Annotated in this window: 51 protein-coding genes, 2 pseudogenes and 1 riboswitch; of the genes and pseudogenes, 34 read left to right on the top strand and 19 right to left on the bottom strand. The window is 71.1% G+C overall.

Annotated elements, in window-relative coordinates; genetic code table 11:
• Nucleotides 1-213: 213 nt before the first annotated feature.
• The 5 genes from AV521_RS33430 to AV521_RS33450 form a co-directional block, all read right to left on the bottom strand.
• On the bottom strand, nt 214-1,944 hold the full coding sequence (locus tag AV521_RS33430) for an ABC transporter ATP-binding protein (protein ID WP_076093829.1): 1,731 nt from the start codon (nt 1,942-1,944) through the stop codon (nt 214-216).
• A gap of 98 nt (nt 1,945-2,042) precedes the next feature.
• Entirely contained in the window at nt 2,043-2,687 is a 645-nt protein-coding gene (locus tag AV521_RS33435; protein WP_076093831.1) for a response regulator transcription factor, read from the bottom strand.
• Nucleotides 2,677-3,927: a sensor histidine kinase gene (locus AV521_RS33440; RefSeq protein ID WP_079249521.1), complete on the bottom strand. Its 1,251-nt coding sequence runs from the start codon at nt 3,925-3,927 to the stop codon at nt 2,677-2,679. The genes AV521_RS33435 and AV521_RS33440 overlap by 11 nt, the downstream gene beginning before the upstream one ends.
• 44 nt (nt 3,928-3,971) lie before the next feature.
• Nucleotides 3,972-4,706: an ABC transporter permease gene (locus tag AV521_RS33445; protein WP_076093835.1), complete on the bottom strand. Its 735-nt coding sequence runs from the start codon at nt 4,704-4,706 to the stop codon at nt 3,972-3,974.
• Complete coding sequence (locus AV521_RS33450; protein ID WP_076093837.1) at nt 4,703-5,623, bottom strand: ABC transporter ATP-binding protein; 921 nt, start codon at nt 5,621-5,623, stop codon at nt 4,703-4,705. The genes AV521_RS33445 and AV521_RS33450 overlap by 4 nt, the downstream gene beginning before the upstream one ends.
• A 229-nt stretch (nt 5,624-5,852) precedes the next feature.
• Here AV521_RS33450 and AV521_RS33455 point away from each other — a divergent pair, with 229 nt between their 5' ends.
• Together AV521_RS33455 and AV521_RS33460 are read left to right on the top strand one after the other, a co-directional pair.
• A complete protein-coding gene (locus tag AV521_RS33455) occupies nt 5,853-7,712 on the top strand; it encodes an ABC transporter ATP-binding protein (protein WP_076094010.1) in 1,860 nt (619 codons plus the stop codon).
• Nucleotides 7,709-9,574 (top strand): ABC transporter ATP-binding protein, encoded by a 1,866-nt coding sequence (locus AV521_RS33460; RefSeq protein ID WP_076093838.1) that lies wholly within the window; start codon nt 7,709-7,711, stop codon nt 9,572-9,574. The genes AV521_RS33455 and AV521_RS33460 overlap by 4 nt, the downstream gene beginning before the upstream one ends.
• 60 nt (nt 9,575-9,634) lie before the next feature.
• Here the strand turns inward: AV521_RS33460 and AV521_RS33465 are convergent, their stop codons facing one another.
• Complete coding sequence (locus tag AV521_RS33465; protein WP_076093840.1) at nt 9,635-9,928, bottom strand: ester cyclase; 294 nt, start codon at nt 9,926-9,928, stop codon at nt 9,635-9,637.
• Nucleotides 9,929-10,297: 369 nt separating this feature from the next.
• Between AV521_RS33465 and AV521_RS33470 the strand changes: the two genes are divergently transcribed.
• Nucleotides 10,298-10,822, top strand: coding sequence for a hypothetical protein (locus AV521_RS33470; protein WP_076093841.1), 525 nt, complete (start codon nt 10,298-10,300; stop codon nt 10,820-10,822).
• Between the two features lie 168 nt (nt 10,823-10,990).
• Here AV521_RS33470 and AV521_RS33475 read toward each other — a convergent pair.
• Nucleotides 10,991-11,281, bottom strand: a pseudogene (locus tag AV521_RS33475) (hypothetical protein); the annotation flags it as partial.
• A gap of 194 nt (nt 11,282-11,475) precedes the next feature.
• Nucleotides 11,476-13,728, bottom strand: a complete 2,253-nt coding sequence (gene glgX / locus AV521_RS33480; protein ID WP_179023572.1) for a glycogen debranching protein GlgX — start codon at nt 13,726-13,728, stop codon at nt 11,476-11,478.
• A gap of 291 nt (nt 13,729-14,019) precedes the next feature.
• Between glgX and AV521_RS33485 the strand changes: the two genes are divergently transcribed.
• From AV521_RS33485 to AV521_RS52880, 9 genes are all read left to right on the top strand, one after another.
• Nucleotides 14,020-15,231 (top strand): Ig-like domain-containing protein, encoded by a 1,212-nt coding sequence (locus tag AV521_RS33485; protein ID WP_107481098.1) that lies wholly within the window; start codon nt 14,020-14,022, stop codon nt 15,229-15,231.
• 405 nt (nt 15,232-15,636) lie between these two features.
• Nucleotides 15,637-16,863, top strand: a complete 1,227-nt coding sequence (locus AV521_RS33490) for an Ig-like domain-containing protein (RefSeq protein WP_179023574.1) — start codon at nt 15,637-15,639, stop codon at nt 16,861-16,863.
• 79 nt (nt 16,864-16,942) lie between these two features.
• A complete protein-coding gene (locus AV521_RS33495; protein ID WP_076093845.1) occupies nt 16,943-17,710 on the top strand; it encodes an enoyl-CoA hydratase/isomerase family protein in 768 nt (255 codons plus the stop codon).
• 299 nt (nt 17,711-18,009) lie between these two features.
• A complete protein-coding gene (locus AV521_RS33500) occupies nt 18,010-18,513 on the top strand; it encodes an ATP-binding protein (RefSeq protein ID WP_076093847.1) in 504 nt (167 codons plus the stop codon).
• Between the two features lie 85 nt (nt 18,514-18,598).
• Entirely contained in the window at nt 18,599-19,405 is an 807-nt protein-coding gene (locus AV521_RS33505) for a polysaccharide deacetylase family protein (RefSeq protein WP_107481099.1), read from the top strand.
• Nucleotides 19,405-20,592, top strand: coding sequence for a beta-propeller fold lactonase family protein (locus AV521_RS33510; protein ID WP_076093849.1), 1,188 nt, complete (start codon nt 19,405-19,407; stop codon nt 20,590-20,592). The genes AV521_RS33505 and AV521_RS33510 overlap by 1 nt, the downstream gene beginning before the upstream one ends.
• Nucleotides 20,593-20,745: 153 nt before the next feature.
• Nucleotides 20,746-21,657, top strand: coding sequence for a MerR family transcriptional regulator (locus AV521_RS33515; protein WP_076093850.1), 912 nt, complete (start codon nt 20,746-20,748; stop codon nt 21,655-21,657).
• A gap of 59 nt (nt 21,658-21,716) precedes the next feature.
• Complete coding sequence (locus AV521_RS33520) at nt 21,717-21,929, top strand: EF-hand domain-containing protein (RefSeq protein ID WP_076093852.1); 213 nt, start codon at nt 21,717-21,719, stop codon at nt 21,927-21,929.
• Between the two features lie 74 nt (nt 21,930-22,003).
• The gene (locus AV521_RS52880; RefSeq protein WP_079249523.1) at nt 22,004-22,525 is read left to right on the top strand and encodes an FCD domain-containing protein; all 522 of its coding nucleotides are present in this window, start codon (nt 22,004-22,006) and stop codon (nt 22,523-22,525) included.
• 1 nt (nt 22,526) lies between these two features.
• On the opposite strand, the gene AV521_RS33530 is transcribed toward AV521_RS52880, so the two are convergent.
• Complete coding sequence (locus tag AV521_RS33530) at nt 22,527-23,447, bottom strand: AraC family transcriptional regulator (protein ID WP_076093853.1); 921 nt, start codon at nt 23,445-23,447, stop codon at nt 22,527-22,529.
• Nucleotides 23,448-23,549: 102 nt separating this feature from the next.
• On the opposite strand from AV521_RS33530, the gene AV521_RS33535 reads away from it, so the two are divergent.
• Nucleotides 23,550-24,542 carry a zinc-dependent alcohol dehydrogenase family protein gene (locus AV521_RS33535; protein WP_076093855.1) on the top strand — a complete coding sequence of 331 codons (993 nt, stop codon included), beginning with the start codon at nt 23,550-23,552 and terminating at the stop codon, nt 24,540-24,542.
• Between the two features lie 124 nt (nt 24,543-24,666).
• Nucleotides 24,667-25,326 carry an NADPH-dependent F420 reductase gene (locus tag AV521_RS33540; RefSeq protein ID WP_076093857.1) on the top strand — a complete coding sequence of 220 codons (660 nt, stop codon included), beginning with the start codon at nt 24,667-24,669 and terminating at the stop codon, nt 25,324-25,326.
• A 20-nt stretch (nt 25,327-25,346) separates the two neighbouring features.
• On the opposite strand, the gene AV521_RS33545 is transcribed toward AV521_RS33540, so the two are convergent.
• Both AV521_RS33545 and AV521_RS33550 read right to left on the bottom strand, forming a co-directional pair.
• On the bottom strand, nt 25,347-25,904 hold the full coding sequence (locus AV521_RS33545; protein WP_076093859.1) for a glycoside hydrolase family 25 protein: 558 nt from the start codon (nt 25,902-25,904) through the stop codon (nt 25,347-25,349).
• Nucleotides 25,905-25,999: 95 nt separating this feature from the next.
• The gene (locus AV521_RS33550; protein ID WP_179023576.1) at nt 26,000-27,037 is read right to left on the bottom strand and encodes a phosphatidylinositol-specific phospholipase C domain-containing protein; all 1,038 of its coding nucleotides are present in this window, start codon (nt 27,035-27,037) and stop codon (nt 26,000-26,002) included.
• A gap of 163 nt (nt 27,038-27,200) precedes the next feature.
• Here AV521_RS33550 and AV521_RS33555 point away from each other — a divergent pair, with 163 nt between their 5' ends.
• The 4 genes from AV521_RS33555 to AV521_RS33575 all read left to right on the top strand — a co-directional run bounded on the left by AV521_RS33555 (nt 27,201) and on the right by AV521_RS33575 (nt 31,361).
• Complete coding sequence (locus AV521_RS33555; protein WP_076093860.1) at nt 27,201-27,380, top strand: CopG family transcriptional regulator; 180 nt, start codon at nt 27,201-27,203, stop codon at nt 27,378-27,380.
• Nucleotide 27,381: 1 nt separating this feature from the next.
• Nucleotides 27,382-27,732, top strand: coding sequence for a glyoxalase/bleomycin resistance/extradiol dioxygenase family protein (locus tag AV521_RS33560; protein WP_076093862.1), 351 nt, complete (start codon nt 27,382-27,384; stop codon nt 27,730-27,732).
• A complete protein-coding gene (locus AV521_RS51380) occupies nt 27,729-28,853 on the top strand; it encodes a class I SAM-dependent methyltransferase (protein ID WP_256725775.1) in 1,125 nt (374 codons plus the stop codon). Before AV521_RS33560 ends, AV521_RS51380 begins: the two co-directional genes overlap by 4 nt.
• A 96-nt stretch (nt 28,854-28,949) precedes the next feature.
• Nucleotides 28,950-31,361 (top strand): tetratricopeptide repeat protein, encoded by a 2,412-nt coding sequence (locus tag AV521_RS33575; protein ID WP_079249524.1) that lies wholly within the window; start codon nt 28,950-28,952, stop codon nt 31,359-31,361.
• A 9-nt stretch (nt 31,362-31,370) separates the two neighbouring features.
• Here AV521_RS33575 and AV521_RS33580 read toward each other — a convergent pair whose 3' ends face one another.
• From AV521_RS33580 to gcvT, 5 genes are all read right to left on the bottom strand, one after another.
• A complete protein-coding gene (locus tag AV521_RS33580) occupies nt 31,371-33,083 on the bottom strand; it encodes a hypothetical protein (protein WP_256725776.1) in 1,713 nt (570 codons plus the stop codon).
• Between the two features lie 91 nt (nt 33,084-33,174).
• Complete coding sequence (locus AV521_RS33585; protein ID WP_076093866.1) at nt 33,175-34,542, bottom strand: L-serine ammonia-lyase; 1,368 nt, start codon at nt 34,540-34,542, stop codon at nt 33,175-33,177.
• 95 nt (nt 34,543-34,637) lie between these two features.
• Nucleotides 34,638-35,906 carry a serine hydroxymethyltransferase gene (gene glyA, locus AV521_RS33590; protein WP_076093868.1) on the bottom strand — a complete coding sequence of 423 codons (1,269 nt, stop codon included), beginning with the start codon at nt 35,904-35,906 and terminating at the stop codon, nt 34,638-34,640.
• 14 nt (nt 35,907-35,920) lie between these two features.
• Nucleotides 35,921-36,298: a glycine cleavage system protein GcvH gene (gene gcvH, locus AV521_RS33595; RefSeq protein ID WP_076093870.1), complete on the bottom strand. Its 378-nt coding sequence runs from the start codon at nt 36,296-36,298 to the stop codon at nt 35,921-35,923.
• Nucleotides 36,299-36,419: 121 nt separating this feature from the next.
• Entirely contained in the window at nt 36,420-37,538 is a 1,119-nt protein-coding gene (gcvT, locus tag AV521_RS33600; RefSeq protein WP_076093872.1) for a glycine cleavage system aminomethyltransferase GcvT, read from the bottom strand.
• A gap of 155 nt (nt 37,539-37,693) precedes the next feature.
• Nucleotides 37,694-37,791, bottom strand: a riboswitch (glycine riboswitch).
• A gap of 178 nt (nt 37,792-37,969) precedes the next feature.
• On the opposite strand from gcvT, the pseudogene AV521_RS33605 reads away from it, so the two are divergent.
• From AV521_RS33605 to AV521_RS33650, 10 genes and pseudogenes are all read left to right on the top strand, one after another.
• Nucleotides 37,970-38,654 (top strand): annotated as a pseudogene (locus AV521_RS33605) (AAA family ATPase).
• A gap of 113 nt (nt 38,655-38,767) precedes the next feature.
• Nucleotides 38,768-39,559, top strand: coding sequence for an enhanced serine sensitivity protein SseB (locus AV521_RS33610; RefSeq protein WP_076093873.1), 792 nt, complete (start codon nt 38,768-38,770; stop codon nt 39,557-39,559).
• 195 nt (nt 39,560-39,754) lie between these two features.
• Complete coding sequence (locus tag AV521_RS33615; protein ID WP_371917089.1) at nt 39,755-40,540, top strand: enhanced serine sensitivity protein SseB C-terminal domain-containing protein; 786 nt, start codon at nt 39,755-39,757, stop codon at nt 40,538-40,540.
• 338 nt (nt 40,541-40,878) lie between these two features.
• On the top strand, nt 40,879-41,886 hold the full coding sequence (locus AV521_RS33620) for an ABC transporter permease (protein WP_076093876.1): 1,008 nt from the start codon (nt 40,879-40,881) through the stop codon (nt 41,884-41,886).
• A gap of 70 nt (nt 41,887-41,956) precedes the next feature.
• On the top strand, nt 41,957-43,744 hold the full coding sequence (locus AV521_RS33625; protein ID WP_076093878.1) for an ABC transporter substrate-binding protein: 1,788 nt from the start codon (nt 41,957-41,959) through the stop codon (nt 43,742-43,744).
• Nucleotides 43,745-43,852: 108 nt separating this feature from the next.
• Nucleotides 43,853-44,851, top strand: coding sequence for an ABC transporter permease (locus AV521_RS33630; RefSeq protein ID WP_076093879.1), 999 nt, complete (start codon nt 43,853-43,855; stop codon nt 44,849-44,851).
• Entirely contained in the window at nt 44,848-45,945 is a 1,098-nt protein-coding gene (locus AV521_RS33635) for an ABC transporter ATP-binding protein (RefSeq protein ID WP_076093881.1), read from the top strand. Before AV521_RS33630 ends, AV521_RS33635 begins: the two co-directional genes overlap by 4 nt.
• Nucleotides 45,942-47,282: an ABC transporter ATP-binding protein gene (locus AV521_RS33640; protein WP_076093883.1), complete on the top strand. Its 1,341-nt coding sequence runs from the start codon at nt 45,942-45,944 to the stop codon at nt 47,280-47,282. The genes AV521_RS33635 and AV521_RS33640 overlap by 4 nt, the downstream gene beginning before the upstream one ends.
• 99 nt (nt 47,283-47,381) lie before the next feature.
• The gene (locus AV521_RS33645) at nt 47,382-48,773 is read left to right on the top strand and encodes a M1 family metallopeptidase (protein ID WP_076093885.1); all 1,392 of its coding nucleotides are present in this window, start codon (nt 47,382-47,384) and stop codon (nt 48,771-48,773) included.
• Between the two features lie 47 nt (nt 48,774-48,820).
• Nucleotides 48,821-49,480 (top strand): trimeric intracellular cation channel family protein, encoded by a 660-nt coding sequence (locus AV521_RS33650; protein ID WP_076093887.1) that lies wholly within the window; start codon nt 48,821-48,823, stop codon nt 49,478-49,480.
• On the opposite strand, the gene AV521_RS33655 is transcribed toward AV521_RS33650, so the two are convergent.
• The gene (locus AV521_RS33655; protein ID WP_076094018.1) at nt 49,389-50,642 is read right to left on the bottom strand and encodes an esterase family protein; all 1,254 of its coding nucleotides are present in this window, start codon (nt 50,640-50,642) and stop codon (nt 49,389-49,391) included. The two genes, AV521_RS33650 and AV521_RS33655, sit on opposite strands and share 92 nt — an antisense overlap.
• Before the next feature lie 163 nt (nt 50,643-50,805).
• On the opposite strand from AV521_RS33655, the gene AV521_RS33660 reads away from it, so the two are divergent.
• Entirely contained in the window at nt 50,806-51,666 is an 861-nt protein-coding gene (locus AV521_RS33660; RefSeq protein ID WP_076093889.1) for a thioesterase family protein, read from the top strand.
• On the opposite strand, the gene AV521_RS33665 is transcribed toward AV521_RS33660, so the two are convergent.
• Nucleotides 51,653-52,249, bottom strand: coding sequence for a TIGR03086 family metal-binding protein (locus tag AV521_RS33665; protein WP_076093891.1), 597 nt, complete (start codon nt 52,247-52,249; stop codon nt 51,653-51,655). The genes AV521_RS33660 and AV521_RS33665 overlap by 14 nt on opposite strands.
• 100 nt (nt 52,250-52,349) lie before the next feature.
• Between AV521_RS33665 and AV521_RS33670 the strand changes: the two genes are divergently transcribed.
• A complete protein-coding gene (locus AV521_RS33670) occupies nt 52,350-53,321 on the top strand; it encodes a YafY family protein (protein ID WP_076093893.1) in 972 nt (323 codons plus the stop codon).
• Nucleotides 53,322-53,420: 99 nt separating this feature from the next.
• Nucleotides 53,421-53,762 carry a hypothetical protein gene (locus tag AV521_RS33675; protein ID WP_076093895.1) on the top strand — a complete coding sequence of 114 codons (342 nt, stop codon included), beginning with the start codon at nt 53,421-53,423 and terminating at the stop codon, nt 53,760-53,762.
• 286 nt (nt 53,763-54,048) lie between these two features.
• Here the strand turns inward: AV521_RS33675 and AV521_RS33680 are convergent, their stop codons facing one another.
• Entirely contained in the window at nt 54,049-54,675 is a 627-nt protein-coding gene (locus AV521_RS33680) for a TetR family transcriptional regulator (RefSeq protein WP_076093897.1), read from the bottom strand.
• Nucleotides 54,676-54,822: 147 nt separating this feature from the next.
• Here AV521_RS33680 and AV521_RS49610 point away from each other — a divergent pair, with 147 nt between their 5' ends.
• From AV521_RS49610 to AV521_RS33690, 3 genes are all read left to right on the top strand, one after another.
• A complete protein-coding gene (locus AV521_RS49610) occupies nt 54,823-54,990 on the top strand; it encodes a hypothetical protein (protein ID WP_179023578.1) in 168 nt (55 codons plus the stop codon).
• A 32-nt stretch (nt 54,991-55,022) separates the two neighbouring features.
• Complete coding sequence (locus tag AV521_RS33685; RefSeq protein ID WP_076093899.1) at nt 55,023-55,301, top strand: DUF4190 domain-containing protein; 279 nt, start codon at nt 55,023-55,025, stop codon at nt 55,299-55,301.
• 286 nt (nt 55,302-55,587) lie between these two features.
• Nucleotides 55,588-56,757: a cysteine desulfurase family protein gene (locus AV521_RS33690; protein WP_076093901.1), complete on the top strand. Its 1,170-nt coding sequence runs from the start codon at nt 55,588-55,590 to the stop codon at nt 56,755-56,757.
• Nucleotides 56,758-56,821: the final 64 nt, after the last annotated feature.

The raw sequence follows: 56,821 nt of genomic DNA on the forward strand, positions 1-56,821 counted from the left end.
CGCAGTGCGGCTCGTCGTACCCGGCTCCGGTCGGCGACCGGCAGTAGTCCCTGGTCTGCGGTCACCGTGTGGCTCCTTCCGTGTCCTGGGTGACGAGTGCGCGATGGCTCGGCCCTGGTGCCAGCGCGTTCCGTAGCAGTGTGGTGGTGAATGCTTGTGCGTNNCGTCGTACCCGGCTCCGGTCGGCGACCGGCAGCAGTCCCTGGCCTGCGGTCACCGTGTGGCTCCTTCCGTGTCCCGCTGCGAGTCCTGTTCCGTGTCCCGGGCGACGAGCGCGCGATAGCCCGGCTCCGCCGCCAGCAGCCGCTGGTGGGTGCCGCTCGCCGCGACCTTCCCGTCGACCAGGAACACGACCGTGTCCGCGCGGTCCAGCATCAGCGGTGAGGTGGACGTCACCAGCGTCGTACGGCCCTCCCGCGCCTGACGCAGCCGGCCCGCGACCGCCGCCTCCGTGTGCGCGTCCAGCGCCGAGGTCGGCTCCACGGCGAGCAGCACCTCGGGATCGGCGAGCAACGCCCGCACCAGCCTTACCCGTTGCCGCTGTCCGCCGGAGAGGCTGCGGCCCTGCCCGGCCACCGCCGAGTCCGGCCCGTCCGGCAGCCCGCGTACGACGTCCTCGGCGGCGGCCGCGTACAGCGCCCGGCGCAACTCCGTCTCCCCGGCCTGATGCCCGGCCGCCACGACCTCCCGCAGCGGCCCGGCGAACAGGTCGGCCTCGTTGTCCGCGACCAGGATCCGCCGTCGTACCTCGGTGAGCGGGACCTCGTCGAGCCGTACCGCACCCCAGGTCGCGTCGGTCGGCCCGAACCGGCCGAGCCGGTCGACCACGGCGGCGGCCTCGGCGGGCCGGGCGGCGGCCAGCGCGGTCAGCCGGCCCGGCGCCACCCGCACCCCGGACGCCGGATCGTGCAGCCCGGCCGGTCCCTCGGGCGCCGGCCGCGTGCCCTCGTCCGGCTCCGGCGCCAGCCGCAGCAGCCGTACGACCCGGCGCGCGGCCACCACGCCCCGGTTCATCTCGTAGGTCGCCTGCACGAAGAAAGCCACCGGCCCGATCAGCACCGCCACATAGCCGTACACCGACACCAACTCGCCGATGCTGATGGAGTGTTCGGCCGTGAGCCGGGCGGCGAGCCAGGTCACCACGGCCAGGAACAGCGTGGGCAGGCCCACACCGAGCGCCTGCACCCAGCTGGCCACCGCGCCCACCTGGTAGCCCTGCGCCCGCAGCCGTTGCGAGTCCTTGCGGAAGGCGTCCGCGAACAGCCCTTTTCCACCGAGCCCGTTGAGGACGCGCAGGCCGCCCGCGAGATCCCCGATCCGCGCCGTGAGCACCCCCTGCCGCTCCCGGTACGCGCTCTCGGCGCCCTGCAGCCGTACCGTCAGCGGCCCGGTGACCAGCGCGATCACCGGCAGTCCGAGCAGTACGACGGCGGCGAGCGGCGCCGAGATCGCCAACAGCAGCCCGGCCACCACCACATAGACCACGACCGAGCCGGTGCCCGGACCGACCACGGTCAGCGCCTGCGCGATGGTCTGCACATCGCCGACGCCGATCGTCACCACCTCACCGGCCCCCGCCCGGCGCGGCAGCGCGGCCCCCAGCCGCACCACATGCCCCATGACCACCTTCACCGTGCGGAAGTTGGCGTCCATCCGCACCCGGGTCATCGTGCGGTGCCGCATGATGCTCAACCAGGCGTTCACCGACCCGAGCGCGAACATCACCCCGGTCCACCCGGCCAGCACCCCCAGCCGCCCCGGCACCAGCCCCTCGTCCACCGCCCGCGCCATCAGATACGGCTGTGCGGCCAGCAGCACCATCCACACACTGCCCAGCACCGCCCCGGCCACCGCCCGGCCCGGCTGACACAGCACCAGCCACCACAGGTAACGCCAGCCGCCACGGGTGTCGGGCGTGCCAGGTTCCTCATACGCGTCGATCATCCGTCCCCCGATCGGCTCGGCCCGACTGGCAAACGTCGAACTTATCGGGGGCGGGGACGGCGGCTCCATCGATTAAGGAGGCTGCCGTGCTGAAGGGCTCAGCCCAGAATCCCCCGGTCGTACCCCACGGCCACCGCCGCCGCACGGTCGTTGACGCCGAGCTTGGTGTACAGGTGGGTGAGGTGGGTCTTCACCGTTGCCTCGCTGATGAACAACTCGCGGGCTATCTCGCGGTTCGAGGTGCCCCTGGCGACCAGGGTCAGGACCTCGCGTTCGCGGGCGGAGAGGGGTTCGTTGCCGGGCTGCCGGGGGGTGCGGACCGCGTGGACCAGACGGGAGGCGACGGCGGGGGAGAGGACCGTACGGCCCTCGGCGGCGGCGCGGACGGCGGTGAACAGTTCGTCGCGTGGGGCGTCCTTCAGCAGATAGCCCGTGGCGCCCGCCTCGATCGCGGGCAGGGTGTCGGAGTCGGTGTCGTACGTGGTCAGGACCAGGATCTTCGCGCGGGCACCGAGACGCGTCAGTTCGCGGATCGCGTCCACGCCCGAGCCGCCCGGCATCCGCAGGTCCATCAGGATCACGTCCGGGTCCAGGGCCGTGGCCCGCACCACCGCCTCCACGCCGTTCGCGGCCTCCGCGAGCACCCGGAAGCCCGGGGCCGACTCGAACATGCCGCGCAGGCCGTCGCGGACCACCGGATGGTCGTCCACGATCAGCAGGGAAATCAGAGTCTCAGCGGTCATCGCGCACCAACGGTACGCGAGCCGACACCGCAGTGCCGTGCCCCGGTTCCGACTCGACCGTGAGGGAGCCCGCGATGCGCTCGGCGCGGGCCCGCATACCGTCCAGTCCGAAGCCGCCGGCGTGGGTGCGCTCCGGTACGGCGGCCGGGTCGAAGCCGGTGCCGTCGTCGCGGATGTCCAGCGTGACCTCGTCGCCCATGAAGGACAGGGTCACTCCGACGCGGGTCGGGCGGGCGTGCCGGGCCGCGTTGGAAAGGGCCTCCTGGGAGATGCGCAGGAGGGTCGCCGAGACCTCTTCGTGCAGGTGCTCGGCGGTGCCGGTGACCGTGAAGTCGGCACGTGCGCCGGTGCGTTCGCCCCAGTCGGTGACCGTCTTCTTCATCGCCTCCGGCAGCCCGTCGGCGGCCAGCGCGACCGGGGCCAGGTTGTGGACCGAGCGGCGGGCCTCGCCGAGGCTGTGCCGGGCCAGGGAGGAGGCGCGCTCCAGATGGGTGCGGGCGGTGTCCAGGTCGGGGGCGTTCGCGACGACCTGGAGCTGGGCGATGATCCCGGTCAGGCCCTGGGCGATGGTGTCGTGGATCTCGGCGGCGAGCCTGCGGCGTTCGTCGGCCACGCCCGCCTCCCGCGCCTGGACGAGGAGCTGGGCGTGCAGGGCCGCGTTCTCTTCCAGGGCCTCCTGCAACGCCGTGTTGGTGCGCTCCAGTTCGGCGATGGTGTCGGCCTGATCCTGGGTGAGGGCCTGCTCCTGCCGGGCGAACCGGGTGAACAGGGTGACCAATCCGACGTTGGCCGCGAAGACCACGAAGAAGCCCATCCACGACACCGGACCATGCGGGGGCAGACCGCCGATCTGGCTGCCGGCCATGGTGATCGCGGTCAGGACGAGACCCGGCATGACCAGCCGGCGGGGCAGATGCCGGTCGGCGCTGTAGTAGCCGGAGACGGCGTAGAAGGCGAAGAACGGGTTCAGCCAGGCGAGCGCGAAGCCGAGTGCCCAGCGCAGGAAGTACAGCGCCGCGGTCGTACGGTTCGGTCCCGGTGTGTTCCGCCTCGCCAGCCCCAGGCACAGCTGGAGCGGCACGGCGACCGCCGCCAGCGCGCCGGCCGCGTACATCGCACTCCGTGTCATGCCGATCGAGTGGGCCGCGCCCGCCGCCGTCACTACAGCCACGGCGAGCAGCACGTAGGGCCCCCAGGTGTCGAAGGAGACCCTGCGCGACGGTTCCACGGCGTTCGTCATGACCTCAGTGTCCCCGCGGCTCATCCGCACGTGCTCCCACCCGCTCACTCCCAGCGGAACCAGCGGGCGGCACCGGCCGTCAGCAGGATCGTCCATGCCGCGAGCACGCCCAGGTGCGCCCAGCCGGGCCAGTGTCCCGACGCCGCCTCGTTCAGGGCGCGGGCCGCCGCACCGAACGGGGTCGACTGCACCACCCGGGCCAGGCTGTGCGGCATGGACTGGACCGGCAGCCAGACGCCCGCGCAGAACATCATCGGGAAGAACACCGCCGATCCGATCGCGCTCGCGATCTTCGTGGTCCGGGACAGCGCCGAGACGACGTTGCCGAGAGCGAGCGCGGCCGCCGCCGCGAGCAGCAGCGCGAGCAGATAGCCGGCCGGCTGCTGGGGCAGCCGTACGCCGAAGGCGAGACGGCCGACCACGACCGCGAGCAGCGCCGAGGCCAGCGCGACCACGCCCTGCACGAGCATCTGCGCCGCCAGCAGAGCGGAGGGCCGTACCGGAGTGGCGGACATCCGGCGCAGGATGCCCCGCTCCCGGTAGCCGGTCAGGGCCTGCGGCAGCGACTGCACCCCCGACATGAGCAGGGCGATCAGCACGGCCACCGGCACATAGGCGTCGATCGGCCGCAGCCCGTTCATCGACTTGTCGACCTCGCGGAAGGAGGGGATCGAGCCGAGGATCGCCAGCAGCAGCGTCGGGAACAGAAAGATCCAGAAGACGGCCGCGGGTTCGCGGCGGAACAGGCGGAACTCGGTGCGCAGCACGGCGGTGTTCATGCCGCGGCCTCCTTGGTGTGGCCTTCGGTCAGGTCGAGGAACGCGTCGTCCAGGGTGGCGTCGGTGACGCGCAGTTGATGGGCGGTGATGTGGTGGCGGGCGAGCAGTGAGATGACGGCGTCGACCGTCTCGTCGGTGCCGGTGAGGGTGATCCGGCCGTCCTTCCGCTCGACGGAGGCGAGCGCGGGCAGCCCGTTCAGGTCCCGCTCGTCCAGCGGCGCGGACGGCGTGAAGGACACGACCGTGGCGCCGGCGGAGCGCCGGATGAGACCGGCCGGGGTGTCCAGTGCCGCGACCCGCCCCTTGTCGATGACCGCGATACGGTCGCAGAGCCGCTGCGCCTCCTCCATGAAGTGGGTGACGAGCAGCACGGTGACACCGCTCGCCCGGACGTCCTCGATGAGCTGCCAGGTGTCACGGCGGGCGCGCGGATCGAGCCCGGTGGTCAGCTCGTCCAGCACCACCACCCGGGGACTGCCGATGAGCGCCAGCGCGATGAACAGGCGCTGCTGCTGCCCGCCGGACAGCCTGCCGAACCGGGTGCCCAACTTCGTTGTGAGGCCGAGGCGTTCGGCCAGCGGCCGCCAGTCGGCCGGGTTCGGGTAGAAAGCGGCGTACAGTTCCAGCGCCTCGCGCACGGTGAGCTTGGCCTGGAGTTCGCTCTGCTGCAGCTGGGCGCCGAGGATCCTCGCGACCTCGTCGTGCTCGGCGACCGGGTCGTGACCGGCGACCCGGATCCGGCCGCCGTCGGGGACCCGCAGCCCCTCGACGCACTCCACGGTGGTGGTCTTGCCGGCGCCGTTCGGGCCGAGGATCCCGAAGATCTCGCCCTCCTCGACGGCGAAGGAGACGCCGTCGACGACGGCCCGGCCGCTGTACGACTTGCGCAGATCGGTGACTTCGATGACGGATGGCATGCCATGAGAATCCCGTTCGGGCGGGGCCCGGCACATCGGTCGGCCCGCTCGTGGCGACATCGTCCGATCGGTTGACGGCGGCCTACGACCCCGCGTGCGGAACCCATGTCCCGGTTGCGCGAGACCCATGTCCGAGGGGCCGGACAGGCAGGTCGTAGGACCAAGGGCGGAGCGGGGTCCGGCCGAAACTCGGTGGGCGATGTCAGTGCCGGTCCGTACGCTCGCGGTGATGGCCACGACACGTGCAACCACCGAGGACCGCTCCGCCGTTCGTACCCTGCTGCGGCTGTGGCCGTACGTCCGCCCCGTGCGCGCGCGGCTGTTCACGGCCGCGTTCATCGCGATCGTCGCCTCGTGCACCGGGCTGGTGATCCCTCTCGTCCTGAAGTGGATCGTGGACGGCCCGGTCGCCCGACGGGACCCGGCGGGCGTCTGGCTCGGCGCGCTGTATCTGCTCCTCCTCGGGATCGCCGAGGCGGTCCTGTTCGGCATACGGCGCTGGCTGGTGGCCCGTCCGCTGTCGCACGTCGAGGCGGAGATGCGGGCGGGTCTCTACGGCCGTCTGCAGCGGCTGCCCGTCGCCTTCCACGACCGCTGGGCCTCGGGCCAGTTGCTGTCCCGGGGCACCACCGATCTGATGCTGCTGCGTCTGTTCCTCGCCTTCCCGCTGACGTTCCTGCTGGTCAACGGCGTCACGATCCTCGTCGGCGTGGTGATCATGCTGATGCAGGACTGGGTGCTGGGGCTGGTCGTCCTCGGTCCCGCGATCCCCGTGATGTGGACCTGCGCGGTCTTCGAGCGGCGGTACGCCGAGATGGCGCGGCGCGCGCAGGACCAGGTCGGCGACCTGACGACGCTGGTCGAGGAGAGCGTGCTCGGCATCCGCATCATCAAGGGCTTCGGGCGGCACCGCAGCCAGGCGCGAGCGTTCGGCGCGCTGTCCCTCACCCTGCGCGGCACCGAGCTGCGCAAGGCGCGGCTGCTCGCCACGATCTGGGGTGTCATCGTGACCCTGCCGGAGCTGGCGATCGGGGCGGCGCTGGTGCTGGGTGTGGTGAGGGTGGCCGACGAGGGGTTGTCGGCGGGCACGCTGGTCGCCTTTCTGGGTACGGCACTCGCACTGCGGTGGCCGGTGGACTCGATCGGCTTCCTGCTGGCGATGAGCCAGGAGGCGGCTACGGCCACGGAGCGGTTCTTCGAGGTGATGGACGAGGGGCCGGAGGGCGTCGTAGCCGCGGGCGGTCGTGCCGCCGGGGCGGCGCCCGTCCCACAGACAGCGGCATCCCCCGCACGCGGGCAAGCGGCCCAGCCCTCGCTCAGCGGCGACGCCGGACTCCGTTTCGAGCACGTCCAGTTCCGCTACCCCGACGCACCCCCCGGCTCCCCGCCTCTCCTCCACCACATAGACCTCCACATACGTCCCGGCGAGTCCATGGCCCTGGTCGGTGCCACCGGCAGCGGGAAGACCACCCTCACCGCCCTCGTCCCGCGCCTGCACGAGGTCACCTCAGGACGCATCACCCTCGACGGCGTCGACATAGCCGCCCTGCCCCGTGAGACGCTGCGCGCCAAGGTGGCCGTCGCCTTCGAGGAACCCACCCTGTTCTCCGCGAGCGTCGGCGAGAACGTCCTCATGGGCGCCGGGGACGACGCCGGACAGGCGGACCTCGACCGCGCACTCGCCGTGGCCCAGGCCGACTTCGCGCATGCCCTCCCCGAGGGGACCGGTACCCGTGTCGGCGAACAGGGCCTCAGCCTCTCCGGCGGCCAGCGGCAGCGCCTCGCGCTGGCCCGCGCGGTGGTCGGCAGACCGCAGTTCCTGGTGCTGGACGACCCCCTCTCCGCCCTGGACGTGCACACGGAGGCCGCGGTGGAGGCCGCGCTGCGCCAGGTCCTCGCCGACACCACCGCGCTGATCGTGGCCCACCGGCCGTCCACGGTGCTGCTCGCCGACCGGGTCGCCCTGCTCTCGGACGGCCGGATCGCGGCCGTCGGCACGCACCAGGAACTGCTGCGCACCAACGCCGAGTACGCGCATCTGATGTCCGGAGAATCCGGGTGCTCCAGGGATACGGAGGACTCCCGTTGACGACCACGACCGCCTCCACCCCCACCGCCGAGGACGACGAACTCCCCGGCCCGCACCGGGCGGACGACGCCGGCGACGTCTTCGACCGGGACGTACTGCCCGCCCCGCCCGGCGCCACCGCCGCCCTGCTGCGCTCCCTGCTCGCGCCCCTGAAGGCCCGGGCCGCCGTCACCGCGCTCCTCCTGCTGCTCCAGCAGGCGGCGGTCCAGGTGGGCCCGCTGCTGGTGGCGTACGCCATCGACAGCGCCGTACCGGCGTTCCGGGACCACCGGTACGGCCCGCTGATCGCGGTGGCCGTCGGCTATCTGCTGTGCGGGCTGCTCTCCGGCGGGCTGCAGTTCGCCTTCGTCGAGACCTCCGTCCGGGTCAGCCAGGACGTGCTGCTCGATCTGCGGGGCCGGATCTTCCGGCACGCGCAGGCGCTGAGCATCGACTTCCACGAGCGGTACACGTCCGGCCGGCTGATCTCCCGCTCCACCACCGACGTCGAGTCGCTGCGCGAGCTGCTCAACGACGGCCTGCAGGAGCTGGTGACCGTCGTGCTGTCCTTCGTCTACATCTCGGCGCTGCTGCTGTGGCTGGATCTCGGCCTAGGCGCGGTCGCGGTGGCCTCCTTCGTGCCGCTGTATCTGCTCATCCGGATGTACCAGCGGCGGGCGGGACGGGTGTTCCGGGAGCGGTCCACGGCGATCGCGGCGGTGATCGTGAAGTTCGTGGAGACGATGAACGGCATCCGCCCGGTGCGCGCCTTCCGCCGGGAGGCCGTGAACGACGGTGAGTTCGCCGTCCTCAACCGGCGGCTGGAGCGCACGAACGGCGATGCCCTGCTGGAGATGGCCCGCTATGTGGTCGGCTCCCGGCTGGTGGCCAACACGGCGGTCGCGGGGATCGTGCTGTGGGGTGCCTACCGGGTGGCGACGGGCTCGCTGGAGCTGGGTGTCCTGGCGGCGGCGGTCCTGTATCTGCGCCGGCTGTACGACCCGATCGACCGGCTGGGGATGTTCCTGAACTCCTACCAGTCGGCCGCCGCCTCCCTGGAGAAGATCGCCGGGCTGCTGGCCCAGACGCCGTCCGTGCCGGAGCCGTCGGTGCCACGGGAACTCCCGCCGCTGAAGGGCGACTTCCCGGGCCGTGAGGTCGTCTTCGACCAGGTCCGGTTCGGCTACCGCACCGGCGGCGAGGTGCTGCCCCGCTTCGATCTGACCCTGCCGGCCGGGCAGACGGTCGCCGTGGTCGGGGCCACGGGCGCCGGCAAGTCCACCCTGGCCAAGCTCCTCGCCCGCTTCTACGACCCCTCCGGCGGCCGGGTGCTGCTGGACGGGGTGGACGTCCGCGAGCTGGCCGTGCCGGAACTACGGCGCGGGGTGGTCATGGTGACCCAGGAGGCGTTCCTGTTCTCCGGCACGGTCGCGGACAACATCGCCATCGGCCGGCCCGACGCCTCCCGCGAGGACATCGAGCAGGCGGCGAAGGCGATCGGCGCGCACGAGTTCATCAGCGCCCTGCCCGACGGCTACGACACCGACGTCCGCAAGCGTGGCGGCCGTATCTCCGCCGGCCAGCGCCAACTGGTCGCCTTCGCCCGCGCGTTGCTCGCCGACCCGGCGGTACTGATCCTCGACGAGGCGACCAGTTCGCTGGACATCCCGGGCGAGCGGGCGGTGCAGCGGGCCATGGCGACGGTGCTGCGGGGCCGTACGGCCATGGTGATCGCGCACCGGCTCTCGACGGTCGAGATCGCGGACCGGGTCCTGGTGATGGAGCACGGCCGCATCGTCGAGGACGGCCACCCGGCCGAACTCGTCGCCGGCCCGGGCCGGTTCGCCGACCTGCACAGGGCATGGCGGGACAGCCTGGCCTGAGGCGCGGCGGAGACCGTGCCGCGAGAGCGAGGGTCCCGTTCCGGGCCGGCTGCGCCGCCGTCACGAGGGCTCGTTCATGTCCGCCCGGCTTCGGCGCGCCCGGCGGAGGGCGAGTCGCATGCGCAGGACGTACCGGGGCGTGGGCGGTGCCCAGCCCGGTTGGAGGGCCTGGCCGAGGTCGTCGCGGTTGAGCCAGTGCTCGATCAGCCACCCGTCGGCGATGCGGCACCAGTGGGTCGGTGTGACGGAGAAGGTCTTCCCGGTCGCGGGGAAGGCCCCGCTGGGCCGGGCGTTCTCGTCGTACGTGACGAACGTGCCGGTGTGGCGGCCCGACATGGTGGTGGGCAGGACCACGAGGCCGCCGTCGGTCGCCGGGACGGCTGCGCCGTGTCCGTCGACAACGGCATCTCCGGCGGCACGGTCAGCGGACTGAGCTGACCGCGACGGGTCCGGGGGGTGCGGTTCAGCGGGCGTTCACGCAGACTATGGTGGGCAGTTGACGAGGCGTCATGCCGCCTCGCCATGCGTCCGCGGCCCCTCCCCGGGCCCGTCGTCAAGGCCATGTCAAGGCTTGGTTTCGCGCCGTTCTCGCGTGGACAAACGTTCAACCAAAGGGGCCCTCGGTCGGGCAAAGGGGTCTACTCGCATAGATGATCCCGGTGCTGTCATGCCCATGACCGCCCGGAAATTCCGCCGGGCGTACCCCCACCGGGAGACCCCCACATGTCCCGAATATCGCGCCCCCTGGTGACCACCCTCTCCGCCGTCGCCCTCGCGGCCGCGGGCCTCACCGTCACCACCGGCTCCGTCCACGCCGCCGGCTGCAGCCAGTCCTACCTTCCCAAGCCGGACCCGGCCTGTACGCCCGGCGCCCTCAACCCCGACGTCACGCAGAGCACCATCAACTCGACCATCTGCGTCTCCGGCTGGACCTCCACCGTACGGCCGCCCAGCTCCTACACCACGGCGCTGAAGAAGAAGCAGATCGTCGCGTACGGCTACTCCGACACCAGTCTCTCGGACTACGAGGAGGACCACTTCGTCCCGCTCGAACTCGGTGGCTCCCCGAAGAGCGAGCAGAACCTCTGGCCGGAGCCGCACTACGGCAACAAGACGTCCGCGGACAAGGACAAAGTCGAGAACAAGCTGAAGACGGCCGTCTGCGCCAATGAGGTCACCCTCACCGCCGCGCAGAACGCCATCGAGACCGACTGGACGACGGCGCTCTCCAAGCTCGGCCTGGGCTGAAACCTTCACTCAGTGCAGGGGCCGGTTCCTCCCCCGGAGGAACCGGCCCTCGCCACGTCCGCGCAGGCGTCGGTGAAGCGCACCCCCTGGCGGGCCGGACGGTCCCGGCACCCCGCGCGAAGATCACGGCACCCCCAGCTCGAACAGGACGTATCCCGCGTACGACCGGGAGGCGGTGATCGACACCAGCAGGCCCGCGCCGTACGGGCCGAGGCCGGTGACGGCCATGACCATCCGGATCAGCGCCGGGTACAGCGGGAAGAACGCCGCCGAGTTGCCCTCCAGCGTGATCAGGCCGGTGGCGCCGGGGACCGGGACGAGCTGCGGGTCGTAGCCGTGCAGGGCGATCTGCTGATACCACCAGCCGTCCCAGGTGCCCAGCATGTCCCAGGCCTGAGCTCCGCCGCCGAACCGGGGGTCCTTGGTGCGGTAGTCCCCGGCCGAGGACAGCAGATACATGAAGGACAGGAATCCGGTCAGCTTGAGCGCGCCGAACAGCGCGAGCGGGCCGCCACGAACGCGTCGTACTCACCGGCGCGCGCCTGCTCCATCCTCACGGTCCCTGTCCTCGCCGGCTGTCCTCACCAGGAGAAAGGCCCTGGAACCCGTCCGGCGCTGCACTCGGCGAGCGTGATCCGTGTCATGCACGGCGCTCACCCAGGGGCCACCCGCAGCAACAGCACCGCCCGCTCCGGCACCGTGATCTCCGCCCCCGCCGCGTGCACCGCGCCCGGCGGCTCGGCCTGGTCCTCCCGGGAGGTGTCCACGACGACCTCGTACCGCTCGGCCCACGGCGGGCCGGGCAGGACGAAGCCCACCGGGCCGTCGCCCGCGTGCAGCACCGCGAGAAAGCTGTCGTCCGCGACCGGCACGCCCCGCTCGTCCCGGCCCGGGATGTCCCGCCCGGAGAGATACATGCCGAGCGTGGCCGCGGGGGCGTACCAGTCGGCCTCGGTCATCTCCGTGCCCCGCGGGGTGAACCAGGCCAGGTCGCGCAGCCCGTCCGCGGAGTGCGCGCGGCCGGAGAAGAAGGCGCGGCGGTGCAGCACCGGATGCCGGTGGCGAAGGTCGATCAGCCGGCAGGTCAGGTCGAACAGCGGGCGCCAGACCGGGTCGTCCAGCAGCGACCAGTCCAGCCAGCTGATCTCGTTGTCCTGGCAGTAGGCGTTGTTGTTGCCGCGCTGGGTGCGGCCGAGTTCGTCACCGGCCACCAGCATGGGCACACCGGTGGACAGCAGCAGGGTGGTCAGGAGGTTGCGCAGCTGACGGCGGCGCAGGGACCGTACCCGCTCGTCCTCCGTCCCGCCCTCGGCCCCGCAGTTCCAGGACCGGTTGTCGTCGGTGCCGTCGCGGTTGTTCTCGCCGTTGGCCTCGTTGTGCTTGCGCTCGTACGACACCAGGTCGCGCAGTGTGAAACCGTCGTGCGCGGTGACGAAGTTGACCGAGGCGTACGGGCGCCGGCCGCCCCAGGCGTACAGGTCGCTGGAGCCGGACAGGCGGTAGCCCATCTCGCGGACGTCCGGCAGGGCGTGCCGCCAGAAGTCCCGGACCGCGTTGCGGTAGCGGTCGTTCCACTCCGTCCACAGGGGTGGGAAGGCGCCCACCTGGTAGCCGCCGGAGCCGATGTCCCACGGTTCGGCGATCAGCTTGACGCGCCTGAGGACAGGGTCCTGGGCGATGACGGCCAGGAACGGGGACAGCATGTCGACGTCGTGCATCGAGCGGGCCAGCGCCGCCGCGAGGTCGAAGCGGAAGCCGTCCACCCCCATCTCCGTCACCCAGTAGCGCAGCGAGTCGGTGATCAGCCGCAGTACCTGGGGCTGGACGACGTGCAGGGTGTTGCCGCAGCCGGTGTAGTCGGCGAACCGGCGGGCGTCGTCCTGGAGGCGGTAGTAGCCGTGGTTGTCGATGCCCTTCAGCGACAGCGTCGGACCCAACTCGCCCGCTTCCGCCGTGTGGTTGTAGACCACGTCGAGGATCACCTCGATACCGGCCGCGTGCAGTGCGCGCACCATCCGCTTGAACTCGCCGACCTGCTGTCCCGTCGTACCGGAGGCCGCGTAGGCGGCGTGCGGGGCGAAGTAGCCGATGGAGTTGTAGCCCCAGTAGTTGCGCAGGCCACGGCGCAGCAGATGGTCCTCGTGCGCGAACTGGTGGACCGGGAGCAGTTCCACGGCCGTCACGCCCAGTTTCACCAGGTGCTCGATCGCCGCCGGATGCGCGAGGCCGGCGTACGTGCCGCGCAGCTCCTCCGGGATGCCCGGGTGCAGCCTGGTGAAGCCGCGCACATGCAGCTCGTAGATCACCGAGTCCGCCCAGGGCGTCTTGGGCCGCCGGTCGTCGGACCAGTCGTCGTCATCGTGCACGACGACGCCCTTGGGGACGTACGGCGCCGAGTCCCGGTCGTCGCGGACGGTGTCGGCGACGGACTGCTCGGGCCAGTCCCGGACGTGCCCGTACACCTCCGGCGGCAGCCCGAACTCGCCGTCCACCGCCCGCGCGTACGGGTCCAGCAGCAGCTTGGCCGGGTTCCAGCGGGCGCCGGTCCACGGATCCCAGCGGCCGTCGACCCGGTAGCCGTACCGCTGCCCCGGCATCACCCCCGGTACGAAGCCGTGCCAGATCTCGTGCGTCAGCTCGTTCAGCGCGAGCCGGGTCTCCCGGCCCCGCTCGTCGAACAGGCACACCCGGACCGCCTCCGCGCCGGCCGCCCACAGCGCGAAGTTGGTGCCCGCGACCCCGTCCGGGCCGACCCGGAACCGGGCCCCCAGCGGGGTCGGCGCGCCCGGCCACACCACCGGGGCCGGCACCGCGGCGCGCCGGGCGCCGTTCACCACGGCCGGCTGCTGCCCGGTCCCGGCGGCCGGCTCCCCGGCCGGTGCCCGCTGCTCGGCTGCGCTCGTCACCTGTCAGCCCCTCTTTCAGTGGCTCGCCCCGGGCCGGCGCAGTCGGCCGTGCCGAAGGGCCGGGTGTGCCCCGCGGCACCCCGGCCACCCGGTACGGCTGCGCCCCGGCACAAGGGGGTGCCCTCTCGATCGTGTCGGCGGCGGCCGCTTCGTCCCATGCGGCCGGCTGATCCAGAAGGCGCCCCCTCATGGGCGCGGCGGCTCCCCAGCGTGTCGTCCTTCCCTCTGTTCTGCCCAGTGCGTGCGTCGCACTCACGTTTCCCCGGAGCGGGCCCGGTCGTTGAGCCCGGCGTGAGGCACGTAGAAGGACGCGCACGGCGCGCGGGAGCCGTGCTGGCCGTCGTACTGACCTGGACGGCCCTGCTCGCGGGGTGTTCCGGCCCGCTCGGCCCGGACGGGGAGGCCGGCGCACCCGCGGCATCCCGGAACGTCATCCGCGTCACCCCCGCCGACGGCAGCAAGGCCGTCCGGCCCGGCCGGCGGCTGCGGGTCCAGGTGCCTTTGGGGCGGCTGGAGAAGGTGACCGTCGTGAAGTCGCAGGACGCCCAGGACTCCGCGGTCCCCGGGCACATCGGCGCCGACGGCCGGACCTGGCGGCCGGACGAGGACCGGCTGGCACTCGCCGCCCAGTACACCGTCGACGTGCTCGCCCGGGACGCGGAGGGCCGCGAGTCCGCCCGGCACACCACCTTCACCACGCTCGTGCCCGACGAGCGGTTCATCGGCTACGTCACTCCCGAGAACCGCGCCGTCGTCGGCACGGGCATGATCGTCTCGCTCGCCTTCAACCGGGAGATCACCGACCGCGCCGCCGTCGCCCGCGCCGTCCGGGTCAGCGCACAGCCCCCCGTCGAGATCCGCCCGCACTGGTTCGGCAGGACCCGGCTGGACTTCCGCCCCGAGCAGTACTGGAAACCCGGCACCGAGGTCACCGTGGACCTGAACCTGCGGGACGTCCAGGGGTCGCCCGGCGTCTACGGGCTGCAGGACAAGACCTTCGCCTTCACCGTCGGCCGCAGCCAGGTCTCGCTGGTGGACGCGGCCAGCCACACCATGCAGGTACGCCGGGACGGCCGGCTGCTCGCCACCGTGCCGATCACCGCGGGCGCCCCGAGGAACCCCACGTACAACGGCAAGATGGTGGTGATGGACATGCTGGACGTCACCCGAATGAACAGCCGTACGGTCGGCTTCGGCGGCGAGTACGACATCCCCGACGTCCCGCACGCCATGAAGCTCACCGACTCCGGCACCTTCCTGCACGGCAACTACTGGTCGCCGGACGCCCCCGGGCGCGTCAACGTCAGCCACGGCTGCGTGGGCCTCCGGGACGTCCGTGGCGGCAGTTCGGGCACCCCCGCGGGCTGGTTCTTCGACCGCAGCCTGATCGGTGACGTCATCGAGGTCGTCAACAGCGACGAGAAGACCGTCGCCCCCGACAACGGCCTGGGCGGCTGGAACATGACGTGGCAGGAGTGGACGGCGAACCCCGCGGCCGAGTGACCGCGGGGAGCGGGGATGCCGATTTCAGTGCGGGACGACGCCAACCTCCCTATGCGGCACCCGAGTTACCCCGGGACGGGCCGGTACACCCCGAGCCGGAACAAGGTCGAGCGGCTCTGCGATCCGGAATCTGGACGGAGGGCCCGGCGGAGCCGCCGGCCGAGAGCGAGCCGTACCCGGTCCGCGCCCCGGAACTGCGCCCGGCCATGTCCCCGCACACCGGCACGGTTTCGGCCCAGGGCGGGTAGACGTTCCAGGGGCGGGGGCCCGGGCGGCCGCACCCGGCGGAAGTTGCGACGGAACGGTGACATACGCCTGACACCCCGCTCGGAACCAGGCGGTTAATATGCGCGCACCAGTGTGGTGGGGAGCGGGCCTGACCAGGCCCGGCGAGGGGAGAACGACTTGAACGTGCGGCCTATACCGGGGGCGTCGGCGGCGGGGCGACGAGGTCGTAGGGGACTGGGGCTCATAGCCGGCGCTCTGGTGCTGTCGCTCGCCGCGTGCGGCGGGGGCGGCGGCAAGGGGGACGGGAAGGGCAAGGACGGCGGCACCGAGCAGGCCGCGCAGCAGTCCGCCGCCGCCGTCACCATCACGCCCAAGTCCGGTGCCACCGGCGTCGATACCAGCGGCACGCTGAAGGTGGACGTCGCCAAGGGCAAGCTGACCGAGGTCACCGTCAAGGACGCCAAGGGCGCGGCGGTCGACGGCAGCATCACCGGCGGCGGCGCGTCCTGGACGCCGTCGACCCATCTGGCCGCAGCCACCAAGTACACGGTGCACGCGGTCGCCAAGGACTCCCAGGGCCGCGAGGCCGCCGAGGACTCCACGTTCACCACCCTGACCCCGAAGAACACCTTCCTCGGCTACTTCACGCCCGAGGACGGCTCCACCGTCGGTGTCGGCATGCCGTTCTCCGTCAACTTCACCCGGGGCATCACGAACCCGCAGGCCGTCGAGAAGTCCATCAAGATCACGACGCAGCCTGCCGTCGACGTCGAGGGCCACTGGTTCGGCAACGACCGCCTGGACTTCCGCCCCGAGAAGTACTGGCAGGAAGGCACCAAGGTCACCGTCGACCTCGACCTCGACGGGGTCAAGGGCCGCGACGGCGTCTACGGCGAGCAGCACAAGACGCTGAAGTTCACCATCGGCCGCAACCAGGTCTCCGTCGTGGACGCCAAGAAGCACACGATGCAGGTCACCCAGGACGGCAAGGTCGTCAAGACCCTCCCGGTCACCACCGGCAAGCCCGGCTACGACACCTGGAACGGCCAGATGGTCGTCAGTGAGAAGCTCACGGTCACCCGGATGAACGGCGAGACCGTCGGTTACGGCGGCGAGTACGACATCAAGGACGTCCCGCACGCCATGCGCCTGACCACCTCCGGCACCTTCCTGCACGGCAACTACTGGGGCGGCGACGCCTTCGGCAACTACAACGCCAGCCACGGCTGCGTCGGCCTGAGCGACGTACGCGGCGGCTACGACAACTCGACCCCGGCCGCCTGGATGTTCGACCACACGATCATCGGCGACGTGGTGATCGTGAAGAACGCCCACGACGGCACGGTGGGCCCGGACAACGGCCTCAACGGCTGGAACATGTCCTGGGCGGACTGGACGAAGTGACCCTTCCCTGACGTACGGACCCGGTGCTGTGAGCTACGGCACCGGGTCCGCTGCCGTTAGTCCCCGTTAACCTGCCTCCATGACCGTCTCTCTCGAAGTCGCCGAAGGCGTCGGAACCCTGCGTCTCGACCGGCCGCCGATGAACGCGCTGGACGTCGCCACCCAGGACCGGCTGAAGGAACTCGCCGAGGAGGCCACGCGCCGCGACGACGTGCGCGCCGTGGTGATCTACGGCGGCGAGCGGGTGTTCGCGGCCGGCGCGGACATCAAGGAAATGCAGGACATGGACCACACCGCGATGGTCCTGCGCTCCCGCGCCCTGCAGGACTCCTTCACCGCCGTGGCCCGCATCCCCAAGCCCGTCGTCGCCGCCATCACCGGTTACGCCCTCGGCGGCGGCTGCGAACTGGCCCTGTGCGCCGACTACCGCATCGCGGCCGACAACGCCAAGCTCGGCCAGCCCGAGATCCTGCTCGGCCTGATCCCGGGCGCCGGCGGCACCCAGCGGCTGTCCCGGCTGATCGGCCCCTCGAAAGCCAAGGACCTCATCTTCACGGGCCGTCAGGTCAAGGCCGACGAGGCCCTCGCGCTCGGCCTGGTGGACCGGGTCGTGCCGGCCGCCGAGGTGTACGAGCAGGCGCACGCCTGGGCCGCGAAGCTCGCCCAGGGCCCGGCGATCGCCCTGCGGGCGGCGAAGGAGTCGGTCGACACCGGTCTGGAGACCGACATCGACACCGGCCTCGCCGTCGAACGGAACTGGTTCGCGGGTCTGTTCGCCACCGAGGACCGCGAGCGGGGCATGCGCAGCTTCGTGGAGGAGGGCCCGGGCAAGGCCAAGTTCCTCTGACCGGAAGTGGAGTGAACTTCCCCGTAACTCCTGTGGGCCCCCTTGCAATTGACGCCTCGTCTCGTCCGGGTCCCCCGATGGAGCGGTTTATGGGAGCCTTAAAGCAACCTTAAGCCTGTGCCGTCGAGGGGGCCTGACGATTGCCCGGAAGTGAACCGTCTTCGCAGGTCAACCGGGCCCTACTGGCCGGTGACATGACGTCGGCATATGCCGGTCGCGCGGCGTGGGACGGGGGCGTGCGGGGGGCGTATTCCGCCGGAACGGCCCCCAAGACGGCTCTGGGCCGCCATCATGGGGGCATGGCGGGGCTGGAGGGCATCGAGCAGCCGCGGGGACACAGCCGTGCGGCCGCGGCACGCTGGTCGCCCGCGGTCGAGGACGAACAGGCGCTGAAGGCGCTCGAACTGTTCGGCAACCCGACGGAGCACGAGGTGCCGCTGCCGTCCCGCCCGGAGTCCGCGGCCACCGCCCGCCGGCTCGCCCAGGTCGTCGTCCTGCGTACCTGGCGGCTCAGCCCCAAACTGGCCGAAGACGCGGTCTTACTCGTGTCCGAACTCGTCGGCAACGCCGTACGGCACACCGGCGCCCGGGTCTTCGGCCTGCGGATGCGCCGCCGCCCCGGCTGGATCCGGGTGGAGGTCCGCGACCCCTCGCGCGGTCTGCCCTGTCTGATGCCGGTTCAGGAGATGGACGTCAGCGGCCGCGGCCTCTTCCTCGTGGACAAACTCTCCGACCGCTGGGGCGTGGACCTGCTGCCCCGCGGCAAGACCACCTGGTTCGAGATGCGGGTGGCCGACCGGTAGCGAGGACGTGGAATCGTCCTTACGGCGACCCGAAATCATCCCTCTTTCGGACCAATCAGTGGTTTTCTTACCTATCGCCCCTTAAATGATGCGGGTGACCACCACCAACCGACGTGGGGTGCTGCGCGCTGGCGCCGGACTCGTCGCCGGCGGCGCGCTCGCCGCCGGTTGCGGCGCAGGCCAGGCCGCCCCGCCCCATGCCCCGGAATCCGAGTCCCCGTCCGCCGCCCCGGCCTCCGGCAAGCCCGCGGCCGGCGGCCACGCGGCCCCCGCCCCGCGCGCCTACCCCGGGCAGCCCGCCCAGATCACCCACGGCCCGCGCACCCGCCCCCAGGTCGCCCTCACCTTCCACGGCCAGGGCGACCCCGCCATCGCCCACTCGCTGCTGAGCACGGCCGAGCAGCGTGGCGCCAAGCTCACCGTGCTCGCCGTCGGCACCTGGCTGGACGAACACCCCGACATCGCCCGCCGGATCCTCGACGGCGGTCACGACCTCGGCAACCACACCCAGCGGCACATCTCCATCAACACCATGGCCGAGGCGGACGCCCGCAAGGAGATCACCGACTGCGCGGACCGGCTGAAGCGGCTCACCGGATCCATCGGCACCTGGTTCCGGCCCTCCCGCTCGCCGACCGCGTCCCCGCTGGTCGCCCGGCTCGCCCACGCCGCCGGCTACCCGCACGTGCTGTCGTACGACGTCGACTCGCTCGACTACACCCGCCCCGGCGCCGCCGCCGTCACCCGCAAGGTTCTCGCCGACGTGAAGAACGGGTCGGTGGTGAGCCTGCACTTCGGGTACCCGGACACTGTCGCCGCCCTGCCCGACCTCCTCCACGAACTCGACCACCGCGGACTGCGCGCGGTCACCACCACGGAGCTGCTGAGCTGATGCGAACGAAGAAAGCCGCCCGTCTGCTGGCCGCCGGCGCCGCCCTCACCGCACTGACGCTGCTCTCCGCGTGCAGTTCGGGGTCTCAGCACCACACCGACGCGACCAAGGACAGCAAAGCGCCGGCCCGGCCGGGGAACGGCAAGCGACAGCTGGACGTGCTGCCCGGGATGCCGCCGGTCGAGGACCCGAAGGACCTCTACTCCGCCGACCGCCCGGACCAGCTGTCGCCGGTCGTCAAGGACTTCCCGTCCCGGGTCTACGTCCCCAACACCAACTCGAACACCGTCAGCGTCATCGACCCGGAGACCTACAAGGTCATCGACACGTTCCCGGTCGGCCGCCAGCCCCAGCACGTCGTGCCGTCCTGGGACCTGAAGACCCTCTGGGTCAACAACGACCGCGGCAACAGCCTCACCCCCATCGACCCGAGCACCGGCAAGGCCGGCAAGCCGGTCGCCGTGCACGACCCGTACAACCTGTACTTCACGCCCGACGGCAAGTACGCCGTCGTCATGGCCTCCATGGACCGCCAGCTGGTCTTCCGTGACGCGCACACCATGAAGGTCGTCAAGGCCCTCCCAGTCCGCTGCTACGGCGTCAATCACGCCGACTTCTCCCCGGACGGCCGCTACTTCATCGTCTCCTGCGAGTTCAGCGGCGAGCTGCTCAAGGTCGACACCGCACAGATGAAGGTCGTCGGCCAGCAGCGGCTGCCGCACCGCGGGGCGATGCCCCAGGACGTCAAGATCTCCCCGGACGGCAAGCTGTTCTACATCGCCGACATGGTCGCCAACGGCCTGTGGATCCTCGACGGCGACAAGTTCACCGAGCCCCGGTTCCTGTACACCGGCAAGGGCGCCCACGGCCTCTACATCAGCCGTGACTCCCGCGTGATGTACGTCTCCAACCGGGGCGAGGGCTCCATCTCCGTCTTCGACTTCACGCAGAACCGGCTCACCGAGAAGTGGCACCTGCCCGGCGGCGGCAGCCCCGACATGGGCGGCGTCTCCGCCGACGGCAAGGTCCTGTGGCTGTCCGGCCGCTACAACTCCGAGGTGTACGCCATCGACACCAGGACGGGCAGGGAGCTGGCCCGTATCAAGGTCGGCAGCGGCCCGCACGGCCTCGCGGTCTACCCGCAGCCGGGTCGCTACTCGCTCGGGCACACGGGCATCTTCCGCTGAGCCAGGGCCAGTCGACGCTCCGGGCGGCATCGACGTCGAAAGCGCCTGCGTGAGCAACCCGTACTTCCAGCTGCGGCACTGACGCCCCGGGGAGCGGGCCGCCCGGGCCCGCTCCTTGAGTCTCCACCCGCTGGAAGGCCCAGACTCGCAGACATGACCGAAGACGGCACCGGACTTCTCACCATCGGCGCGCTGGCCCGGGCCACCGGACTGACCGTACGCACCATCCGCTACTGGTCCGACGAGGGCGTCCTCACCCCGGTCGCCCGCTCGTCCGGCGGCTACCGGCTCTACGACAGCGCCGCCGTCGCCCGTCTGGAGCTGATCCGCACGCTGCGCGAGCTGGGCCTCGGCCTGGACGATGTGCGGAAGGTGCTGGCCGGGGAGCGGACCGTCGCCGAGGTGGCGGCCACCCATGTCGCGGCCCTGGACACGCAGATCCGGGCGCTGAAGGTGACCCGCGCGGTGCTGTCGACGGTCGCCCGACGAGGTTCGACGGCGGAGGAGATGACCCTGATGAACAAACTGGCGCGGCTGTCGGCGGCCGAGCGGAGACGGATTCTGGAGGAGTTCGTCGAGGAGACGCTCCACGGGCTCGACACGGTCGATCCCGAGATCCGCAAGCGGATGCTCGCCACCGTGGCGGACCTGCCCGAGGACCCGACGCCCGAGCAGGCCGATGCCTGGGTCGAGCTGGCCGAGATGGTCCAGGACGCGGAGTTCCGGGCCCAGATGCGCAGGGCGACCGAGTTCAACGCGGCCGACCGGGGGCCCGAGGCGCCCTCCGGGGCCTCACTGTGGTTCATGAAGCGGCTCATCGACCTGGCGGGCGACGCGCGACGACGGGGCATCGCGCCCGAGGCGCCCGAGGCCGACGAGGTGCTGCGGGAACTGCTGGGCGACGCGGACCCGGCCGCCGTACTGGAGCGGCTGGACGCCGCCTCCAACGACCGGCTCGCCCGCTATCGCGAATTGATGTCCGTGCTGAACGGGCGGCCCCTCGCCGTGCACGCGGAGGAGTTCGCCTGGGTGGTCGCCGCACTCCGTGCTCGCGCGGGCCGTTAATCTGACCAGCGTCAGTACGCCAGCACGGCAACAGAAACACAACCAAAAGGGGCGGATCGGTGGCGGACATCGAGGAAGCACGTAAGCAGTTCGACCGGATCGACGCGAACGGTGACGGGTTCATCACCGCAGCCGAGTTCAAGTCCGCTCTGGCTCAGCAAGGCGACTGGAACGTCACCGAGGCGGTGGCGGAGTCGATCATCAAGCAGCGGGACCTCAACGGCGACAAGGTCCTGTCGTTCGACGAGTTCTGGGCCTACCTGAACAAGTGACGTGCTGAGAGGGGCCCTCCGCAGGGAGGGCCCCTTCGTCATACCCGCCGGATCCGCACGCTCCAGCGGCCCTCGTGCCGCTCCAGGGTCAGCGGCAGGTCGATGCACTTGCCGACCTGGTCGGCGGTGAGGACCTCCGCGGGCATCAGGCCCGCGCGATCAGTGTCCGGCCGCGCTGGCCCTGCGAGAGCGTCGGCCACAGGGCCTCCCGCCGTGCCGCGAGCCCCGGCGTCCCGATCAGCGCCTCGGCCGAGGACGTCACCGCGCTGCGGACCGCGCTCAAGGGCCGCCGGGCGGCGGCCGCCGGGGACGACGCGGGTTTCGGGGACGCGGACATCACCCCGCACCCGGCCGTGGTCGCCGCCGCCCGCACCCCGCTCCTGGCCGGCCTCTTCACCGAGTTCACCCCCGTCCTCCGGGAGGGTCTGGTGACCCTGCCGCACCTCACCCGCCTGCGTGAGAAGGCCCCCGACACCGGCGACGACACCCACGCGGCACTCGTCGAGGCCATCGCGAACGGCGACGCGGAACAGGCGGTGGCGGTGCTGCTGAGGGGGCTGGAGGAGGCTCCGGAGCTGCTGCGGGGGAGCGGCTGACCTACGAGACACCCCTTCGGTACTGCCCCGGCGCAACGCCGTACTCCCGCTTGAACGCCTTGGCGAAGGCGAACTCCGAGGTGTAGCCGGTGCGGTCGGCGACCTGGCGCAGGGAGAGGTCGTCGTGGCGCAGCAGCCGCCCCGCCGTCGTCATCCGCCACCACGTCAGATACGTCAGCGGCGGCTCACCCACCAGCGCCGTGAACCGGCGCGCGAACGCCGCCCGGGACAGCCCGCCGGTGGCGCCCAGCTCCGCCACCGTCCAGGCCCGCGCGGGCTCCCCGTGGATCGAGCGCAGCGCCGCCGCGACCGCCGGGTCGGCCAGCGCGGCCGCCCAGCCACGCGCCCGCCCCGCCGCGCGCTCGCTCTCCCACCAGGCCCGCAGGATGTACAGCAGCAGCGTGTCCAGCAGCGAGGTGACGATCGCGTCGGTGCCCGGCCGCAGCTCCTCCAGCTCCATCCCGAGCAGCTCCACCGCGGCCCGCAGCGAGCGATGGCTGCCGACCCGCGCCGGCAGATGCACGACCTCCGGCAGCTCGGCCAGCAGCCGGTGCGCCCGGTCCCGGTCCAGCCGGTAGGTCCCGCACAGGGTGACGGTGTCCGGGCAGCCCTCCCGCGGCTCCTCGGGCGCCGCCCCGCTCCAGGTGCCGTCGGGCAGCAGCCGCACCTCCTGCGTGGGTACGCCGGGCGCGCTGACCAGCGCGTGTCCGAACCCGTGCGCGAGGAACACCACGTCCCCCGGCGCCAGCGCCACCGGCTCCCCGTCCTGCGGGATCAGCCAGGCCGAGCCGCGCAGCACCACATGGAACCCGGCCTCGTCCGCGGCGGCGAACCGCAGCCCCCACGGCGCGTACTTGTACCGGCGCGCCGAATGCGGCCGCCCGATGCGCATGGCCGCGACGACATCGCTGAGCACGTCCATGCCCGCCACCCTAGCCGGGGTCCCGGCGGGGGAGACGTACGGACATGAAACCGAGACCGGAGGACATGGAGCGTCTCCCACCCGCGTCATAGCGTCGACGGCATGACAACTTCCGCACGCACAGTGCTCTTTCACGAACTCGGCGGCCCCGACGTGCTCACGGTCGAGGAGGTCGCCCTGCCCGCGCCCGGCCCGGACGAGGTGCTGGTGCGGTGGGAGGCGCTCGGCCTCAACCGCGCCGAGGCCCTCTTCCGCGCGGGTACCTACTACTACCAGCCCACCCTGCCGGCCTCTCGCAACGGCTACGAGGCGGCGGGCGAGGTCGAGGCCGTCGGCGCGGGCGTGACCGCGTTCGCACCGGGCGACCGGGTGCTCGCCGCCGCCAACTTCGAACTGAGCGCGCACGGCGTCCACGCCGAACGCTCCGTCCTGCCGGCCGGCGGTCTCGTCCCGAACCCCGCCGGCCTCGACGCCGTCACCGGCGCGGCCCTCTGGCTCACCTACACCACGGCCTACGGCGCCCTGGTCGAGCGGGCCGGGCTGGTCCCCGGTCAGCGGGTGCTGATCACCGGCGCCTCCAGCGGGGTCGGTACGGCCGCGATCCAGGTCGCCCGCCGGGCCGGCGCCGTACCGATCGTCACCACGCGCGCCGAGGGCAAGCGGCGGCAACTGCTCGATCTGGGCGCGGAGCACGTGATCGTCAGCGACGACGAGGACGTCGTGAAGGAGACACGCCGGCTGACCGACGGGAAGGGGGCGGACATCGTCCTGGACGCGATCGGCGGACCCGGTTTCGCGGAACTCGGCGGCGCGATCGTCCCGGACGGCACGCTGGTCAGCTACGGCTGGCTGGACGAGCGGCCCATCCTGCTGCCGCGGCAGTGGCCGCTGACCGTCCACGGCTACGCCAACTTCGTCGTCACCGGAGATCCTGCGGGCCGCCGCCGCGCCGCCCACTACCTGGCCGCCGGTCTCGCCGACGGCAGCCTGCGCCCCGTGATCGGCGAGGTCTTCGACGGCCTCGACGGCATCCGGGACGCGCACCGCCTGATGGAGTCCAACCGTCACACGGGCAAGCTCGTCGTACGCCTCTGACCTGCCCGTCCCCGCCCCCACCCGATCTCCGTGACGCAGGAATAGTCCCCGGCCGGCCGCGGTTGACGCCGGACAACAGAAGCATGCGCGTGCATGCAGGTGTCACTCATCCGGAAGGCCTGTCATGAAGATCGGCATCATCGGCGCGGGCAACATCGGCGGCAACCTCACCCGGCGGCTCACCGCCCTCGGCCATGACGTCTCCGTGGCCAACTCCCGCGGTCCCGAGACGCTCGCGCAACTCGCCGAGGAGACGGGTGCGACCGCGGTCCGGGCCGAGGACGCGGCCAAGGGCGCCCAGGTCGTCGTCGTCACCGTCCCCGTCAAGGCCGTGCCGCACCTCCCCTCCGGCCTGCTGGACGGCGCCGCCGAGCGCGTGGCGGTGATCGACACCGGCAACTACTACCCCGGGCGCGACGGCCGGATCGCGGGCATCGAGGACGAGGGAGTCACCGAGAGCCGCTGGACCGAACGGCACCTCGGCCACCCGGTGATCAAGGTGTTCAACGGCACCTACGCCCAGGACATCCTGGACCGCCCCCGCCCCGCGGGCGACCCCGAGCGCCTCGCCGTCCCGGTGGCCGGCGACGACGAGCAGGCCAAGCGGACGGTCCGCGCCCTCGTCGACGAACTCGGCTTCGACACGGTCGACGCGGGCGGCCTCGACGACTCCTGGCGCCAGCAGCCCGGCACCCCGGTCTACGGCCTGCGCGCAGGTGTGGAGGGAGTGAAGAAGGCCCTCGCGGAGGCCTCCCCGGAACGCCCGGAGGACTTCAGGGGCTGACTTCAGCCGCCGTGCAACGCTTATGCGCCGTCGGCCCAGTGCTTCAACGCCGCCTCGCTCGCGAAGTTGGCCACGTCCATGTCGTGGGGCTCGCTGGTGTACTGGTGGAAGAGCCACTTCGCCTTGATGCGCGGCTTGCCCGCGGTGACGTAGTCGGCGATCCAGAGGCCGTCGCCCGCATAGGACGTCGTGTCGACGGTCAGCCAGAAGTCCCGGTTCGTGTAGAGCACGACCCGGTGGTGCGGCCGTAGCTGCTTCACCTTCCGGAGGAAGGCGTCCTTCTCCGAGTTGCTCGCGCGGGTGCCGTCGCCGGTGGTCTCCCAGTCGACGGCGAGGATGTCGCCCACCCTCGACGGGGCCCTCGCCACGAAGTACTCCGCCTGGGCGGTGAGGTCGCCGGGCCACAGGAAGTGATAGAAGCCCACGACCAGGCCGGCGTCACGGGCGGTCTTCGCCTGGGCGCCGGCATGGGAGTTGACGTACGAGTGGCCCTCCGTCGCCTTGACGAAGGCGAAGGAGAGGCCGCTCGTGTCGTAGGAGGACGACTGGTACGCGCTGATGTCGATGCCGCGGAGCATGTGGGGGACTCCTCGAAGAGCGGGTGGGGGAAAGGAGTTGCTGCTTAGGTGATGCCCCACGATGGCACGCCCGATCCGCCCCGCGGCGGGGAACGTCAGCTCCGGGTGGCCGTCGAACTGAGTACCGACGCGGACTTCGCCGACCAGTCCGAGGTGATGATGCTCGCGTGGTCCCTGGCCAGCAGCGCCAGCCGGGCGGCGACCTCGGCGTCCGTCGGGTTGGTGGAGGAGATGGCCGGGGACACGTTGTAGGCGTCGGTCATGATCGAGATGTAGTGGTTCGTGGAGTAGAACGAGGTGTCGTAGCGGTTGTTCACATAGGTGGCCGCGTCACCGTCGAAGAACACGAACCAGGGCCGGATCGAGGTGTCGGAGGTCCAGCGGGTCGCCCGCGGGTCGCCGCCCGCCGCGCCCAGCACCGCGGGGAATGCCTCGGCCCGGGAGATGTTCCCGGCCGCGTACAGGTCGCGCAGATGGTCGCCGTACTCCTGGTCCGTCCAGTAGTGGTCGAACGGGTTGGCCATCTCGACCGTGCCGGGGATCATCTCGAAGATGAATTTGCCCCTGAGGGAGTCGCGGCTCGGCCAGGCGTTCGCCTTCGCCGCCGCGTCGAGCGTGCTGTAGGTGCCGCCCAGCAGATCGGCCGGCTTGTAGACGCTGCCGCCGAGTTTCTGGAACACGAGCGTGTCGAACTCGCCCGGTCCCATGCCGGCGTTGTTGTTGAAGCCGACCTTCATCTCGACCTTGATGACGATCGGCGGGTGGTCGGGGTGGAGCTGGTTCCAGGCGGCCATGTTGTCCAGGCAGCTGCCGAGGTCCTGGTCGCGGTCCTTGCTGTACAGCTCGGCCGGGGTCTTCGCGGCCTCGCAGTTGTTGTCGTTGCCGAGCGGACTGCTGTGGCTGACCCGCCAGCGGTGACTGATGCTGTCCACGTACACGTCCAGTTCCAGCAGTGAGGCGCCGGAGTCCAGCGCCTGCGCGAAGTACGTGTACTTGGCCTTCTCGTACGCGTTGTGCGTGCCGATCGCCGTCGTCTCGGAGAACCTGGGCGCCGCCGCGTGCGCGTTGCCCGGCCCCGCCATCAGCACAGCGGCCGCTCCCAGGAGTGCCGCCACCCGCCCCACTGCGCCCATCGCCCAACTTCCCTTCGTTCGCGTCGAGTTGGGGGAAGCGTAGGAGCAAGCGGTTACTGCACGGTAGCTCCTGGAGGAACATCAGCCACTCCCGGTCGGCGTACGGCATGGCGCGTCTCGTCACGGCTGGCGGCTAGATTGCTAGCATGCTAGCCTCGGAGGCGTGGGTGATGAGGAAGTCAAGCAGTTCAACGTGTACCTGCCGATCGGACTGATCAAGCAGGTCAAGTACCGCGCCATCGAGTCGGGCTCGTCCTTGTCGGCACTGGTCGCAGACGCGCTGCGTGCCTACCTCGACGACGCCCAGGGACGGGAACAGCAGTCGACCGAGAAGGAGACCTGACATGGCGACCGAAGGCATCGAGGCCGTGTTCCTGGAGACGCACAACTGGGGCAGGGCGGCGAAGTTCTTCCAGGCGCTCGGCTACGACCTGGAGTTCGCGACCGACCACAACTCCGGGCAGCTCCGCAACGGCGACGGGCCTCATGTGTTCATCGCCGAGATCCCCGAGGACCGCGAGCCCCGGACGCAGATCGTGCTGAAGGTGCCGGACGCGGACGCGTTCCGCGCCGATCCCGCCGTCGAGGTGGTCACGCCGTTCGAGGACACCCACTTCGGCACCCGGCTGATGACCGTCCGCGACCCCGACGGACGCCTGTGGAGCCTCCAGGCCCCGCGGAAGGAACAGCCGTGACGGCCGACGGCGCTCCCGGCGCACCGGCGGACGCACCGGCCGAGGCCCCGGACAACACGGCCGTGCGATGCGCCCTGTGGCGGGCGCTGCACGTCCGGGCCGACCCGCCTCCGCATGTGCTGGAGGACGAGATCGGCCTGCGCATCGCGGATCCCGGCCCCGGCTGGCGTGCCCGCCCCGACATGGATCCGCAGGCCACCCGCGGGTTCCGGGCGGCCGTCGTGGCCCGCGCCCGGTTCATCGAGGACCTGGTCACCGAGCAGGCCGGCCGGGGTGTCGACCAGTACGTCCTGCTGGGCGCAGGTCTCGACACCTTCGCCCTGCGCGCCCCACAGGCCGCGTCCCGGCTGCGCGTCTTCGAGGTCGACCAGCCGGGCCCGCAGGAATGGAAACGCCGGCGTCTGACCGCTCTCGGCTACGGCGTCCCCGACTGGCTGCACCTGGTGCCGGTCGACTTCGAGGACGGCGCCTGTCCGGCGGATCAGGCCGCAGGAAATGACGGTGCCTCATCAGCGCGGGTGAGCGGGGGCGATGGGGGTGCCTCCGCGCGAGGGAAGCCGAGCGTGGGGGAGACGCCGAGCGTGGGGGAGACGCCGAGCGTGGGGGAGACGCCGAGCGTGGGGGAGACGGAAACCGACGGCAACGCCGCGGATGGGCGTGCCGGCCCCCGCGGCTGCGACAGGATCCGCCGGGCAGGCCCTGGCGGAGGCACCTGGTGGGAGCAGCTGATCGCGGCCGGATTCGATCCCGGCCGGCCGGCGGTCGTCGCCTCCAGCGGCGTCACGATGTACCTCACCAAGGAGGCCACGGTCGCGACCCTGCGCCGGCCCGCCCGGCTGGCCCCCGGCTCGACCCTCGCCATGACCTTCCTGCTGCCGGAGGACCTCGTGGCCGAGGCCGACCGCCCGGGCCTGCGGACCAGCGCCGCCGGGGCACGGGGCTCGGGCACGCCGTTCCGCAGCTTCTACACCCCCGAGGAGATGCTGAGCCTGGCCCGCGAGGCGGGCTTCGCGGAAGCCCGGCATGTGCCGGGCACCGTACTCGCCGAGCGGTACTTCACCGGCCGTACCGACGGACTGCGCCCGTCGACCGGGGAGGACCTGCTGCTGGCCACCACGTGAACCCGCCGTCCGCTGTTCCGGCCTGACGCCTGCGACACGTCGATACCATGACCGGAACGGCGAGTTGGGGGAGTCCGGGTGGAACCGTTGATGGGTATGGCGCTCTCGGCTGTCAGCACGGTCGTCTCGGGGGCCCTCTCCGGAGCGGGCGGCGAGGCGGGCCGACGGACCTCCGAGCGGCTCTACGACCTGCTGAGCCGGGACCGCCGTGCCGGGGACAATGCCGAGCTGAACTCCCCTCCGGGAGAAGGCAGTTCACGCCACCCCACCCTCCCCGTCACCGAGGCCGAGCGGACGGCGGCGGCTCGTCAGCTTCTGGAACTCGCCCACAACTCACCGGAGTTCGCCCGCGAGGTGACCGAGTGGGTCCGTGAGGCCTCATGGCTGTCGCCCCGCACCGTACCCGCCGTGGCGCACGGCGCCTCCCGCCCGCAGATGCTGCCGCCGACGACGGCCGTGTTCACCGACCGTGCGGAGGTGCTCGCGTGGCTCACGGGACTGCTGGACGAGGAAGGCCGTACCCCGGGCGCGCCGGCGATCGCCGTGCTCACCGGGCCGGGTGGCATCGGCAAGACAGCCGCCGTGGTCCGGTGCGCCTTCGAGCTGATGGACCGGTTTCCCGACGGTGTCCTGTTCGCCGACCTGGCAGGCGCGTCGGACGGTACGGCGCTGCGGCCTTCCGACGTGCTCGCGCGGTTCCTGGAGCGGCTCGGGGTGCCGGCCGCCATGGTGCCGGGCGACGAGGCGCGGCAGCGGGATCTCTACCTCGACTGCACGGCCGGGCGGCGCATGATCGTCGTACTGGACAACGCCCGCAGCGACGCCCAGGTCGTTCCGCTGCTCCCGGGGTCCCCGGAGTGTCTGGTGCTGGTGACGAGCCGGTACCGGCCGGGGCTTCTCGTGTCCGGGCACGGGGCCCGTCCGTATGCTCTGGGGCCGCTGTCCACCGCGGATGCCGTCACTCTGATCAGGCGGGTCGCCGGCAGCGACCGCCCGCCGGCTCCGGACGCCGTCGTCCGGGCCGTGGCGGAGGGCACGGGTGGGATTCCCCTCGCCCTGTGCACCACGGGCGCCGGCCTGGCCGTCCGGGAACACCTGACCTGGGAGCGGGTCGCGCAGCAGCTGTCCGACCGGAGCCACGGCCACCACCTGGGAGGTGCCGTCATGGGAGAACCGGCCCCCGACGCCTCGGCCGATCCCGTCCGCGCCGTCCAGGACGTCTCCTACGGCGAACTCACCCCCGACTGCGCCGCGTTCTACCGGGCCATCGCGGTGTGGCCCTGGCCGACCGTCACCGTGCTGTGCGCGGCGCGGGCCGCCGGGGTGAGCGAGGACGAGGGGCGGGCCCTGCTGGAGCGGCTGGCCCGGGTGCATCTCCTGGAGGAGATCGGCGAGGAGCGCTACCGGTTCCACGACCTGACCCGGGCGCACGCCCATGGGCTCGCGGTGGCCGAGGACGGGCACGGCCGGATGGCGGCCGCCGTCCGCCGCGTGGCGGTCGCGCATCTGCGCTTCGCGGCGGGACGGGACTTCCGGGTCATGCCGCTGCGCTGGCGGCTCGGCCCCGCCTACCAGGGGCTCGTCCTCCCGGAGCCCCGCGATCCCGCGGACGGCAAGCGAGCCCTGGCCGATCTGCGCGCCGAGCGGGAGAACCTCGCGGCCGTCATCCGGGCCGCCGCACACCACGGCTTCGACGACCTCGTCTGGCAGCTGTGCGAGGCGATGTGGGGCCTGCACCTGCTGCTCGGCTTCCACGCCCAGTGGATCGACACCCACCTGCTCGGCGTCGAAGCCGCCCGGCGCAGCGCGGCGGAGTTCGGCGATCCGCGCGCCGTGGGCCGCATGTGGACGCAACTGGCCTTCGCTCACATGGGAGTCGGGCAGGCGGCGGAGGCCGCGGACGCCCTCACGCAGGCGCGGGCCGCGGACCGGGCCTGCGGCCATCACCGCGGCGAGGCGACCGCCGTCGAGGCGCTGGGGCTGCTCCGCCTCAAGCAGTGGGAGTTCGAGGCGGCCCAGCGGTGCTTCGAGGAGGCACAGGAGATTCTGCGCCGTATCGGCCCGGGCGAGGACGGACGGGAGGACGTGCCGCGCGCCATGGCCCTGCTGGCCCACCACATCGGCCGCGCCCAGACCAGGCAGCGCCACTTCCCCGCCGCCGTCGCCCGCTTGAACGACGCCCTGGCGCGGTTCCGCCGGCTGCCGGGCGGCGGCGATGCCTACAACGCGGGCCGGGTCTACATGAGTCTGGGCGACGCCCACCTGGAGGCGGGGGACGCGGAGCAGGCGCGCGTGTGCCTGGACGAGGCCGTCAAGGCGATGACCGAGGCGGGCGCGGGGCTGCAACTGGCCGACGCCGTCGAAGCGCGGGCCCGCTGCCACCGACGCTTGGACCGCCCGGTGGAGGAGGCGGAGGACCTGCGTACTGCGGCCGCGTGCTACGAGGAGCAGGGGAACGAGTTCGGCCTGGTACGCGTACGGGCGCGGCTGGCCGAGCTGGCGGGGTGAGGCTCCGGCTCAGGGTGTGAGCGGCTCGACGGCGACCTGATGGGCGGTGGTGCCGGTACGTACGGTGATCCTGGGGACGGCCCGCTCCAGGCTCCGGCCGCTCGTGAGCCAGGCGTGGAGCGCGGCGGCGTAGGCGGCGGGATCGCACAGGTCGGCCCGCCCGTCGGGGGCCGCGGCGGCGGACAGTCGCACGAGGTCACCGTCCCGGGTGCGTACGACACAGCGGTCCGGCCCGTCGGCATAGGCGACCAGCCCGCAGTACGGGTAGCGATCGAGCGCCTCCGCCGTCCAGGCGGCCGGCGGCCCGAGCCGCGGATCGTCCCCGGCCGCGTACCGTACGACGACGTCGGCGATGCCCAGCCGGCCGGTCTCCCGTGTCTCCTCGTCGACCAGTGTGTACGCGGAGTCGGCGCGCTCCGCCGGTTCGGGCTCGGCACCCGAGACGGCGTACCGGACGACGGAGACCTCCGGCGGATGCGAGCCGATACCGCCGACGAGGACACGGACGGGAGCGGTACGGCGGGCGGGCAGGTACGGCGGCAGCGGCAGCGGGTCGAGCAGCGCGGGGCGCTGGTCCGGCTCGGGCAGTTCCATGAGGCCGTAGAACAGGCGGCGCAGCAGAGCGGCCGACTCGCCCGGTGCCGAACTGGTCTGCTCCGCGAGCTCCTTGTACCGGCCCGGGTCGTGCGCCGCGACGACCTGGTCGATCTGTGCCCGCAGGCTGCCCCGGCGGACGAGCCGGGGAGCGGTACGGCCGAGGGCGGCGACCGGTGACAGCGGGTCGAGGTCCTGCTCGGGGAACGCCCCGAGGAGGACGGGGATGCCCAGGGACGCCGCGTAGTAGGTGACGCTCGAATGATCCCCGAGGACGCAGTCGGCGGCGATCAGGGCCTGTCGCCACCCGTCGAGTGGCGGTATCGCGTCGAGGCCGGCCCGCCGCGCGTTGTCCAGCCAGGCATGGACCTGCCCGGGCCCGTGGCCGTACCAGATGTTCGGATGCAGGACCGCGACGGTCCGGTACTCGTCGGCCGGCAGCTCGGCCGAGAGGCGGGACAGCAGCCAGGGCAGCAGATCGTCCGCCTCCGGCTCCGCGGCTCCGCCGAAGAGGGAACGGGACGCCCAGGTCGAGCTGACGACGATCAGCCGCTGGCCGGGGCCCACGCCCAACGCACGGCGGAATGCGGCGCGTCGGGGGAGCGCGGCGAGGATGCGGTCGTAGCACGGGTCCCCGGCGAGCACCGCGGTGGGCGCCGCCTCCGGACAGGCCGAGCGCAGCCGCTCCAGCTGTTCGGGGTGGGACAGGACGGTGGCGGTGGCGAGGGGACGACCGTCTTCCAGGAGCCAGTCGGGCGACAGCCCGAAGACGGGCGGCGAGGACGAGGGCGACGGGTGTCCGGTGTCCGGTGTCCGGTGTCCGGTGTCCGGTGTAGAGAGCCTCTTATTGTATCCGACCCCGTGTGACAGCACGGCCAACTTGCCTTGTACGGACGCCAGTTCACCGCCATAGCTGGCGGACACCACCAGGTCGAACGGCGTCTCCTTGGCCTGCTCCCAGGGCAGGACCGGCAGCCCCGCCCGTGCCAGCAGCTCGGGCACTCCGGCGAGGAACGGGGACGAGCCGGTGCAGGTGGCGGTCATCTGGACGCGCAGGTCGCCGTCGAACAGCGGGAGTACGTCCAGCAGTCGCGTAGCCGACGTCACGTTGTGCACGATGAACAGCACACGGCGGCACCCCACCCGCGTGACCCATCGCTCCGCATCCTCACCCACCGGCACGCGCACCCGCGCTGCCCCACCCGTCACGGGGTTCACCTCAACACTCGATGATGTTGACCGCCAGCCCGCCCCGTGCCGTCTCCTTGTACTTCACGGACATGTCCGCGCCGGTGTCCTTCATGGTCTTGATGACCTTGTCCAGGGACACCTTGTGGGAACCGTCGCCGCGCATGGCCATCTTGGCGGCGGTGACCGCCTTCACCGCGGCCATGCCGTTGCGCTCGATGCACGGGATCTGGACCAGGCCGCCCACCGGGTCGCAGGTCAGGCCGAGGTTGTGCTCCATGCCGATCTCGGCCGCGTTCTCGACCTGCTCGGGGGAGCCGCCGAGTACCTCGGCCAGCGCGCCCGCGGCCATGGAGCAGGCGGAGCCGACCTCGCCCTGGCAGCCGACCTCGGCGCCGGAGATGGAGGCGTTCTCCTTGAAGAGCATGCCGATCGCACCCGCCGCGAGGAGGAAGCGGACCACACCGTCCTCGTCCGCGCCCGGCACGAAGTTGATGTAGTAGTGCAGGACTGCCGGGATGATGCCCGCCGCGCCGTTCGTCGGGGCCGTGACGACCCGGCCGCCGGCCGCGTTCTCCTCGTTCACCGCCATCGCGTAGAGCGTGATCCACTCCATCGCGTGGGCCAGCGGGTCGCCCTCGGCGCGCAGCTGGCGGGCGGAGACGGCCGCGCGGCGGCGGACCTTCAGACCGCCCGGCAGGATGCCCTCGCGGGACAGGCCGCGCCGGACGCACTCGCGCATCACCCGCCATATCTCCAGCAGGCCCGCGCGGATCTCGTCCTCGGTGCGCCAGGCCCGCTCGTTCTCCAGCATCAGCGAGGAGATGGACAGGCCCGTCTCGCGGGTGAGTCGGAGCAGCTCGTCGCCGGTGCGGAAGGAGTACTTCAGGACCGTGTCGTCCAGCTTGATCCGGTCCGCGCCGACCGCGTCCTCGTCCACCACGAAGCCGCCGCCGACCGAGTAGTAGGTCTTCGACAACAGCTCCGCGCCGGAACCGTCGTACGCCCACAGGGTCATGCCGTTGGCGTGGTACGGCAGGGCCTTGCGGCGGTGCAGCACGAGGTCCTTGTCGAAGTCGAAGGCGATCTCGTGCTCGCCGAGCAGGCTGATCCGGCCGTCGGCCCTGATCGCCTCCACGCGCGCGTCCGCCGTCTCCACGTCCACCGTGCGCGGCGAGTCGCCGGCCAGGCCCAGCAGGACGGCCTTCGGCGTACCGTGGCCGTGCCCGGTCGCGCCCAGCGAGCCGTACAGCTCCGTGCGGACGGAGGCGGTCTTTTCCAGCAGGCCTTCGTTGCGCAGCCGACGGGCGAACATCCGCGCCGCGCGCATCGGGCCGACCGTGTGGGAGCTGGACGGGCCGATGCCGATCGAGAACAGGTCGAAGACCGAGATGGCCACGGTCACTCCTCAGGAAACAGGGGGTGGTGGGGCACCCTCCGGCACCTTCCGGCGCTCTGCGTCGGGTGCCCCACCGGGGACTTACTCGGCCGGACCTACTTGTTCAGGCCCGGGTACAGCGGGTGCTTGCCGGCGAGCGCCTTCACGCGCGCCTTGAGGGCCTCGGCGTCGTAGGACGGCTTCAGCGCCTCGGCGATCACGTCCGCGACCTCGGCGAAGTCCTCGGCCGTGAAGCCGCGGGTCGCGAGGGCGGGCGTACCGATCCGCAGACCCGACGTGACCATCGGGGGACGCGGGTCGTTCGGGACCGCGTTGCGGTTGACCGTGATGCCGACCTCGTGGAGCCGGTCCTCGGCCTGCTGGCCGTCCAGCTCGGACTCGCGCAGGTCGACCAGGATCAGGTGTACGTCCGTGCCGCCGGACAGCACGTTCACCCCGGCCTCGCGGGCGTCCGCCGCCGTCAGCCGCTCGGCGAGGATGCGGGCACCGTCCACGGTACGACGCTGGCGCTCCTTGAAGTCCTCCGAGGCCGCGACCTTGAAGGAGACCGCCTTGGCCGCGATCACGTGCTCCAGGGGGCCGCCCTGGAAACCGGGGAAGACCGCCGAGTTCAGCTTCTTCGCGAAGTCCTTGTTGCGCGCGAGGATGATGCCGCCGCGCGGGCCGCCGAGCGTCTTGTGGGTCGTGGAGGTGACCACGTCCGCGAACGGCACCGGGTTGGCGTGCAGACCGGCCGCGACCAGGCCCGCGAAGTGCGCCATGTCGACCCACAGGTACGCCTCGACCTCGTCGGCGATCCGGCGGAACTCGGCGAAGTCCAGCTCACGCGGGTACGCCGACCAGCCCGCGATGATCACCTTCGGGCGGTGCTCCTTGGCGAGCCGCTCCAGCTCGGCCATGTCGACCAGGCCGGTCCCGGCGTCCACGTGGTAGGCGACCACGTTGAACTGCTTGCCGGAGAAGTTCAGGCGCATCCCGTGGGTCAGGTGGCCGCCGTGCGCGAGGTCCAGGCCGAGGATGGTGTCCCCGGGCTGGGCCAGCGCGAACAGGGCCGCCTGGTTGGCGGAGGCGCCGGAGTGGGGCTGCACATTGGCGTACTCGGCGCCGAACAGCTCCTTGACCCGGTCGATGGCGATCTGCTCGGCGACGTCGACGTGCTCGCAGCCGCCGTAGTAGCGGCGGCCCGGGTAGCCCTCGGCGTACTTGTTGGTGAGGACCGAGCCCTGCGCCTCCATCACCGCGAGCGGCGCGAAGTTCTCGGAGGCGATCATCTCCAGCGTGGACTGCTGGCGATGCAACTCGGCGTCGACCGCGGCGGCGATCTCCGGGTCCAGCTCGTGCAGGGACGTGTTCAGGACAGTCATACGGCTACGACTCCTCAGCCGGCGGAAAAGGCGGTGTACTCGTCGGCGGAGAGCAGCTCGGCCGGCTCCTCCGCCACGCGTACCTTGAACAGCCAGCCGCCCTCGAAGGGGGCGGAGTTCACCAGCGACGGGTCGTTGACGACGTCCTCGTTGACCTCGGTGACCTCACCGGTGACCGGCGAGTACAGGTCGGAGACCGACTTGGTCGACTCCAGTTCGCCACAGGTCTCGCCCGCGGTCACGGTGGAGCCGGCCTCGGGGAGCTGGACGAAGACGACATCGCCGAGCGCGTTGGCCGCGTGCTCCGTGATGCCGACCGTCGACACGCCGTCCGCGGCGGCCGACAGCCACTCGTGCTCCTTGCTGTAACGCAGCTGCTGGGGGTTGCTCATGGCCTGAATTCTCCTGTACGCGCGTGAATGCTGATGAAGGGGGACTGCTGGAGACGCACGCGAGCAGCGGTGATGTGCCCGACGTCACGTCCTGGGGCAGCGGCTCGGGGCTACGACGGTGTCACTTCTGGCGCTTGTAGAACGGCAGCGCCACGACCTCGTACGGCTCGTGGCTGCCCCGGATGTCCACGCCGACGCCCGTGGTGCCCGGCGCCGCGTGCGCCGCGTCGACGTAGGCCATCGCGATCGGCTTGCCCAGGGTGGGGGAGGGGGCGCCGGAGGTGACCTCGCCGATCACCGCGCCGTCCGCGACGACGGCGTACCCGGCGCGCGGGACCCGGCGGCCCTCGGCGATCAGCCCGACGAGCACCCGCGGCGGGTTTTCCTGCGCGCGGGAAGCGGCCGCGGACAGCGCCTCGCGCCCGACGAAGTCACCCTCCTTCTCGAACTTCACGACTCGGCCGAGCCCGGCGTCGAAGGGGGTGAGCGAGGTGGTCAGCTCGTGCCCGTACAGCGGCATGCCCGCCTCCAGGCGCAGCGTGTCCCGGCAGGACAGGCCGCACGGGACCAGGCCGACGCCCTCGCCGGCCTTGGTCAGCGCCTGCCACAGCTCCACGGCGTGCTCGGGCTTCACGAACAGCTCGAAGCCGTCCTCGCCGGTGTACCCGGTGCGGGCGATCAGGGCCGGGACGCCGGCGACCGTGCCGGGCAGACCGGCGTAGTACTTCAAGCCGTCGAGGTCGGCGTCGGTGAGGGACTTCAGGATGCCGGGGGACTCCGGGCCCTGGACGGCGATGAGGGCGTACGCGTCCCGGTCGTCGCGCACCTCGGCGTCGAAACCGGCGGAACGCTCGGTGAGCGCGTCCAGCACCACCTGGGCGTTGGAGGCGTTGGCGACCACCATGTACTCGGTCTCGGCCAGCCGGTAGACGATCAGGTCGTCCAGGATGCCGCCGTCGGCCCGGCAGATCATGGTGTAGCGGGCGCGGCCGACACCGACGGAGGCGATGTTGCCGACCAGGGCGAAGTTCAGGAAGGCGGCCGCCTCGGCGCCGGTCACCGTGATCTCGCCCATGTGGGAGAGGTCGAACAGGCCGGCCTTCGTCCGCACCGCGACATGCTCGTCGCGCTCGGAGCCGTAGCGCAGGGGCATGTCCCAGCCGGCGAAGTCGGTCATCGTCGCACCGAGCGAGCGATGCAGCGCATCCAGCGCGGTGTGGCGGAGTTCGGTACTGCTCATCGGTCGGTCGTCTCCCAGGAAGGCAGAACAGGCGAGGAACGTTCCTCCCCATCTGTCATCGGAACCTGAGAGGTTCGCCGGGACCGCCACAGGGACGATCACGGCTTGCACCTTGGGTGGAGCCACTGACACAGCGGCCCGCTTTTCAGATGTGCCTCGCCCGCGCGGTAACGGGGCCTGAGAGATTCAAGGGAGGGACTTGCTCCTTCGGCGCCCCAGCGAAGACTGCTGGGGACTCTCCCGCGCGGATTCAAACGGCCGGTATGCAGTTGGCGGGCACATCATTGCACGCCGCACCCCCGCCCGTCAGGGCCACATCTGTAACCGACCTGTGGCAGTACGCGCACCGAACCGCCGACGACCGTCCATTACCTTCCCTTTACATTAATCGGGCATGGGGATTACCAGGCCGACAGGGGAGGACGATCACGGTGAACAGCACCCCGTTGTACGCCACCGCCACCGCCACCGCCACCACCGGCATCGCGGTGCCCAAGCAGCCCGCCGCCCCCGCGCGCGAGCGCTGCGCCGAGCGCCCGGCCCCGGTCGTCCGTGATCTGCGGGACCGCGCCGGCCGCAGCCCGCGCGTCCTGCTCTTCGGCCCGAAGGACCTGGTGGTGATCACCGGCCTGCCCGGCAGCGGCAAGTCCACGCTGATGCGGCGCGCGGTCCCGGGCCGCCGCATCGACTCCCAGGACACCCGCGACCGCTTCGCGGCCCGCCTGCCCCGCTTCCTCCCCTACGCGCTCTACCGCCCCCTGGTCCGCCCTCGCGCACTACACCGGCCTGCGCAGCGCCCTGCGCGGCGGGGAGGGCGTCGTCGTCCATGACTGCGGCACCCAGTCCTGGGTACGCGCCTGGCTCGCCCGCGCGGCGCGTCGCCGCGGCGGCACCCTGCACCTGCTGCTGCTCGACGTCGCCCCCGACACCGCCCGCGCCGGCCAGCGCGAGCGCGGCCGCGGCGTCTCCCGCTACGCCTTCGCCCGCCACCGCCGTACGACCGCCCGGCTGCTCCACGCGGCCGGCCGAGGCGAGCCCCCCACGGGCTGCGGCTCGGCGGTACTGCTGGACCGGGCTGCGGCGGACACCCTGCAGCGGATCGCGTTCACGGGCTGAGCCGTCCGGACCGAGTCCACGAGATCCGAACCGTGGCCACGAAATGCGGTGTTGTCACAGCCACCCGCTAGCCTTCATGGTCACAGCAGTTGTTCCCAGCAGGCGGTAGGCAGATGGACTTCCCGGCGGACATTCCCGCGGACTTCCCGGCACAGGCGCACCCCCAGCCGCACAGCGGCTGGCCCGGCAACGAGCTGGAGGAGGTGCTCGCGGCCTCCCTCGGCATACCCGCGGCGGCGGGCCGGATCGTCGAGGTCCTGGGCCGGAGCCTGCTCTGGATCCCGCTGCCGGCCGGCGGCGGCCCGGGCCGCGGCGCGCTCGACCTGCCCACGCTGGACATCGACGGCCAGGTGTACGTCCCCGTGTTCAGCTCCGAGGAACAGCTGCGCCAGGCGGCCGGCTCCCATATGTCGTACACCATCGCCCCCGCCGTGGAGTTCGCCCGCGGTCTGCCCCCGCAGGTCGGCATCGCGGTGAACGCGGGCGCCCTGGTCGGCATCCCGCTCCCGCCCACGGCGGTGGCCGAGCTGTGCCGGTCCGGGCGTACCCCGCTGGACGGCCCCGCCACCGGCGGCCGGGTCCGCCTCTTCGAGCCCGACTGGCAGGACGACCCGGTCGACTTCCTCTCCGCCGCGTCCGCCGAGTTCGCCGCGACCGGCGTGGTCGTCACCGCCCGCCGCTGCCTGGCCGTCATCGAGACGGCCGACCCGGTCATGTTCGTCGGCGTCGAACTCTCCCAGTGGGACGGCGACCTCCGCACCCGCCCCCTGGAGGCCCTGGGCAAAGCCCTCGGAAAAATCCCGGTCCAGTGGCCGGTCAACCTGGTCCTCCTGGACGTGACGGACGACCCGGTGGCCACCTGGCTCAAGTCGAACGTCCGCCCCTTCTGTCAATACGGCCACTGAGCCAACCCGAAGGGGCGCGGGGCTGTGTCCGATATGCGGCTCCGCCGTGGGGCGCGAGTACCCCCCCACGAACCCGCACCCGCGCGCGAACCCGAGGCCGCACCCCGGTGGGCGCTTAAGCTGTCTCCAAACGCGGGGCACAGACAAAGAAGGGCACGACAGGTGAGCGCGAGCCACAGCGGCAGCGTCGAGCACATGCTGCGCCAGGTCACCCCCGGCCGCTACGACGCCTACGAGGCCCTGCTGCGCGCCCTCGCCACCCCGTCCTCCGGCCAGATCTGGATGCTCCTGTGGCACGGCCAGTCCGGCTCCCCGGACGCCCAGTACGGGAACATGGAAGTCGACGGCTTCCACTACGCCCCCTGTGTCACCTCCGCCCAGGAACTCTCGGCCAGCGGCTGGAACCGCTCGTACGAGGTCGTCGACGCCCTGGACGTGGCCCGCACCCTCTATCCGGACCACTACGGCCTCTGGCTCAACCCGCACGCCCGGGGCGGCGGTGTCGGCATCCCCTGGCTGGACCTGCGCCGCATCGCCACCGGCCTGGACCGCCAGCCCGCCGGCCCCCTCCGGCTGACCGAGCCCGGCATCGAGATCCCGCAGTTCTACGCCCTGCTCGCGCAGAACGCCCACCGCACCCCGGCCCTGCGCTCCCTGCGCCGCGCCTGGGTGCAGCCGGCGCTCGGCGCGCCGTGCCTCGCCCTCGGCCTGGATGTGTACGACACCTCGCCGGCCGCGGTCGACTCGGTGCGCGCGATGATGCAGCAGTCCGTGGGGGCGGTCCCGGAGGGCCTGCCGGTGTCGACGGTCGCGATGACCGACGACTACGACCCGGTGGTGATCTGGATGCGGGCCAACGCCCGCCCGTTCTACGACCGCGAGGCCCACGCGGCCCCGCCCCCGCCCCAGCTCCAGGCCGCCCCCCAGCAGCAGGCCCCGGCCGCCGGATACGGCTATCCGCCGGTGCACGGCAGCTACTGACCGCGGCCGCCGACCAGCCGCCGCCGGCGTCCTACGCAGTCGCTGACCCGCGCCCAGGGCGGTGAATCCGCTTACTTCCGCGACTTCACGCGACGCTCTCGCTACGGTCTGTCCCCTTCTGTGCCGTCCGTTCGCCGTGACTTCCTGTCCGCATAACAGGAAACGCCAGCTTGCATCACGGTTGCGCATCCATTCGTTGTCAAGGCTGGCGGCTGATCACGCCAGCGTTGAAGACTCCCCCTTCAAGGGGTTCGCCCCTGTGTACGACGGACTGATTGATGCCGCTACCAGCGGCAAGTGCGGGCCGGCTACCGCCGGTTGAGAGGGGTCCCAGCCTGATGACGGCACCATTGCACGAGCCGGCCGCGGAAGCCGCCCCAGGTGCGGCAGAGGAAGCCGCGGCCGCGGCCACCGGCGCGAAGGCCGTCCAGGGCCGGTCCCTGGGCCGGATCGCCTGGGAGCGCCTCAAGCGGGACAAACTCGCCCTGACGGGCGGCGTAGTCGTGCTTCTCCTCATCGTGATCGCGCTGCTCGCACCGTTGATCACGAACCTTGTCGGCCAGGACCCGGACGTCTACCACCAGGACCTGATCGACCCGCTGTTCAGCACCCCCAAGGGTTCCCTGGGCGGCATCAGCGGCGACCACCTGCTCGGTGTGGAGCCGGTCAACGGCCGCGACATCTTCGCCCGCATCCTGTACGGCGCCCGGATCTCGCTGCTCGTCGGCTTCCTGTCCGCCGTGGTCGCCGTCGTCCTGGGCACCGTCCTCGGCATCCTGGCGGGCTTCTTCGGCGGCTGGGTGGACTCCCTCATCAGCCGCGTCATGGACGGCCTGCTCGCCTTCCCGCAGCTGCTGTTCATCATCGCGCTGGTCTCCGTCATGCCCAACCAGATGCTGGGACTCACCGGCACGGGCGTGCGGGTGTTCGTGATGATCCTGGTCATCGGCTTCTTCGGCTGGCCGTACATCGGCCGTGTCGTGCGCGGCCAGACCCTCTCGCTGCGCGAGCGCGAGTACGTCGAGGCGGCCCGCTCGCTCGGTGCCGGGCAGTTCTACATCCTCTTCAAGGAACTGCTGCCCAATCTCGTCGCGCCCATCATCGTCTACACGACGATGATGATCCCCACGAACATCCTCACCGAAGCGGCGCTCAGCTTCCTGGGCGTGGGCGTCAAGCCGCCCACGTCCTCCTGGGGGCAGATGCTCTCGAGTGCGATCGATTACTACGACTCGGACCCCATGTACATGGTGATCCCGGGCGTGGCGATCTTCATCACGGTTCTTGCCTTCAACCTCTTCGGCGACGGCGTGCGGGACGCGCTCGACCCGAAGGGCTCCCGCTGAAGTGCCGTACCCCAAGCGTCCCGTGAGCTCATCCACGGGGTCTCTCATCAAATTCGGAGGATCCGAGATCGTGACTACCCAACGCACCTCAGGGCGGCGCAAGCAAGCCCTTGCCGCTGCCGCAGTGGTCGCCGGGCTGCTGACCACGGCGGCGTGCGGCGGAGGCAACGGCAGCGGTTCGAAGGACGGCGCAGCCGGCTTCGACGCGGCGAACAACAAGGTGGCCCAGGCCGACCAGGTCAAGAAGGGCGGCACCCTGAAGTTCGTGAGCACGCAGGACGCCGACTCGTGGGACACCACGCGCGGCTACTACGGCTTCATGTGGGACTTCTCCCGCTACTACAGCCGTCAGCTGCTCACCTACAAGACGTCGCCGGGCGCCGAGGGCGCGAAGCTCACCCCGGACCTCGCCACCGACAGCGGCAAGGTCTCGGGCGACGGCAAGACCTACACGTTCACCCTGCGCGACGGCATCACCTGGGAGGACGGCAAGCCGATCACCTCCCAGGACGTCAAGTACGGCATCGAGCGCTCCTGGGCGCAGGACGTCCTGTCCGGCGGTCCGGTCTACCTCCAGCAGATGCTGGACCCGCAGAACACCTACAAGGGTCCGTACAAGGACACCTCGAAGGACCACCTGGGCCTGAAGGCGATCGACACGCCGGACGCGAAGACGATCGTCTTCCACCTGCCGACGGCCAACTCGGACTTCCTCCAGGTGCTGGCGATGACCACGGCCTCCCCGGTCCGCCAGGACATGGACACCAAGTCCAAGTACGGCCTGCACCCGTTCTCCTCCGGCCCGTACAAGTTCCAGTCGTACAGCCCGGGCAAGAGCCTGGTCCTGGTCCGCAACTCCAACTGGAAGGCGTCCTCGGACCCGGTCCGCAAGGCTTACCCGGACCAGATCACCCTGGACATCTCCACCAACCAGGCCGACTCGGACCAGCGCCTGATCAACGGCGACTACGACATCGACGCCTCGCAGACCGGCCTGGGCTCGCAGGGCCGCCAGATCGCCCTGAAGCAGCACAAGGACAATCTGGACAACCCGGTCTCCGGCTTCATCCGCTACGCGGTCTTCCCGCAGAGCGTCAAGCCGTTCGACAACCTCCACTGCCGCAAGGCCGTGATCTACGCAGCCGACCACGTGTCGCTGCAGACCGCCCGCGGTGGCCCGATCGCCGGTGGTGACATCGGCACCAACATGCTCCCGCCGTCGGTCGCCGGTGGCGAGGGTCAGAAGTACGACCCGTACCAGATCTCCGGTGCGAACAAGAACGGCAACGTCGACCTGGCCAAGCAGGAGCTCAAGGCCTGCGGTCAGCCGAACGGCTTCTCGACGACCATCGCCGTCCGCAACAACAAGTCGCAGGAAGTCGCCACCGCCGAGTCCCTGCAGGCCGCGCTGAAGAAGGTCGGCATCAACGCCGACATCTACCAGTACGACGGTTCGCAGAGCCCGGGCATCATCGGCTCCCCGTCGAACGTCGAGAAGAAGAAGCTCGGCATCATCATCATGGGCTGGGGTCCGGACTTCCCGACCGTCCAGGGCTACGGCATCCCGCTGTGGGACAGCAAGTACATCCTGCAGAGCGGTAACAACAACTACGCCCTGATCAAGGACAAGACGATCGACGGGCTCTTCGACCAGTACACCACCACGCTGGACGAGGCGAAGAAGACCCAGATCTCCACGGAGATCAACCACAAGGTGATGGAGGGCGCGTACTACCTGCCCTTCACCTTCGAGCGGCTGCTCAACATCCGCTCCTCACGTCTGGGCAACGTGTACACGACGAACGCGTACAGCGGTTACTACGACTTCGTCAACCTCGGCCTGAAGTCCACGAAGTAGTCCCGGCACACCCGCCGAACGGCACGAAAGGCAGGTGAAGGCCGGCGCGGCGAGCCGCGGGCCCACGGAAGATCTCCGGGGCCCGCGGTCCGCGGCGGGCCGTAAGCTGTGCTCGCTTACCTCATCAGGCGGCTGTTCGCCGCCGTAGTGATGCTGGTGGTCATCATCCTGGTGGTCTTCAGCATCTTCTTCCTCGTCCCCAAGTGGGCGGGCGTGGACATCGCCACGAGCTTCGTGGGCAAGCAGGCAGACCCGCACGCCGTCGAGGCCGTGCGCGAGAAGCTGGGTCTGAGCGACCCGATCTACTCGCAGGTCTGGCACTTCTTCAAGGGCATCTTCGTGGGCCGCACCTACGCGGCCGGCGGCGATGTCACCCACTGTGCCGCGCCGTGCTTCGGCTACTCCTTCCGCAGCGAGCAGGCCGTCTGGCCGGTGCTGACCGACCGCTTCCCGGTGACCCTGGGTCTCGCGCTCGGCGCCGCCGTGCTGTGGCTGGTCTTCGGTGTCGCCGCGGGTGTGCTCTCCGCCCTCAAGCGGGGCAGCCTGTGGGACCGCGGCGCGATGGTCGTCGCCCTCAGCGGTGTCTCGCTGCCGATCTACTTCACCGGTCTGCTCTCGCTGGCGATCTTCAGCTACGGACTGGGCTGGATCAACGGCCAGTACGTCTCGATCAGCGACAGCTTCTCCAGCTGGCTCGGCGGCATGATCCTGCCCTGGATCACCCTCGCCTTCCTGTACGCGGCGATGTACGCCCGGATCACCCGCGCCACGATGCTGGAGATCCTCGGCGAGGACTACATCCGCACCGCCCGCGCCAAGGGCCTCACGGAGAAGGTCGTCATCAGCAAGCACGCCATGCGCTCGACGATGACCCCGATCCTGACCATGCTCGGCATGGACCTCGGCGCCCTGATCGGCGGCGCGATCCTCACCGAGACCACGTTCAGCATCCCCGGCCTCGGCCAGGCCGTGCTGACGGCCATCAAGAACCAGGACCTCCCCATCATCCTGGGTGTCACCCTGATCACCTCCCTCGCGGTGCTCCTCGCCAACCTCGCGGTGGACATCCTGTACGCCGTGATCGACCCCCGAGTGAGGCTCGCATGACCGAACTCAGCAAGACCGGAGCGGCCGTGGGCGAGCCCACGGACGCCTCGCCCGCGCCGGACTCCTTCCTCGAAGTGCGCGACCTGAAGGTGCACTTCCCGACCGACGACGGTCTGGTGAAGTCCGTCGACGGCCTGAGCTTCCAGCTGGAGAAGGGCAAGACCCTCGGCATCGTGGGCGAGTCCGGCTCCGGCAAGTCCGTCACCTCGCTCGGCATCATGGGCCTGCACACCGCCGGCCAGTACGGCAAGCGCAAGGCGCAGATCTCCGGCGAGATCTGGCTGAACGGCACCGAGCTGCTGTCCGCCGACCCCGACCACGTGCGCAAGCTGCGGGGCCGCGAGATGGCGATGATCTTCCAGGATCCGCTGTCCGCGCTGCACCCGTACTACACGATCGGTGCGCAGATCGTGGAGGCCTACCGGATCCACCACGACGTCGACAAGAAGACCGCCCGCAAGCGGGCGGTCGAGATGCTCGACCGCGTGGGCATCCCGCAGCCGGACAAGCGGGTGGACAGCTACCCGCACGAGTTCTCCGGCGGTATGCGCCAGCGCGCCATGATCGCCATGTCGCTCGTGAACAACCCCGAACTGCTCATCGCGGACGAGCCGACCACCGCGCTCGACGTGACGGTCCAGGCGCAGATCCTGGACCTGATCCGCGATCTGCAGAAGGAGTTCGGCTCCGCGGTCATCATCATCACCCACGACCTGGGCGTCGTCGCCGAACTGGCCGACGACATCCTGGTGATGTACGGCGGCCGCTGTGTCGAGCGCGGCCCGGCCGAGAAGGTGTTCTACGAGCCCCGTCACCCCTACACCTGGGGTCTGCTCGGCTCGATGCCGCGCCTGGACCGCGACCAGCAGGAGCGCCTGATCCCGGTCAAGGGCTCCCCGCCCTCGCTGATCAACGTCCCGTCCGGCTGCGCCTTCAACCCGCGCTGCCCGTACGCCGACCTCCCGAAGGACAACCTGACCCGCACCGTCCGCCCGGAGCTGTCCGAGGTCGGAGCGGGGCACTGGGCCGCCTGCCACATGTCGCAGGAGCAGCGGGAACGGATCTGGACCGAAGAGATTGCGCCGAAGCTGTGAGTGAGAACGCAGAGGACAAAGAGGTGAAGGCTGCCGGTGCGGCCACCCTCAGCAAGGACGCCGCGCCCGGCGAGACCCTGCTGAAGGTGACCGGGCTGCAGAAGCACTTCCCCATCAAGAAGGGCCTGTTCCAGCGGCAGGTCGGCGCCGTGCGCGCGGTCGACGGGATCGACTTCGAGGTCCGCTCCGGCGAAACCCTCGGCGTCGTGGGCGAGTCGGGCTGCGGCAAGTCGACGATGGGCCGGCTGATCACCCGGCTGCTCGAACCGACGGCCGGCTCCATCGAGTTCGAGGGCAAGGACATCACGCACCTCGGCGTGGGCGGCATGCGCCCGATGCGCCGCGATGTGCAGATGATCTTCCAGGACCCGTACTCGTCGCTGAACCCGCGGCACACCATCGGCACGATCGTCGGGGCTCCCTTCCGGCTGCAGGGCGTCGAGCCCGAGGGCGGCATCAAGAAGGAGGTCCAGCGGCTGCTGTCGGTGGTCGGCCTCAACCCCGAGCACTACAACCGCTATCCGCACGAGTTCTCCGGCGGCCAGCGCCAGCGCATCGGCGTGGCAAGGGCGTTGGCTCTGGAGCCGAAGCTGATCGTGGCGGACGAACCGGTCTCCGCACTGGACGTCTCGATCCAGGCGCAGGTCGTGAACCTCATGGACGACCTCCAGGAGGAACTGGGCCTGACGTATGTGATCATCGCGCACGACCTCTCGGTCGTCCGGCACGTGTCGGACCGTATCGCGGTGATGTACCTCGGCAAGATCGTCGAACTCGCCGACCGGGACTCGCTGTACAAGGCGCCGATGCACCCGTACACCAAGGCGCTGATGTCGGCGGTGCCGATCCCGGACCCGAGGCGGAAGAACGCGAAGAGCGAGCGCATCCTGCTCAAGGGCGACGTGCCCTCGCCGATCTCGCCGCCCTCGGGCTGCCGCTTCCACACCCGGTGCTGGAAGGCGACGGAGATCTGCCGCACCACCGAGCCGGCGCTGCTGGAGCTGAGGCCCGGTCAGCGGGTCGCCTGCCACCACCCGGAGAACTTCGAGGACCAGGCACCGCAGGACACGGTTCTGCTGACCGCCGCGAAGGAGGCGGCGGAACTGGTCGCCGACGAGGTCCTCGCGGAGTCGGCGGAGACGTCGGCGGCGGTGGCGGCGGAGCTGGCGGAGGAGAGCGCGGAAGAGGCAACCGAGGAGAACAGCTCCGAAGAGAACGCCTCCGCCTCCGAGGAGAGCACTTCCGAGGAGAGCACTCCCAAGGCGAGCACTCCCGAAGCGAGCGCCTCCGAGGAGAGCACCGAGGAGACCGGCTCCCAGGAGTCAACCGGCAAGTAGCGCATGACAGTCCGGCAAAGTCATGTACATGCCTGAGCGGGAGAGTGCAGAGTCGTCCGTGTCCGACCACTGATCGGTACACGCTCGAAAGGGACGACCATGGCACTCTCCCGTTCGGCACGTTCAGGGGCGCTGGTCACCGCCGCGGCCTCCTTCCTCCTCATCGCCGCCGCCTCCGCCCCCACTCCGGGCGCCCCCGGCGTAGGCGACCCCTACTTCCCACAGCTGGGCAACGGCGGCTTCCACGCGCTGCACTACGACCTGGACATCGCCTACGCGCCCGGCACCGGCCGCCTGGACGGCCGTACCGCCCTTACCGCACGCGCCACGCAGAACCTGTCCTCCTTCGACCTGGATCTGCAGCAGCTGGACGTCAGCGGTGTCGAAGTCGACGGCAGACGCGCCCAGTTCACCCGCTCCGGGGACGAACTCGTCATCACCCCGCGCCACAGCCTCGCCCGGGGCCGTACCTTCCGGGTGACCGTCACCTACGGCGGCATACCCCAGCCCCTCGGCGGACCCATCGTGTTCGGCTCCAAGTACGGCTGGATGAAGACCGCCGACGGCGTCTTCGTCGCCTGTGAGCCCAACGCCGCCTCCACCTGGTTCCCGTCCAGCGACCACCCCTCCGACAAGGCCACCTACGACATCCGGATCAAGGCACCCCAGGGCCTGACCGGCGTCTCCAACGGCCGGCTCGTGTCGACGTACGACCGGGGCGGCTCGACGTACACCCACTGGCGCGAGTCGAAGCCCATGGCGACCTACCTCGCCACCGCCACCATCGGCAAGTTCGACGTGCGCACCGGACGGACCCCCGGCGGCATCCCGGTCTATGTCGCCATCGACCCCGTCCTGAAGAACCGCAACAAGGTCGACGTGTACGCCGTCACCGCCGCCGCGACCGACTACTGGTCGAAGATCTTCGGGCCGTACCCGTTCGAGGAGACCGGCGCGATCGTGGACGACATGCCCGAGGCCGGGTTCTCGCTGGAGGTGCAGAGCAAGCCGGCCTACTCGGCGGTGCGCAACGAGACGACCATCGTGCACGAGCTGGCCCACCAGTGGTTCGGCGACTCGGTGAGCGTGGCGCAGTGGAAGGACATCTGGCTCAACGAGGGCTTCGCCACCTACGCCCAGTGGCTGTGGGCGGAGCACCAGGGCACCCGCTCGGCCCACGACTCGTTCCTGGCCGCCTACAACTCCACACCCGCCGATTCGTCCTTCTGGAAGATCGAGGTGGCCGACCCGCAGCGCGACACGATGTTCGCATCCGCCGTCTACCAGCGCGGCGCGATGACGCTGCAGATGCTCCGCGAGCGGATCGGCGACAAGGCCTTCTTCAAGCTGCTGCCCGCCTGGACGACGCTCCACCGGTACGGCAACGCGGACACCGCCGACTTCATCCGCCTCGCCGAGCGCGTCAGCGGACAGCAGCTGGACGACCTCTTCCACACCTGGCTCTTCACACCGGGGAAACCCGCACTGTGAGCCTGGTTTTGTAAGGTTCATGCACTCCGGCGAGTGAGAATGTCGGGGTGCAGCTCCAGCAGATCTTCAGCCCCTCCGTCCAGCACGCACTCGATGTCATCGGCATCTTCGTGTTCGCGATCTCCGGCGCGCTGCTGGCCGTCCGGAAGAACTTCGACGTGTTCGGCATCGCCGTACTCGCCGAGGTGACCGCGCTGGGCGGAGGGCTGTTCCGCGACCTCGTCATCGGAGCCGTGCCCCCGGCCGCCTTCACCGACCTCGGGTACTTCCTGACCCCGCTGCTGGCCGCGCTGGTCGTCTTCTTCCTGCATCCGCACGTGGAACGCATCCAGTCGGCGGTGCTGGTCTTCGACGCGGCCGGCCTCGGCCTGTTCTGCGTCAGCGGTACGACGAAGGCGTACACCTACGGCCTCAACCTGACCGCGTCGGCGACACTCGGCCTCGCCACCGCCGTCGGCGGCGGTGTGCTCCGGGACGTGCTCGCCAACGAGGTGCCCTCACTGCTGCGCTGGGACCGCGATCTGTACGCGGTCCCAGCGATCGTCGGCGCCACCATGGTGGTGCTGTGCCTGCGCTACGACGTCCTCACCCCGTTCACCAGCGGGCTGGCCGCCGTCACGGCTTTCGTGCTGCGCCTGCTCGCGATGCGGTTCCACTGGCGAGCTCCGCGCGCGTGGAACCGCCGGTCGACGGTGACCGAGGAGTGATCGGGCTGCCCGTGTGCGTGCCGGTGTGCCCGGCGCTGCTGCCGTGCCCGATCTCCATGGTCAGCCACTCGAACACCGTCGGCACCTGCGGTCGCCACAGCGCCATCGAGTGCCCGCCCGCGCTGCGCGGCAGGAACACCACCTTCACGTACGTCGGCGGCTTCGCGATCTGCTCCAGCGCCACGCCGGCCTGGTAGCCGTCGCCGTTCTCGCCGGAGATGTACAGCGAGACCTTCGGCGGGGTGCGGTAGTTCTTCAGGATGTAGTAGGGGTTGTTGGCCCGCCGCAGTTCGAGGCTGCCGGCGGCCAGCGAGTTGCGCTCGCCGATCGGGTCGTTGTAGCCGGACAGGCTGATGGCGGCCCGGTAGCGGTCGGGGTGCGCGACGGCGAGCTTGGCCGCACAGTGGGCGCCGGCCGAGTAGCCGGCCGCGGCCCAGCCGTCCGGCGCGGACTCGGCGCGGAAGTTGTCCGTGATCATCTTCGGCACGTCGATGCTCAGCCAGGTGTCAGCGTTCACGGTGCCGGGGATGTTGGCGCACCCCGTGTCGATCTTGGCGATCAGGTTCGTCCGCGGGGACACCAGGATGAACGGGGCGACCTGGCCGCTCTTCATGAGCGGCTCCAGCTGCTCGTGCACCTTCAGTGAGCCGAACCAGGCCTTCGCCGAACCCGGGTAGCCCGACAGCAGTTCGACGACCGGGAACTTCTTGTTCTTGTACGCCGGGTCGTTGTACTGCGGCGGCAGCCAGACGTAGACCTCGGCGTTCACACCCGACACCCGGCCCTTGAGCTGGGTGACCTTGACGCCGCCGGCCGCGTGCATGCCGGGCCCGTCGGCGGGGGTGAACTTCTGCTGCACCTTGGGCAGCTTCTTGTACGCGATGCCACCGGTGCCGTCGGCGCCGAGGTTGGCGGCCTGCTGCACATGGTTGCCCGTGCCGAGCAGGTCGGCCCAGTTGTCGTACAGGTTGTTGGAGTTGTTGACCACCACGAAGACGAGCGTGATGGCAGTGACCTGGGCGAACAGCAGCATCAGCACCCGCAGTGCGGCACGCAGGGGCTTGGGCCCGCGCACTCGCGACCACAGGACGAGCGGCAGTATCAGTGCGACCACGGCCAGCAAGATGGTCGTGTAGAGGAACGGAGTCCCGGTGAGGCTCATGTCCCCATAGAGGGGAATCAGCGGCCTGAGGTTGTGGACGTGTCCGGACACTTACCGAGAAATTGCCGTAACCTCACTCGGCCGAGTGATCCGATAGTACTCCGTCACCGGCCGTACATCTACAAAGCTACCGCTTAGTAGTTTTCTGTTGTACCGTTCACCCATGCCAGAAGCAGCTTCCGCCCCTGCCACACAGGCCGTGATCGGCGACAGCGAGTTCGACCGCGACAGCACGGTCGTCCGGCGCGAGCCCGGCGTCTACGACATCGACCTGTCCGCCGGCTGGACCATCTTCGGTGCCGTCAACGGCGGCTTTCTGCTGGCCGTCCTCGGCCGAGCCCTCGCGGACGCCCTCCCGCACCCGGACCCGTTCACCGTCTCCGCGCACTACCTGACCGCCTCCCGGCCCGGCCCGGCGGTCGTACGCACCGAGACGGTCCGCACCGGCCGCACCCTCTCCACCGGCCAGGCCTCCCTCTTCCAGTGCGACGAGGAGGGCAACGAGGTCGAACGCATCCGCGTTCTCGCCTCCTACGGCGACCTCACCGCCCTCCCCGACGACGTCCGTACCACGGCGACACCGCCCGCGATCCCGCCGCAGGAGCAGTGCTTGGGGCCCGGTGACGGCCCGGCCCCGGTCGACGGCGGCTCCGCCATCGCCGACCGGCTGATGATCAAGCTGGACCCGGCCACCCTCGGCTGGGCGCTGGGCGCGCCCTCCGGAAAGGGCGAGATGCGCGCCTGGTTCGGTCTGGCCGACGGCCGCGACGCGGACCCCCTCTCGCTGCTGCTGGCGGTGGACGCCCTGCCGCCCACCGCCTTCGAGATCGGCCTCAAGGGCTGGGTCCCCACGGTGGAACTCACCGTCCATGTCCGCCATCGCCCGGCCCCCGGCCCGCTGCGGGTGTCCATCACCACCCGCAACCTGGCCGGCGGCTTCCTGGAGGAGGACGCCGAGGTCTGGGACAGCGAGGACCGCCTGGTCGCCCAGTCCCGGCAGCTGGCCCGGGTCAGCCGCGGCTGAGCGGCTTCCGGCCCAGCCAGGCCGCCAGCTGGTCGTAGGCTCCCGCGCCCTCGGGCGCTTCCCGGCGGGTGTGGAAGGGGGTCTCCGCGTCTCGGGGGCGGGAGTCGGGCAGTACCCGGCGCGCCGTGGCGAGGGCGAACTCGGCCAGCTCCGGGTCGAGTCCGTGGGGGTGGCCGAGGGCTTCGGAGAGGTCCCAGGAGTGGGTCACGATCTCCATGACGTAGCCGGAGAGCGCCGCGTGGCCGGGAACCTCGCCCCAGGGCACCCGCACCGGGCTCGTCATCCGCTCGTCGCTCTCCCAGGCCTTCAGGACGCGGACGCGCACCTCGTCGTAGGCCGTCGGCCAGCCGTCGTCCGCGACGCCGTCGGCGACGGGCTCCACCGCGAGTCCGTCGCCGCCCTCGCCGACGACCGCGATCCGGCGGGTGCCGCCGACGACGTGGCTCAGCAGGGCCCGTACGTCGAACTCGGTACAGGGGGTCGGCCGGGTGAAGTCTTCGGCGCGCACGGTCTTGATGAGCGCGGCCGCTTGCTCGGTGGCGCGGGTGTAGAAGGGGCGGGGGTCGGTGAACACGTTCGTCATGATGTGCCTCTCGGTGAGCCGGTACGCCGAGCATCCCCGGATAACCTGACAGATTCCGTCAACATTTGCGTGAGCCGTACCGCGACGGAATGCTGGGCGCGTGAAGTCCGACCGGCTGCTGTCGATCCTGCTGCTCCTGCAGACCCGGGGACGCGTCCCCGCGCCCGAACTCGCCGACCGGCTGGAGGTGTCGGTCCGCACCATCTACCGGGACATCGAGGCACTGTCGGCCTCCGGCGTCCCGGTGTACGCCGAGCGCGGCCGGCGCGGCGGCATCGAGCTGCTCGCCGGTTTCCGCACCGACGTCACCGGACTGACCGCCGACGAGTCCCGTGCCCTGTTCATCCTGGCCGCACAGGGCGCCCATGCCGCCCTCGGGCTCGACGCGGCCCTCGGCTCGGCCCTGCGCAAGGTGATGGCCGCGCTGCCGGCGCCGCACCGCCCCGCCGCGGAGGTGACCAGCCGCCGCATCCTGGTGGACGCCACCCGCTGGAAGAGCGGCCCCCAGCAGGCCGTCGACCTGGAGGTGCTCCAGGACGCGGTCTTCTCCGACCGGCGCCTGAAGCTGCGCTACCGGCACAGCGGGGAGCGGGAAGCGCGGACGTACACCGTGGACCCGTACGGCCTCGTCGCCAAGGCCGGGGTCTGGTACCTGGTCGCCGACCGGCGCGCGGTGCCGCAGCTGTTCCGGGCCGACCGGATCCGCTCGGCCCGGCCGCTGGAGGAACCCGTACGGCGACGTCCGGGCGTCGAACTCGCGGACGCCTGGGAGGTGCTGCGGCGCCAGGTGGAGGAGTGGGAGGGCGGGATCGAGGTGACCGTGCGGGTACGGCGGGAGCGGCTGGACATGTTCCGGCGGGTGGCCGCCGCCCATCTGGCCGCTCCGCCGGACGACGACGGCGAGAGCGAGTGGATCACCGTCCGGCTGTCGTACCCGATGCTGCGCGCGGTCCGCCAACTCCTCGCGTTCTCCGACCAGGTGGAGGTGGTGGACCCGCCCGAGGCCCGCGCGGTGCTGCTGGCGGCGGCCCGTTCCGTCACGGCCCTGTACCAGGAGGCTCCGGGCCCCTGAATTGACAGCCGACGGACAGGGCGACCCCAAGTACCGCCAAGGCACCGTTGGTTGAGTGCGGCTCTCAGGACTTCCTCATACTTCCCGGAGCTGACCCTCATGAAGCGTGCCCGTCTCGTCCCCGCCGTCGCCCTGCTGGCGCTGAACCCGCTGCTGCTGACCGCGTGCGGCTCGGGCGACTCGTCGTCCTCCGGCAGCTCTTCCGGCAGCGGCGGCTCCGGTCGGCAGCAGAGCTGTCAGCGGCCCTCCGGCATGCCCACGGGCGGCGCCGGGCGCCGGCGCCCGAGCGGGATGCCGTCGGCAGCGTCCACCGCGAAGCCGACCGGCACGCCCAGCGGTATGCCCTCGGGCATGGCGAGTGGCGCGCCCGGCGGCGGCCGGGGCGGCGGCTGCGGCGGTCCGGGCGGGGGCCAGGCCGGGGGACAGACCCTGCAGGGCTGACCGAAGGCCGGGTCCGGCGGGATGCCGTCGGCAGCGTCCACCGCGAAGCCGACCGGCACGCCCAGCGGTATGCCCAGCGGTATGCCCTCGGGCATGGCGAGTGGCGCGCCCGGCGGCGGCCGGGGCGGCGGCTGCGGCGGTCCGGGCGGGGGTCAGGCCGGCGGGCAGGCCGGGGGACAGACCCAGCAGGGCTGACCGAAGGCCGGGTCCGAGGGCCGTACGACGGCCGTACCGCTGCCGGGGCGGCGCGCCGGGCGTGCCGCCCTGCCCCGCGCTCGGGGCCGGCTCAGTCCAGCCAGTGGCGGCGGCCGATGGTGATGAGCCGCAGCTGACGGGTGGCGAGCTGGGTGACCCGCTCCCGCTCCTCCGCCGGGGCCTCCAGGGCCTCCAGGAACAGGGAGGCCGTGATGAGCATCTGGTCGACGTAGAGGTGCGCGAGCATCAGCAGGTCGTCGTCGTTCCAGCCGACGGCCTCGGGGTCCTTGGCCAGCTCGGCCTTCACCTCCTCGGCGAACCGTTCCAGTTGGGCCCGGATGGCTTCCCGCACCGGCTGCACCCCGCTGTGCCGCTCCCGGGCGATGAACCGGACGTGGGCCGGGTGCGTGTCCACGTGCCGGGCGATCAACTCGATGGCGCGCGCGATGCGTTCCTCGCTGCCGCCCGCTGTGGACACCGTCGTCCGAACCATCGGGTGCAGGCTGCCCAGCGCCTCGTCGACCAGTGCGACACCGAGGTCGGCCGTCGAGCGGAAGTGCCGGTAGAAGGCGGTCGGGGCGACGCCGACGGCCCGGGTGACCTCGCGCAGACCGAGGCTGCTCAGGCTCTGCTCCTCCAGCAGCGCGAGCGCGGCGTCGAGGAACGCCTGCCGGGTCTTCTGTTTCTGCGCCTGCCGGATGCCGAGGGTGTGACTCATGTCATCCAGTTAACAACTGTTCTCTGGAATTGAAAAGCCGTGCGGCGCGCTAGAGTAGAAGTCAGTGAACAACTGTTACTACAACTGTTCACCGAAACTTCACATCAGCCTGAACCACAAGGCATCCCGGAGGGGGGATCTGATCTCATGCTGTTCCTCGTCGCCGCACTCATGCTGCTCGGCGTCGTCCTGGGCACCGTGGCCCACGCACCGCTGACCGTCACCGCCGTCGTCGCCGCGGTCATCGCCGTCTGGCTCGGCGTCTTCGCGATCCGCGAGCGCCACGGCCGCCGGCGCCGTACGTCGGCCAACTGACCGTCCGCCACGACTTCCAGGAGCTGAACATCATGCAACTCACCGCACCGGTCACGGGCACCGACGAGACCCGCCCGACCGCACGTGACGCCGACGGCATGGCCGTGGCGTCCTTCATCCTCGGCCTGCTCGGCCTGCTCGTCCTCAACATCTTCCTCGGACCGATCTCCATCGTCCTGGCCGTGGTGTCCCTCTGGCGTGGCACCACCCGCCGCGCCCGAGCCTTCCTGGGCCTCACCCTGGGCGTGGCCGACCTGGCCGTCCTGGCGATCGCCATGCAGGTGTCCCACACGCTGTCGTGGAGCCTGTGACCCGCCCGAGCTCCACCTGACCGACCGGCCCCCGAGGACGACGGGGCACCCGGCCGGAACCGCCGGCATCGCCGCCCCGTCCCCACCGGGGGGCAGCCGAACCGCCACCAACCGCCACCGCCGTGGGCGGTCGTTCCGCTGGGGTGGAACGGGTGGGCACGGCCGACAGCGCCGGGCGCGACGCCGCCAAGCCCAGGCGCAGCCAACGCAAGGCGCGCGGCAAGCCCAGCCAACCTGCACGGTCGAAGCCAACCGCAGGGAACCGGCGCCGTAGAATCGGCACACCATGGCTTACCTCGACCACGCCGCGACAACCCCCATGCTCCCGGAGGCGGCAGAGGCACTGACCGCCCAGTTGAGCATCACGGGCAACGCCTCCTCCCTCCACGCATCCGGCCGCCAGGCACGCCGCACGGTCGAGGAGTCCCGCGAAACCCTCGCGGAAGCGCTCGGCGCACGCCCCAGTGAGGTCGTCTTCACCTCGGGCGGCACCGAGGCCGACAACCTCGCCGTCAAGGGCCTGTACTGGTCCCGCCGCGACGCCGACCCGGCCCGCACCCGCGTCCTGGCCAGCCCCGTCGAGCACCATGCCGTCCTGGACGCGGTCCACTGGCTCGGTGAACACGAGGGCGCCACGGTCGAGTACCTCCCTGTCGACTCCTACGGCCGGGTCCACCCCGAGGCCCTGCGCGACGCGATCTCACGCAACCCCGACGACGTCGCCCTGGTCACCGTGATGTGGGCCAACAACGAGATCGGCACGATCCTGCCGGTCCGTGAACTCGCCGAGGTGGCCGCCGAGTTCGGCATCCCGATGCACGCCGACGCGGTCCAGGCCTTCGGGCAGGTCCCGGTCGACTTCGCTGCCTCGGGCCTCGCCGCGATGACCGTCTCCGGCCACAAGATCGGCGGCCCGTACGGCATCGGCGCGCTGCTGCTCGGCCGCGACCACACCCCCGTACCCGTCCTGCACGGCGGCGGCCAGGAGCGGCACGTCCGCTCCGGCACCCTCGACGTCCCCGCCATCGCCTCCTTCGCCGTCGCCGGCCGGCTCGCCACCGAGCGGCGCGCATGGTTCGCCCGCGAGATCGGCGCCCTGCGCGACCGGCTGATCGCGGCCGTCCGCGGTGCGGTCCCGGACGCCATCCTCGGCGGCGACCCGGCCTCCGAGGGCCGCCTCCCGGCCAACGCGCACTTCACCTTCCCCGGCTGCGAGGGCGACTCCCTGCTGCTCCTGCTGGACGCCCAGGGCATCGAGTGCTCGACCGGTTCCGCCTGTACCGCGGGCGTCGCCCAGCCCAGCCATGTGCTGCTCGCCACCGGCACCGACCCGGACCTGGCCCGGGGCACCCTGCGCTTCTCTCTCGGCCACACGTCCACCGAGGCGGACGTGGAAGCGGTCGCGAAGGCGATCGGCCCGGCGGTGGAAAGAGCGCGTGTCGCGGGCCTCAGCTGAGGCACGAGGAGGCGGCGGGCGCAAAAGAGGCAGCTGTCCACAGAGAGGCGGCTGACGCATAAAG

Source organism: Streptomyces sp. IMTB 2501 (assembly GCF_001953885.1).
Classification (GTDB): domain Bacteria; phylum Actinomycetota; class Actinomycetes; order Streptomycetales; family Streptomycetaceae; genus Streptomyces.

Excerpts from the sequence above, each read along its gene's own strand:
- AV521_RS33635 (WP_076093881.1), top strand. The coding sequence starts at position 44,848 with ATGACCGAACTCAGCAAGACCGGAGCGGCCGTGGGCGAGCCCACGGAC.
- AV521_RS33655 (WP_076094018.1), bottom strand. The coding sequence starts at position 50,642 with ATGAGCCTCACCGGGACTCCGTTCCTCTACACGACCATCTTGCTGGCC.
- AV521_RS33500 (WP_076093847.1), top strand. The coding sequence starts at position 18,010 with ATGGCGGGGCTGGAGGGCATCGAGCAGCCGCGGGGACACAGCCGTGCG.
- AV521_RS33495 (WP_076093845.1), top strand. The coding sequence starts at position 16,943 with ATGACCGTCTCTCTCGAAGTCGCCGAAGGCGTCGGAACCCTGCGTCTC.
- gcvH (WP_076093870.1), bottom strand. The coding sequence starts at position 36,298 with ATGAGCAACCCCCAGCAGCTGCGTTACAGCAAGGAGCACGAGTGGCTG.
- AV521_RS33505 (WP_107481099.1), top strand. The coding sequence starts at position 18,599 with ATGATGCGGGTGACCACCACCAACCGACGTGGGGTGCTGCGCGCTGGC.
- AV521_RS33575 (WP_079249524.1), top strand. The coding sequence starts at position 28,950 with ATGGCGCTCTCGGCTGTCAGCACGGTCGTCTCGGGGGCCCTCTCCGGA.
- AV521_RS33645 (WP_076093885.1), top strand. The coding sequence starts at position 47,382 with ATGGCACTCTCCCGTTCGGCACGTTCAGGGGCGCTGGTCACCGCCGCG.
- AV521_RS33665 (WP_076093891.1), bottom strand. The coding sequence starts at position 52,249 with ATGACGAACGTGTTCACCGACCCCCGCCCCTTCTACACCCGCGCCACC.
- AV521_RS33615 (WP_371917089.1), top strand. The coding sequence starts at position 39,755 with ATGCTGCGCCAGGTCACCCCCGGCCGCTACGACGCCTACGAGGCCCTG.
- AV521_RS33620 (WP_076093876.1), top strand. The coding sequence starts at position 40,879 with ATGACGGCACCATTGCACGAGCCGGCCGCGGAAGCCGCCCCAGGTGCG.
- AV521_RS33440 (WP_079249521.1), bottom strand. The coding sequence starts at position 3,927 with ATGACGAACGCCGTGGAACCGTCGCGCAGGGTCTCCTTCGACACCTGG.
- AV521_RS33690 (WP_076093901.1), top strand. The coding sequence starts at position 55,588 with ATGGCTTACCTCGACCACGCCGCGACAACCCCCATGCTCCCGGAGGCG.
- AV521_RS33560 (WP_076093862.1), top strand. The coding sequence starts at position 27,382 with ATGGCGACCGAAGGCATCGAGGCCGTGTTCCTGGAGACGCACAACTGG.
- AV521_RS33540 (WP_076093857.1), top strand. The coding sequence starts at position 24,667 with ATGAAGATCGGCATCATCGGCGCGGGCAACATCGGCGGCAACCTCACC.
- AV521_RS33530 (WP_076093853.1), bottom strand. The coding sequence starts at position 23,447 with ATGGACGTGCTCAGCGATGTCGTCGCGGCCATGCGCATCGGGCGGCCG.
- AV521_RS33450 (WP_076093837.1), bottom strand. The coding sequence starts at position 5,623 with ATGCCATCCGTCATCGAAGTCACCGATCTGCGCAAGTCGTACAGCGGC.
- AV521_RS33455 (WP_076094010.1), top strand. The coding sequence starts at position 5,853 with ATGGCCACGACACGTGCAACCACCGAGGACCGCTCCGCCGTTCGTACC.
- AV521_RS33660 (WP_076093889.1), top strand. The coding sequence starts at position 50,806 with ATGCCAGAAGCAGCTTCCGCCCCTGCCACACAGGCCGTGATCGGCGAC.
- AV521_RS33430 (WP_076093829.1), bottom strand. The coding sequence starts at position 1,944 with ATGATCGACGCGTATGAGGAACCTGGCACGCCCGACACCCGTGGCGGC.
- AV521_RS49610 (WP_179023578.1), top strand. The coding sequence starts at position 54,823 with ATGCTGTTCCTCGTCGCCGCACTCATGCTGCTCGGCGTCGTCCTGGGC.
- AV521_RS33545 (WP_076093859.1), bottom strand. The coding sequence starts at position 25,904 with ATGCTCCGCGGCATCGACATCAGCGCGTACCAGTCGTCCTCCTACGAC.
- gcvT (WP_076093872.1), bottom strand. The coding sequence starts at position 37,538 with ATGAGCAGTACCGAACTCCGCCACACCGCGCTGGATGCGCTGCATCGC.
- glyA (WP_076093868.1), bottom strand. The coding sequence starts at position 35,906 with ATGACTGTCCTGAACACGTCCCTGCACGAGCTGGACCCGGAGATCGCC.
- AV521_RS33515 (WP_076093850.1), top strand. The coding sequence starts at position 20,746 with ATGACCGAAGACGGCACCGGACTTCTCACCATCGGCGCGCTGGCCCGG.
- AV521_RS33470 (WP_076093841.1), top strand. The coding sequence starts at position 10,298 with ATGTCCCGAATATCGCGCCCCCTGGTGACCACCCTCTCCGCCGTCGCC.
- AV521_RS33510 (WP_076093849.1), top strand. The coding sequence starts at position 19,405 with ATGCGAACGAAGAAAGCCGCCCGTCTGCTGGCCGCCGGCGCCGCCCTC.
- AV521_RS33675 (WP_076093895.1), top strand. The coding sequence starts at position 53,421 with ATGAAGCGTGCCCGTCTCGTCCCCGCCGTCGCCCTGCTGGCGCTGAAC.
- AV521_RS33685 (WP_076093899.1), top strand. The coding sequence starts at position 55,023 with ATGCAACTCACCGCACCGGTCACGGGCACCGACGAGACCCGCCCGACC.
- AV521_RS33535 (WP_076093855.1), top strand. The coding sequence starts at position 23,550 with ATGACAACTTCCGCACGCACAGTGCTCTTTCACGAACTCGGCGGCCCC.
- AV521_RS33550 (WP_179023576.1), bottom strand. The coding sequence starts at position 27,037 with ATGGGCGCAGTGGGGCGGGTGGCGGCACTCCTGGGAGCGGCCGCTGTG.
- AV521_RS33610 (WP_076093873.1), top strand. The coding sequence starts at position 38,768 with ATGGACTTCCCGGCGGACATTCCCGCGGACTTCCCGGCACAGGCGCAC.
- AV521_RS33680 (WP_076093897.1), bottom strand. The coding sequence starts at position 54,675 with ATGAGTCACACCCTCGGCATCCGGCAGGCGCAGAAACAGAAGACCCGG.
- AV521_RS33445 (WP_076093835.1), bottom strand. The coding sequence starts at position 4,706 with ATGAACACCGCCGTGCTGCGCACCGAGTTCCGCCTGTTCCGCCGCGAA.
- AV521_RS33435 (WP_076093831.1), bottom strand. The coding sequence starts at position 2,687 with ATGACCGCTGAGACTCTGATTTCCCTGCTGATCGTGGACGACCATCCG.